A 56,713-nucleotide genomic window follows, 5' to 3' on the forward strand; every position below is an offset into this window, starting at 1 on the left:
TGGAGCAGCTCCTCAGTCAAGAAACTTATGCCCAAAAGGCGCGGCAGCAGCTAGCCCAGATCCAGCAGGCCCTGCAGCAGTTGGGCTACGACGAACGGGAACACGCCCTGCAGCGGGGAGAGCTGGAGCGCTGGCGCTGGGCCCTGGGCCGCTCCCAAGAACTGCGCAAAGCCCAGGAGCGCCGCGCCCGCCTAGGCGAGCAAATCGCCTCCCTACAAGCCCAACTGGAAGCCCTGCAGCAGACGCCCTCCTCGGCTGCCCTGGCAGAGCGACTGGCCCAGATCGAACAGGCGCTGAACCACCTTGGCTACGACGGATCCCTGCACCAGCAGGTAAAAACAGAACTGGCCCAGGCGCAACTGTGGCCGGCCCGCCTGCAGGCCCTTCAGATAGCCCGCCAGGAGTTGCCGGAAGCAAGAGCCCGCAGCCAGGTCTTGGCCCAGCGCCTGCAGGAAAGCCGCCAGCACCTTGCCCAGGCCACCCAAGAGCTGGAGGCGCTGCAGCAACAACTGGCAGAGCAGCCCGAGGTCTCGCCCGCCCAGCTGGAAGAGATCCGCCAAGCCCTGCAGCAGCACCGACAAGAGCTAGATCAGGTGCTCTCCCAGATGGGGGCGGCCCAGCAGCGGCTGCAGCAAGCCCTCGAGCGACAAGCGGAGCAAGCGGAGCTGAAGCAGCAACTACAGCAAGCCCGCCGCCAGCAGCAGGTGTACCAGGAGCTGGCCAACGCCTATGGCCGTAACGGCATTCCCGCCCTGATCATTGAAAACGTTCTGCCGGAGCTGGAGGCCCAGGCCAACCAAATCCTGAGCCGCCTCACCCAACACCGCCTCCATCTGCGTTTTGTAACCCAGCGCTCGGGGCGACGCTCGGACAAGCTAATTGAAACCCTTGACATCCTCATCGCCGATCCCCGCGGCACCCGCCCCTACGAGACCTACTCCGGCGGCGAGGCCTTCCGCATCAACTTCGCCATCCGCCTGGCCCTCTCCCGCCTGCTTACCCAGCGCTCGGGATCCGACCTGCAAACATTGATCATTGACGAGGGGTTTGGCTCCCAGGACGCTGTCGGGCGGGCCCAGCTACTGGCGGCCATCAACGCTGTGGCCTCTGACTTTGCCTGCATCCTGGTCATCACCCACATCCCCAGCTTGCAAGATGCCTTTCCCCACCGCATCGAGGTGCAGCCCTCCCCTCAGGGATCCCGCCTCTGCATTCGCAGCTAGTTCTTGCGGCGGGAGGAAGGGAATTCACCCCAGAGGACCAAAATCTCTGCGCAGGGCCGTTTTGCCCAAACCCTGAGCTACCTGAGCCTCCACCTCAAACTCAGACCGCCTTGCCCCTATTGGCCTTGTTGCTACTCCTCGTCAGGGGAGTTGGAAAAGAGCTCCTCCAGGCGGCGGCGAGCCTCATCAACACTGCCTGCGCGGATTACCAGCAATGGCTCTTCCGTCAAGTTGCCCTCCTCGTCCAAGAGCTCTGGGTGAGGCGCCTGTCGGCGAGTGCGGCGCGGCGAGGCCTTGCGCTCTTCTTTGCTTAAGGTAACTACGTTGGTCACCAGGTTGCGTAGCGCCACAAAGGCAATGGCCACAAAGGCAATGAGGTAGAGGATCTGCAGCATCACACTTCAGAGGAGTCGGAGGAGGGGTGGATTTGGCGAAAACGGCGGCCCAGCTCGGCGCACTCCATCAGCAGGCGATGCCATTTTGCCATTAAGGCTGGGTCAACGCCAACTTCATTATCCGACAGGTGGTAGAGGGCTTCTGCTGCCTGCAATTCTGCTTGGGCAGCCAAAACCCGCTCCAGAAGGGCCTGCTGCGCCTCTGGGCTAATAAATTCTAAGGTTTCTTCTTGCAAAAAGCGGCGCGAGCGCTCAAACCAGTAGCGGTAATCTTCCAGCAGGGGCCCCAGAATCTCTCGCAGTAACTTGGCTTTGCTCATCATTGGGATCCCTCCGCGCCTGGTTTGCTGAGAGCATCTTAGCTGAACTTAACCTTCTCCCGCCAGGGATCCCTGGGTGGCCTCCAGCCGGGCTTCCATCTCCAGCAGCAGGGCTTCCAGCTGGGGCACCAGCTCTAGGGCCTGCTCTTGCCAGTAGCCCCGCTGGTGGGCTTCCAGCAGCCGCTCGCTCATATCCCGCAGCGCCCAGGGGTTGTGGTTTCGCAAAAACTGCTGCACCCGGGGATCCAACAGGTAGGCGCGGGCCACCCCGGCGTACATAAAATCCGGCACGGCGTGGGTGGTGACGTCGTAGGCAAAAAGGTAGTCCAGCGTGGCGGCCATCTCGAAGGCGCCTTTGTAGCCGTGGCGCATCACGCCGGCAATCCACTTGGGGTTGACGACGCGGGCGCGATAGACGCGGTCGATCTCTTCGGCCAGGGTGCGGATCTTGGGATTGTGGGGACGGGCGTGATCCCCGAAGTAGATTTGGGGGTTGCGGCCCTGAAGGGTGCGCACGGCTGCCACCATGCCCCCCTGAAACTGGTAGTAGTCATCGGAGTCGAGGAGATCGTGCTCGCGGTTGTCTTGGTTGTGCAGGACAATTTGCAAGCGGGCCAGTTGCCGCTGCAGGGCTGCAGGAGCCGGCTCTCCCTCGCCCTCAGCTCGGTAGGCGTAGCCGCTCCAGTTGAGGTAGGCGCGGGCCAGATCCGCCTCGGTTTCCCAGTTTTGCGCCTCGATTAGCCCCTGCAGTCCGGCTCCGTAGGCCCCTGGTTTGGAGCCAAAGATGCGCAGCCGCGCCCGCTCTGCCGCTTCTGAAGGCGGGATCCCTTGCTCCTGCCAGTACTGGGTATCGGCCAGCACCTGGGCCCGCAGGGGGTTGTCGGCTTCCGGTTCTTCCAGGGCGGCCACGGCCTGCACAGCCCGGTCGAAGAGGGCAATGAGGTTGGGAAAAGCATCGCGAAAGAAGCCGGAGATGCGCAGGGTTACGTCCACGCGGGGGCGGCCCAAAGCCGCTACAGGCAGAATCTCGATATCCACCACCCGTCCCCCCTCCCAGCGGGGCCTAACCCCCAAGAGCGCCAGTGCCTCCGCCCAGTCCTCGCCGCCGGTTCTCAGGGTGGCAGTTCCCCAAACGGATAGGCCCAGGTGGCGGGGATATTCCCCCTGCTCTTGCACGTAGCGCTCCACCACCCGCTCGGCGGCCAGCGAGCCAACCTGCCAGGCGGTGGGGGTAGGAATGGCGCGGATATCCACCGAGTAGAAGTTGCGCCCGGTGGGCAACACCTCCACCCGGCCCCGCGTGGGGGCGCCGGAAGGGCCGCTGGGCACATAGCCCCCATTGAGCCCGCGCAGGAGATTTTCCAGCTCCTGGGGCGTTTGCTGCAGGCGGGGGAGTAAGTCCGTCTCGATCCAGCGCAGCACCTGGCTGGCCGCCGGGCCCGGGGGCGGATCGTAAGGGATCCCCTGTAGCCGCTGGGCAATCCAGCGGCGGGCCTGGGCCTCTAGGGCAGCTACCCCATCCCCGATGCAGCGAAAGTTCTCGCCCATAGAGCTGGCTGGCTAATTCCTCAAGTAGACGGCTGCCCCTAGGCCGACCAGCATTTCTTCGGGGGTAATTTTGCCGTCTTGGTTGGTGTCGAGGGCATCGAAGACACGATCCGCCCCCATCCACTCCTCGCGGGTAATGAAGCCATCCCCATCCAGGTCGTAGATGCGGAAGACATCCTGGGCGGCGTGGGTAATCGTTTCCTTGGCGCCCTCCAGCTTCTGCAGCCGCTCGGTGAGCAGCCTTTCCAGCACCTCCAGCGCCTTGGAGAAGCCCTGGATCCCTTCTTCCAGCTTTTCTGAAGCCATGCGGTTTTCCCGGTGCATCTGGTCGAAGGTGGCTCGATCCATCACCAGGCGCGGGATGTCCATTTTCTTGGCTTTTTCCGGATCCAGTTTGCGCTCCAGGTGGCCTTCGGTGTTTTGCAGCTCCGCCAAGAGAACTGGCGAGATGGTAAGCAGATCGCAGCCGGCCAACTCGATGATTTCCCCAATGTTGCGGAAGCTGGCGCCCATTACCTCCGTCGGGTAATCGTACTTGCGCAGGTAGTTGTAGATCTGGGTTACCGACTGCACGCCCGGATCTTCGGCGGGTGGGTAGCTCTCCCGGCCGGTGTGCTTCTTGTACCAATCCAAGATGCGGCCCACAAAGGGCGAGATGAGGGTTACCCCTGCTTCCGCACAGGCAATGGCCTGGTGCAGGCCAAACATCAGAGTTAGGTTGCAGTGGATCCCTTCTTTTTCCAGGATCTCGGCGGCGCGGATTCCTTCCCAAGTAGCAGCAATTTTAATCAACACCCGCTTGGGATCCGCCCCTGCCGCCTTGTAGAGCTCGATGAGATGGCGGGCCTTGGCAACCGTAGCTTCCGTGTTGTAAGAGAGGCGGGCATCTACCTCCGTCGAGACGCGGCCAGGAATAATGGACAGAATGCGCACGCCAAAAGCCACCGCCAGTTGGTCAATAGCGTGGGCCACCACGGCTTTGGTGTCGGCTTTGGGTCCCAGTTCTTGGCGGGCTTTAAGCAAGGTCTCATCGACAATGCCCTGGTACTGGGGCATTTGGGCGGCCGCTGTAATCAAAGAGGGATTGGTGGTGGCATCCTGCGGCTTAAAGGTCTCGATGGCGTTGATATCCCCCGTGTCGGCCACCACGACGGTCATCTCTCGCAACTGCTCCAGCAAGCTCCTACTCATACTCCCCTCCTTGAAGAAGTCGGCGACCTAGCTCCAGTGTCACCTATCTGGAGGAGGGATCCCTAGGGATGTGGGATTGTCTTAATTCTCTTCTGCTCCTCCTCACGGCCCCTGCTGAGAAGGCTAAAATTCCATTAAGGTTTTTCCTGTTTTTGCCCCTTTTTCCCAGTTGTGTGTTCTTGAGCTCTTGTTGATCTTGCTGAAGGAGGGATCGTCGTGGCTACGGAGACCCTGGTGAAGCCTTCTGTAACCCCGAAGCATATGCCCATGTACCGGGTGTTGTTGCACAACGACGATGTCAACACCATGGAGTACGTGGTGCAGGTGCTGGTGAAGGTCATTCCCTCGCTAATGCCGCCGCAAGCCACCGAGATCATGCTGGAAGCCCACAACAACGGTGTTGCGGTAGTTATCGTGGTGCCGCGGGAGCATGCGGAGTTTTACTGTGAGCAGTTGCGCCGGCACGGCCTCACCAGCTCAATTGAGCCGGAATGCTAGCCAGGAGCGGTTTGGGTGGGCCTGCCAATTGTCGAGCTAATTGCCCAACTGAAGACTTCTCCGTTTCCCCTGCGGCTGTTGCTGTTTTTGGGGATCCCCCTCTTAGCTTGGCTGCCGTTGGTCGGGCTAGGGGGGGTCGTCTTTGGCCGAGAGTACCTCTGGCTGCCCCTGTATGCCCTACTGCTCCTGTGGCTGGGGCTGTGGGGATCCGGGTTTGCCGCCTATGGCCTGGACAAGAGTTGGGCCTGCCGAGCTGGGATCCTCTGGGGTCTAGGGATGGGTGTGGGCGGGCTTTTTCTGCTCTTTGGCCTGGAGGGAGCCCTGGGCTGGCTGAGCTGGCGGCCGGTGGAAGGGGGATCCCTGCTGGGCTATGGCTTGCTGGGGCTAGGGGTGGGCCTGGCGGTGGCTCTAGCAGAAGAGCTGTTGTTCCGCGGCTGGCTGCTGCAGGAGATGGCCTTGGACTACGGCTGGACAAGCGCTCTGTGGGGATCCAGCCTTCTCTTTGCTTTGGCCCACTTTTTGAAGCCGCCAGCGGAGATTCTCGCCACCTGGCCCCAGTTTCCGGGGCTGTGGCTGATGGGGCTGCTGCTGGCCCAGGCAAGGGTGTGGAACCAAAACAAGCTAGGTCTTAGCCTAGGGCTGCACACTGGCTGGGTGTGGGGCATCACCTGGATCCACAACTTGGCTTGGATCGAGTACAGCGGCAGGGCACCAGAGTGGCTTACCGGCATCGGCGGCAACCCCCTGGCTGGCTTGATGGGCCTGCTCTTCCTGGGCGGCACCTTCCTTCTCCTTAAGGGGCTGTCTCAGGCTCGCTGGCTGCTGGCTGGGGAAGGCCCCAAGGGCCGTTCTCGTAGTAGGCGGCCAGCCTCTCCGGGTCGGGCTGAGTGAGCAAGCTCACCCCCACCAGCACCGCCGTACCGACAACCACCGCCGGGATCACCGGCAGCCAGCCCCCCGTCCAGGCTTGGGGCAACAGGCCCGCCAGCCAGCCCAAGGTGAGGCCGCTGGAAACCAAAGCTCCGGCTACGGCCCCGGCGCGGGTAGCCCGCTTCCAGTACAGGCCGGCAATCAAGAGGGGAAAGAGCATGGCGTTGCCCTGAAAGCTCCAGGTGGCAATCTGGGTAATGAGCCCCGGTGGCCTGACGGCAATGGCAAAGGAGACCAACCCAATCCCCAACACCACCCAGCGGCCCAACAGCTCCTCCTGGTGCGGAGAAAGCTGGCGCTTGAGCAAGGTAACCACCAGATCCCGGGTAACCAGGGAGCTGGCTGTTAGCAGTTGCGAGTCCGCCGTAGACATCAAAGCCGCCAGCGCCGCTGTAATCACCACTGCCGCCACGCCGCTGGGCAGGGTCTGCAACATCAGCGGCATGATCTGATCCGGCTGCTGCAGGTCAGGAAAAGCCAGCCGGCCCCAGACGCCAATGAGGGCTGCCGGGAAAAACACCACTAGGATCAGCAGCGGCCAGACCACCATCAGGGTCTGGAAGGGACGGGCACTTTTGGCCATGTAGAAGCGCTGAAAAAATTGGGGAAAAAGGGGCGTAGCCATCAAAAACAGCAGTTGGTTGCCAAGCAGGGTCTGCCAGCTCCAGCGCCCCTGGGGGCCGGGCAAGCTCAGCCAGGGATCCAACTGGCTACCGGCCTCTTGGCCCCAACTCAAGGCCACGGCCACAAAGGCCACTCCCATCCCCACAACCAAGATGATCCCCTGCACCACGTCCGTCCAGACCACGGCCTGGGAGCCGCCGAAGAGGACATAGCCCAGGATGACCAGCGCCACCCCCACCGCCAGGGGCCAATAGGGGATCCCTTCCCCCAAAACGGCAGCCAGGGTGCGCGCCCCGCCGATGATCTGGATGCTGATGTAGGGGGCGGTAAACGTCAGGGCGCTTAGGCAATAGAGCAGGGCCAGGAGAGGGCTGTTGAAGCGGTGGCCAAAAAACTCCGAGGGGGTGATGAACCCAAAGTGCCGGGCCGCCAGCCACACCCGGTAGCCCACCCAAAAAAACAGCCCTGAGATCAGCGCCGTGGTGACCCCCACGGCCAAAAAAATCCCCAGGCCGTGGGTGTAGGCATCCGCCGGCACCCCGAGGAAGGTAAAGGCGCTGAGCAGCGTCGCCAGCGTGGTCAAGGTCAAGGCCAGGGACCCCAGCCCCCGCCCTGCCAGGAAATAGCTGACCGGATCCTGGCCGCTGCGGCGGTAGCTCCACCAGCCAATGGCCGCCAGCAGCAGCAAGTACACCCCCACCACACCCAAACTCAAAACCGTGTCACTCATCTCCAGCCCTGGGCCAGCAAGTTCGCACCAAGTAGAAGTTCAGGGGCACCAACAGCAGCACCGCCAACCCTGCTCCCCAGTACCAAGCCGGGATCCCCCATAGCTGCGGCTGGGCCGAGCGGGATCCCACCCAGGTCAACAGCCACAGCAGCGGATAGATCCCCCACACCCAAGCCTGGCGTCCTTGTCCAAACCGCAATGGCCCTGTTGTCTGAGAACCACCAGCAGGATCCAATCCTGCCATTTGCCTATCTCCTGCTTTTTTGCTGACCATTACTTAAGGTACTACAGCCACTGTTGGGGGAAGCTGAACTTGTCTTTCTCTGATCCTGCCGGCAAAAGGGAACCTGGGGGCGAACGAGAGCGGCCCTACTGGCTGGCTTGGGCGCGGATTAGAGGGATCGGCCCCCACCGCCTCAAGCGGCTGGCGGAATTCTTTGGATCCTTGGAACGGGCCTGGCAGGCGGACGTTCCGGCCCTGCTGCAGGTAGAGGGCATTGGCCCCACCCTGGCAGAAACGATTGCCTCTGCCCGTCCTGGCCTCGACCCTGGGGAGATCCTGGAGCAAACCCAGAAGCCGGGGATCCCCTTCCTAACCCCTGCGGATCCCGGCTATCCGCCGTTGTTGTGGGAGCTGCCGGATCCACCGCCCCTTCTCTACGTCTTAGGAGAATGCCCCGACTGGCAGCAGCCGGCCATTGCCATTGTCGGCACCCGCGCCCCCACCCCCTACGGTCGGCAGTGGACCCAGAAAGTCAGCGCCGCCCTGGCGGAAGCTGGCTGCGTGGTGGTGTCGGGACTGGCCACCGGGATCGACGGCATTGCCCACCAAGCCTGCCTGGAGGCAGGCGGCAAGACGGTGGCCGTGGTGGGAACTGGGGTGGATCAGGTTTACCCCGCCCACCATCGCTCTCTCTACCGGCGCATCCTAGAACAAGGGGCCGTCCTCAGCGAATATCCCCCCGGCACGCCGCCGGCCAAGGAGCACTTTCCCCAGCGCAACCGCATCATTGCCGGCCTCTGCCGCGCCACCCTGGTGATGGAGGCCCCAGAGCGCTCAGGGGCGCTGATTACCGCTCACCTAGCCAACCAATACGGGCGGGAGGTGTATGCCCTGCCGGGGAATATCGACACGGCAGCGGCCCGCGGCTGTCTGCACCTCATCCGCAGTGGCGCAGGCATGATCCTAGGGATCGAGGAGCTGCTCCAAGAGCTGGGCTTAGTTCAGGGATCCCCTCTCCCCGATCAACCCTTGTCCGCCGGCCCCAGGGATCCGCAGCAGCAGCTTCTCTGGCAGCTCCTAGGCAACGACATCCTCAGCCTCGATGCCCTGGCTCAGGCCACCCAGATGGACATTGCCACCCTCTCCAGCACCCTGCTGCTTATGGAACTGGAGGGCTGGCTGGTGCAACTGCCGGGAATGCGCTACCAGCGGGCTCGCTGAGGTTGGCTCCCTGCACCGCTTCCCCGATGGGAGCCCGGCAAGGGGGATCCTCGTGGCGAGGGTTGTTGACATGGGTGCTGACAGGGTAGGCGGCCATGGCCTCTGCCGGGTAGGGGCGAAGCAAGGGCAGGAGCCGCGCCGGATCCCGCCAGAGGTCGTAATCGTCTTCTAGCAAAATGGCCGGCATCCGCTCGTGGAAAAGCCCCATTAGCCGATTGGCTGGCGTGTTGAGGATGGCGCAAGTTTCTCTCTCCACCCCTTGGGGGCTGCGCCAGCGCTCCCAAATGCCGGCAAAGGCACCAGTAAGTAGGACTGCCGCTTGGCCGTGGGTCGGCCCACCCGTAGAAGCCATCGGCCGGGATAGGCAGCGGCGGCAAAAGGCCTGGCGGAAGGAGGGTTTCTCGGCCACGGTCTCGGCGCGGGCATTGATCAAGCCAGCCTTAGGAGTGCGGCTCCAACTGGGGATCAAGCCCCAGCGGAACTGAGTGGCCTGGCGCTGCAGCAGCGGCTGAGCAGGGGCGATGGTGTAACAGGGCTGGAGCGCCGCCAACGTCCCCATCTTGAGTTGAAAATGCTGCTGCAGCTGTTCGGGAGCGACCGCCAGGCTAAACCGTCCACACCTCCGGGATCCCTCAGACCTTGGTGGAAATGCCCAGCAATTGCAGGAGCCCCCGCAGTGGGATCTCCACCTGCTCGGGACGGTGGTTGAGCTCATAGCCCAGCTCAGAGATGGCCTTCTCCAGCAGATAGGCCCCTAACAGCACTTCCAGCTCCTGCCAGCTGCGGGGCAGAAAAGCCCCTTGGGAAGCCACCTGGAGATACTCGGCCAAGAAAGCAGCACAAACCCAGCGGTACCAAAACTGGGCCCAGCGCATCATGTCGGGGCAGTGGTCACCGCAAACTAAGCCGCTTTCCAGTTGCTGGCGCAAGGCCAGGTGGACGGCGTAGTGGAAGGATCGCAGCATCCCCGCCACATCCCGCAGGGGGCAACGTTTGAGGCGGCGTTCCCCCAGCGACCGGCTGGGATCTCCCTCAAAGTCGAGGATGACAAAGTCCTTGCCAGTAAACAGCACCTGGCCCAGGTGGTAGTCCCCGTGGCAGCGGGTGCGCAAAGCCGTGATCTTCCGCTCCAGGATGAGGCGGAAGCGGCTCATGATCTCCCCTTCTTGGTCGTAAACAGTCCGGGCCAGCTTGGCCTCCAGGTCTGGCAAGTTGGGGATTTGCTTGGCCAATACGGGAAACACCTGGCCCACCAAGTTGCGCATGGATTGATAGATGGAGCGCTGGTAAAGACTGGAGAAGGGCTCGGGGGCAAAGTCTTTATTTTCCGTCTCAGCAGCCAGAGCAAGGTGCAGCTCGGCGGTGCGCTTGGCCAAGATCCGCACCGACTCCAGGTAGCTGCCAATGGTGGCGTAGGCCAGCTCCGGCAGGGGAAGTTGTGCAAGTTCCAGGAAGGATCCCTGCGGAACGGGCACGGGATCCACCTCTGGGTAGTGAACCAGCACCGTCTCGAAAAACTGCTCGAGGCTGTCTAAGGTGTAGTGCCAGGCATCCCCCTCGTTGGGGATATACTCCTGCAAAATGGCCAGAGTAATGGGCTGATCACTGGGAGCAAAACCCCGCGCTCCACGGCGACGGCGATACTCTAGGGATCCCAACAGCCGCGGCACCCGCACCTGGGGATGGTGCTCCAGCAGGTAGCGGCCAACCTCCAGCTCTGGGTTTACCCCCTCGGCTAGCTTGCGGTAGAACTTGAGGATGTACTGGTTGCCGTAGACCACCGAGGTGTGGCTCTGCTCTACCTTGAGGAGACGGGGCTCTAGACTGGGGTCGTACTCAAGCGTAGTCAAGCTCGTGGCCCAAAGCTCTCCCCGCCCGTGGCGCAGGTGAGCCTGCTGCGCAATCATCTGCAGCAGATGCAACAAAAAGGTCTTATCGGCCAGCGCGTCAAAAAGCACGCCCGGCGGATCCCCAGCCACTTGCACGGGGACAATCACGGCTTGCGGCGTCTCCACCCGCAGCTGGAGAGCTGTCTCCTGGGTGGCGTAGCCGACAGGGAGAGAGTAAAGTTCTGCCTCCCCCTCGGTAAACTCGGTCTGCAGGAGCAAAATCTGGCCCCGGAAGGGGGGATCTCCCTCCCAGGTGCAGGGGATGGCATCCAAGATCTGGGCCGACTGGATCTGGCGGTTTTTGGAGCTAAACCAACGACAGCGGTAGAGGTAGTCGCCCAAAACAGCCTCCACCTGCTTTTGGCTTTCCCGTTGAAAGAGGCTGTCCCAACTGCCCTTTTGAATAACCAGCGTGGCTGGGCGAGCCTGCTCCTCTAGCCTGCTAGGGCTAAGGTGAAGGCGCTCCGTTTTGGTCTCAAGGGAGAACCAGTAAAAGGAGTGGGGGCCCAGCGTGAGGAAATAGGGTAGCCGCCCGATGGGGGGAAACTCTGTCCGCCCAAAGATCTCCACTGGGATCAACCCTTCCCACGGCGACAGATCCAGCCCCACCCACTGGGCGTAGCGAGAGAGATTGGCCACCACCAGGATGCGCTCGTTGCCGTAGGCCCGCATAAAGGCCAGCACCTTGCGGTTTTCTGGGTGCAGCACCTCAAAGGAGCCGCGGCCAAAGGCCTGGAAGCGCTTGCGCACCGCGATCATCCGCTTCATTGCCCACCAGAGGGAATGGGGATTATTGCGCTGCGCTTCCACATTGACCGCTTCGTAGTGGTACTCAGCGTCAATAATGACGGGCAGATAGAGCTTCTGGGGGTTGGCCCGCGAGAAGCCAGCATTGCGGTCAGCGCTCCACTGCATGGGGGTGCGCACGCTGTTGCGATCCCCCAGGTAGATGTTGTCCCCCATGCCAATTTCGTCCCCGTAGTAGATGACCGGCGTGCCGGGTAGGGAAAACAGGAGGCTGTTCATTAGCTCAATGCGGCGGCGGCTGTTGCCCAACAGGGGAGCTAGGCGGCGGCGGATGCCCAGGTTGATCCGCGCCTTGGGATCCTTGGCGTAGACCTGGTACATGTAGTCCCGCTCTTCATCCGTAACCATCTCCAGGGTGAGCTCGTCGTGGTTGCGCAGGAAAATGGCCCACTGGCAGGTTTCGGGGATGGGGGGCGTCTGCTGCAGGATATCAATGATGGGGAAGCGATCCTCCATCTGGAGGGCCATGAAGAGCCGTGGCATGAGGGGGAAGTGGAACTCCATGTGGCACTCGTCCCCATTGCCGAAGTAGGCTACGGCATCCTCCGGCCACTGGTTGGCCTCTGCCAGCAGCATGCGGTCGGGGTATCGTTGGTCGATGTGTTGGCGCAGCGCCTTGAGGAAGGCATGGGTTTCCGGCAGACTCTCGCAGGGGGTGCCCTCCCGCTCGTAGAGATAAGGCACCGCGTCCAGCCGCATGCCATCTACCCCCATGCTCAGCCAAAAGTCCACCACCTCAAACATGGCTTTTTGCACGGCGGGGTTGTCGTAGTTGAGATCTGGCTGGTGGGAGTAAAAGCGGTGCCAGTAGTAGGCTTTGGCCACCGGATCCCAGGTCCAGTTGGAGGCTTCAAAGTCCTGAAAGATGATGCGGGCCTCTTTGTACTTTTCGGGGGTGTCACTCCAGACGTAGAAGTCGCGCTCAGGGGTGCCGGGGGCAGCGCGTCGGGCCCGCTGAAACCAGGGGTGCTGATCCGAGGTGTGGTTGAGGATGAGCTCAATGATGACGCGGATCCCGCGGTGGTGGGCGGCATCCAGAAAGATCTTGAAGTCCTCCAGGGTGCCTAAGTCAGGGTTAACACTGGTAAAGTCGGAAACGTCGTAGCCATCATCCTTGAGGGGGGAGGGGAAAAAGGGCAGCAGCCAGACGGCTGTAATCCCCAGGTCTTGCAAATAGTCCAGCTTTTCGGTCAAGCCCTGGAAGTCGCCCACGCCATCGCCGTCGCTGTCGAAAAAGGCCCGCACCGGCACCTCGTAGATGATGGCGTCCTTGTACCAGAGGGAAGTAGGAGCCAAGCTGGGGACAACGGAGCGCAGAGGAGTTCGGCTCATCATAGGGCGGCAACAAAACCGAGGGGTCAATCGGCTAAAGATAGCCTTGGGGCTGGGATCCGCTCAAGAGGCTATAGCCTCTTCTGCAAGGCCAAGGATCCCAGCCAAGAGTGCCTTCCCCTCTCCCCCTAAAGAGAAACTGGGCAGGGGCGCTCACTAGGCAATGCCGCTGCGCTTCTGCGCCTCTTTGCGGGAGATGGTTACATGGCGCAGGCCGGCGCGGATGAGCTCCTGCTCCACCAAGGCAAAAAAGCGCTGCCGATCCCCACTGCGCACCACGGCCAAATGGTGGGCTTCGGCCAGAGCAATGGGGTAGCCAAAGCCCTTTTGCACCTGGCTTAGCACCCCCCCTAGGGCCTGCTGCAGCAGCTCGGACTCCTGGGCCACCCAGGCAGGAAACTCCAGGCGGGCAATTTCGGGATCCCCTTTCCCACCACCATTGCCGACATTCAAGTAGCAACAGTGGATGTGGTGTTCCCCAAAAGTCTCCAGGACGCTGGCGCCACTGCGCCAGAGGGGGCTGCGCTCGCCCGGCTGCAGCAGGGATCCCCAAAAAACGCGATCTGCCAGAGGGGCAAAGGGCTGGCAGGGGGGAGTTTTCTCGCCGGCGCAGTAGCGGTGGCAGTCGCAGCCCAGGTAGGGGCACAGCCCCAGGCCCAAGTAGTTGAGGGTTTCGCTGCTGCGGGAAGCGCTAATGTAGCCCACTAGAGGAATGCGAGCCAGCCGCAGCCGCTCTAGGGCAGCTAGGATGGGCTCTAGCCAGGGTTGTTGGGCCGGCTTGGGCAGCGCCTCCAGGCCCCAGGGGATTAGGGATCCATCAAGTAGCGCCAGCACCCGGCGAGTTCTGGGCAGCGCTAGGGCCAATTCCACCAGCTCCTCCAGTTCTGCTTGGGAGCGGCGAAGGGCCAGTCCAGCTTCAGCCTCCAGCTCTGGACCCTGCTGAGCTGCTGGGCGGGGAAGGCGACGGGACGTCCTTCCCCGCAGCCAGGGGGAGCGCTCGGGTTCGGCAAGGAGCCCCTCCCCGTAGATCAGGAGGGGCTGGCTGTCCAGCAGCGGCCACTCTTGCGTGCCGTAGTGGAGAGCCACCCGCCCGATGTTGATGAGCGAGCAATAGGCAATTTCGTGGTGGCTGGGCAGGATCTGGGAGCCGTCGGTAGCCACCACCGTGTGCGGTCCCTGCAAAGGCTCCACCTTGGGCAGGGATCCCCAGGTTTCCGGCGGCTCGGCAGGGCTGGCACAGGTAAAGGCCAGATGGGATCCCCACTCCGCCCAGCGGGACCGCCAGAGCTGGGGTTGTTGTTGCAGGCGGGCAAACTCCTGCCAGGCTCGGCGCAGGCGCCCTTGGTTGGCCTTCGACTCCTGCTGCAGGTGGCGGGCGAAGGCGGGAATCTGCTCGCTCAGTTTAACAAGATCCAGCATAGGCGGCTGGCCCACCCCTGCCGGCAGCTAGGGGCTCCACTTCAGAGGGATCCCTCTTGCCCTCGCTCGCGGGGTATGTGGTGGCAGCGGTAGCTGCGCCCAGCTCCTCTAGCGGAAACTCCCCGTAGACCTCGCTGCTGTTGTTGGGGCTTTCCTGCAGGCGGACACGGTGCAGTTGCACCCCCAGCTCCCGCAGGGGCAGAGTTAGCAGCCGCTGGATGTAGAGGGCAATGTTTTCGGCGGTGGGCACCACCTGGGCAAAGTAGGGGATGTCTTTGTTTAAGAAGGTGTGATCTAGGGGTTTGACCACCTGCTCCTCAATTACCCGCTGCAAAGCCGCCAAGTCCACGATCATCCCCGTGCGCGGGTCGATGGATCCCTTGACGGTGATCTCCAAGCCGTAGTTGTGGCCGTGGCCGTGGGGACGGGCGCAGAGGCCGTAGATGGCGGTGTTCTCTTCCAGACTGAGGTGATCCAAGGCCAAGCGGTGGGCGGCGCTAAAGTGGGTGGCAACGGTCAAGTAGGCTTGCATGGCTTCTCCTCGGTATTCGGCCCAAAGGTGGGGATCCTCGTAGAGGCGCACACTACTAAGCGGCAGCGCATCGGCTAGGCGCTGCCAAATTACGTAAGCGATAAACTCGGTGGTGGGCAGGGTTTGGGCAAACTCTGGCCAAGCTTCGTTGAGGTAGGCAAAGTTCAGCTCTTGAATGACCCGTTCCTGAAGCACTTGCTTGACCTCTGAGAGGTTGAGCACCATGCCGTACTCATCCACCTCCCCCGTCAGGCCCACCTCCAGCACGTAGTTGTGGCCGTGGCCGGGGAAGCGGGCGTGGGGGCCAAAGCGGGCCAGGTTCTCGGCTTCAGAGAGCTCCGGCAGCCAGTAGCGGTGGCTGGCGGCAAAGTGGGCGCGGCGGTAGATGGTACAGGTTCTAGACATGGAGGGCAGAGGGGCAAAGCGCAGGGATCCCTCCTTCAGCATAAACTGCAAACCTGTCCTGGCGCTGGGCAAAGGAAGAAGCTCCTGGGGCAGGACTTTTTGCGCCAGAAGTATGTCAACCTGGAGGATAGGCAACTCTTTGGGCTGCTGGGAGCGCAGGCTAGGAGCGGCTGTGGTCTATCGGGTTGGGCTACTGGGGCTGGGTACTGTCGGCACGGGGGTGGTAGAGATTTTGCAACGCCCACCTCACCCCCTCTTGCAGGCTGTCGAGCTTGCGGCGGTAGGGGTGCGTTCCCTGGACAAGCCACGGCGGGTGGCCATCCCGCCTGAGCGCCTGACCACTGACCTAGAGCGGATTGTGTCGGATCCAGACATTGACGTGGTGATTGAGCTCATGGGCGGGTTGGAGCCGGCTCGCAGCCTCATCCTAAAGGCCATTGACCACGGCAAGCCAGTCATTACAGCCAACAAGGCGGTCATTGCCCGCTATGGCGAGGAGATCTTCCGCGCTGCTGCCCAGGCCAGGGTGGCCGTGCTGCTGGAGGCAGCCGTGGGGGGTGGGATCCCTGTCGTCCAGGCTTTGCAGCAGTCGCTGCAGGCCAGCCGCATCCAGGCGGTCTGGGGCATCATCAACGGCACGACCAACTTCATCCTCAGCCAGATGGCCCAGGAGGGTAGCTCCTTTGCCGAAGCGTTGGCCCAAGCCCAAGCCCGCGGCTATGCGGAGGCGGATCCCAGCGCCGATGTGGAAGGATGGGATGCGGCGGACAAGATCGCCATTTTGGCTAGCCTGGCGTTTGGGGTGTCGGTGCCGCGGGAGGCCATCCCCTGCGAAGGGATCCGCAGCATCAGCCCCACCGACATCCGCTATGCCCGCGAGTGGGGCTACACTTTCAAGCTTTTGGCCATTGCCCAGAGGGCTGGCGTCCCAGGAGCCGAAACGGCCTTGGATGTCCGCGTCCACCCCACCCTATTGCCGCTGACCCACCCGCTGGCCAACATCCACGGCGTGGACAACGCCGTCTGGGTACAAGGAGATCCCCTAGGGCAGGTGGTGCTCGCCGGGCCGGGGGCGGGACAGGGGCCGACGGCCAGTGCTGTCGTTGGGGATCTGCTCACCCTACTTGCCCACCTGCAGACAGGGGCCCATCTCCCCAATCCTCTCTGGGGATTGCCTGCTTCTCCCCCTGTGGCTTCCCTGCTGCCGCTGGCGGAGGTGCAGTCGGAGTTTTACGTGCGGGTATTGGCCCAGGATCGGCCGGGGGTGATGGGGGCCATTGGCACCTGCTTTGGCCGTCATGGGGTGAGCCTGGAGAGCATTACCCAAAAAGAGTGCCACCAGGAGCTGGCGGAGATTGTTGTCCTCACCCACACCGTGCGCGAGGCCGACTGCCGGCAGGCGCTGGCCGAGATCCAACAGCTTCCCCAGGTAGCCGGGATCCCCAGCCTGTTTCGCGTGCTGCGCTAATTGGCGCCCCTCGTGTTGCCCGTGATGGAGGATAGCTAGCTTGGCAGCGACCGTGGATCTTGCAACCCCTGAACTCCTCAGAGCCGAAGTGGTAGTCATTGGGGCGGGCATCAGTGGCCTGACGCTGGCTTGGCGCCTGCAGCAGGGTCTCTCTGGTAGGGGTGGCTCCGCTCAGCCAGTGCTCTTGGCCGAGGCCAGCTCTCGGGTGGGCGGCTGCATTTCCACCCAATCCAAAGACGGCTACCGCTGGGAGGAAGGCCCCAACAGCTTTACCCCTACGCCTGCCCTGCTCAACTTGATTGCCGAGGTGGGCCTGGCCGACCAACTGGTGCTGGCCGATGCCCAGCTGCCCCGCTACATCTACTGGGAAGGAGAGCTGCTGCCAGTGCCGCTGAGCCCCACGGCGGCTCTGGGCTCACGGCTGCTCAGTGTGGGTGGTAAGCTGCGGGCTCTGCAGGGCCTGTTGGGGTTTGTCCCTCCGCCGCCGGGGCAGGAGGAGACGGTGCGACAGTTTTTCCGGCGACAACTGGGATCCGAAGTGGTGGAGCGCCTGGTGGAGCCCTTCACCTCGGGGGTCTATGCTGGGGATCCGGATCAACTCAGCGCGGTAGCAGCTTTCCCTCGGGTAGCTGGCCTAGAGGAGCGCTACGGCAGTCTCTTTGCCGGCGCCCTGCAGGCTCTGCGCCAAAGACCCCAGCCTTTTCCCGCAGCCATCCACCCCCCGCCCAAACGCGGCCAACTGGGCACTCTGAGGCAGGGGCTGCAGCAGTTGCCAGAGGCCCTAGCCCAAAAGCTGGGCGACAGCCTGCGGCTGGGTTGGCAAGCGGTGCAGCTGCAGCGGGAGGGAGAGCTCTATGGGGTGGGCTTTGCAACCCCCGAGGGATCCCGCTGGGTGGCTGCTCGCCAGGTGGTGCTGGCCCTCCCCGCCTATGAGGCTGCCTTGCTGCTGCAGGAACTCAACCCCCAGGCCAGCCAGCTCTTGGCGGGGATCCCCTATCCGCCGGTGGCAGTGGTGGCTCTGGCCTATCCCCAAGCGGTTCTGCCGCAGCCGCTGCGGGGCTTTGGCCACCTCATCCCTCGCTCCCAGGGTCTACGCACCCTAGGCACTATCTGGGCTTCCTGTCTTTTCCCGGAGCGGGCTCCCCAGGGCTACCACAGCTTCCTCAGCTTCCTGGGCGGTGCTACCGATGCTGCCTTGGCCCGCCGGCAAGGGATCCCACCCATCACTGCTCTGTCCCCTGAGGAGCGAGCGCAAATTGTCCACGCCGAGCTCAGTCAGGTGCTGCTTACTCGCCGCGCCGAGCCCATCTACTTGGGCGAACGCCTGTGGCCCCGCGCCATTCCCCAATACACCCTCGGCCACCGGCAGCGGATGGCCCAGTTGCAGGTCCACCTGGCCTCCCAGACGCCGGGGATCTGGGTGTGTGCCAACTACCTAGACGGTGTGGCCCTGGGCGACTGCGTGCGGCGGGCTGAGGCGCTGGCGCAGCAGCTTTTGTCCCAGGTCTAGTCCGATGGGTCGCCCCTACACCGTCCTGCTTTTGGTTCCCACCGGTATCGGTGCCCGGGTGGGCGGCTTTGCCGGCGATGCCCTACCCGTGGCCCGCGCCTTGGCCGCAGCCGCGGATTGCGTCATCACCCACCCCAACGTGCTCAATGGCGCCACCCTCTTCTGGCCCCTGGGGAATGTGCTCTACGTGGAAGGATACGGCCTGGATCGCTTCTGTGCCGGGGAGTGGTTCCTCAGGCCAGTGCGGCAAAACCGCATCGGGGTGGTGCTGGATGCGGGGATCCCTGAGGATCTGCGCCAGCGCCATTTGCAGGTCATGCAAGCCGCTCAGGCCACGCTGGGGCTGGACATTGGCCCCTGGCGCTTGACTCCTCGACCCTTAGGCGTTGCCGTCAGCTTCTCCCCTGCCGGCGCCAGCCAGGGATCCCTAGCGGATCCCGAGGCGCTCCTGGAAGCCGCCCGTGCGCTGCTCGAGGCAGGGGCCGAGGCCATTGCCGTGGTGGCCCGCTTCCCCGACGATCTTGACTTTAGCCAGTACGAGCAGGGGCAGGGGGTAGATCCCCTGGCGGGGGCCGAGGCCATCCTCAGCCACCTGGTGGTGCGGGAGCTGGGGATCCCGTGTGCCCATGCTCCGGCCCTCTACCCTGATCCCGACCCCAAGCCGGTTCACCCCCGCGCTGCCGCTGAAGAGGTGGGGTTTACCTTCCTGCCCTCGGTTTTGGCAGGGCTGAGCTACGCCCCCCAGTTTGGGAAAAGGGGGGATCCCCTGCAGACGGGCGACCTGACAGCCGAGCAGGTGGACAGCGTCATTGCCCCGGCCACCGCCTTTGGCGGCCCCGGCCTACTTTACCTCGCCAGCCGCCCCCGCCCGCCCCTGTTTATTGCCGTCGAAGAAAACACCACCGTCATGCAGGTCCACCCGCGCCAGTTGGGGATCCCGCATGTGGCGGTTAGCTCCTACCTGGAGGCCATTGGCGTGGTGGTGGCCCACCGGGCTGGCGTGGCCCTCTCGTCGCTGCGGCTGTAGCCTCAGGCTAAGCCCAGTTCTGGCCCAGAAACGGCAACAGGCCAATCAACAGCAGGCCCAGCGTGGCCAGCGACCCAACCAAAAAGGAGAGGGAGCGCCCCAGGGGAATGTCACCGATGTAGAAAAAGTTGTAAAACAGCCGTGCCAGCAGAAACACACCGCAGAGCAAGGCTACCCCTTCGTCGCCGCTAAGGCCAAACAGCCAGGGATCCGGGTGGGGGCCAGTAACATAGGCAATCAAGGCTGACGGCGCAAAGGTGCCCAGGGCCTCAAAGCCGTTGGCATGGGCCCAGGTGGCCCGCTGGCCGTAGGGAGGCAGCCGGTCGAACATAGCCCGCGGCGCATGGGGATCGTAGCCAACGCGGGCGCGGGCATAGCCGACCACGCCCATGGGCAGGTACACCAACAGGATGGCTGCAGCAATCGAGAACAGGGGGATGGCTGGCAGGGGGAGGTTGGGCAACATAGGCAAAACGCAGAGGAAAGAGGCGGCACCCGCACTTTCTCTAGGCTAGCCTCCCTAGGCGGGAATTGGCGCCGGGCTGCCCAGCAGGTAAGCCCCAACGGCTTCTAGGCTGGGCGGGTGCAGGAAAGGGAGGGTGACAATGGCCTGCTGGGGAAAGCGCTGGGGCAACTGGGCCAGGATGGCCTGGTGGCGGCGCCAAAGGGCTGCGCCAAAGGGGGTGGAGTCCTCCAGCCAAACCCGATTGAGAACGGCGTAGGGATGGGGGATCCCTAGGGCATCCAACTCCGCCAAGAGGCGCTCGGTTTCCGCCAGAACTGCCTGTTCGGGGTTGAAGACAGGGACAAAGCTAACAAACTGGGGATCCCGCAGCCGCCGCTGCAGCTGGCGCACCTGGGCCAAGAGATCCCGCAACCGCTGCGCCCATTCCGGCCGGCCCACCACGTCGCGGTACTTTAGCCACAGCCTCAGGGCCAAGCTCACCCAGCCTTCTAGGGCCTGGGGCATCTGCAAAAAGCGCAAGAGGTGGCCGGTGGGGGCGGTATCCACCACCACCAGGTCGAACTGGCCGCTGGCTTCTTGTTCCAGCACCGTTAGCAGGGCCATCACCTCGTCTAGGCCGGGAGGGGGCATCTGCAAAAGCTGTCGCCAAGCCTGCGGGTCGTACTGGATCTCCACCCCTGCCGTTTCCTCCCCCGCCAGGATAGCCGCCACCTCCTCCAGGTAGTCCTGGCGGAAGCGCTCCAGCACTGCCGCCGCCTCGATCTCCTGGCCCAGCAGGTTGGGCAAGAGCGGCAGCGGCTCCTGACCCAGCTTTGTCTGAAACAGATCCCCCAGCGAGTGGGCCGGGTCGATGGAGACCAGTAAGAGCCGCTGGTTGGGATGGCGCTGGGCCAAGTTCCAGGCCAGGGCCCCGGCCACCGTGGTCTTGCCCACCCCACCCTTGCCCCCCACCAGGAGCAGGCGGATTCCTTGGGCCAAAAAATCTGGCAGGGCCACCCTTGGGGGGGAGGGGATCCCGCCGACAGGCTCCCCTGGGCTAGCGGGGATCTCTTCCAACTGCGGCAGCACCTCTGGCAAGGGGCGAAGCTGTTGCACCAGCTTGTCCAGGGCCGTCGGCCCAATCGGCTCCTCCAGTTGATAGGGACAAACCCAGATGGGATAGCCAGGCAGCTCCTCTTGGAGCGTTTTTAGCCAGCGCCACTGCTCCTGCTGGCGGGCTAGGTAAAGAGGCGAGGGGCGGTTGGGGGTTGCTTCCGCTTTTTCCCCTGCGGCCGCCACCGTCCCTAGCAGCACCTGGTTGACCAGAAGACCCCCCACAGGCACACGGCGGCTTTGCAGTTGTTGACAGAAGCGGCGGGTCTCCGCCACGCTCAAGGGCTCCGGGATCAGCACCAGCCAAGCAGAGGTGCTCTCCGGGTCGGTGAGGCGGGCTTTGCCTCCCTCCAGCTCTCCCTGTAACCGCGCCAAAAAGGCATCCGCCTCATCCGGGCAATAGGTGCCCGTCAGGGATTGGACAACCTCGCGGTGCTTGGCCTGGAAGGTGGCAAACACCGCCAGCAGATTATCCAAAAAGTCGGGCAACTCCAACAGCCGCAGGGTGTGGCCGGTGGGGGCCGTGTCCAGGATGACTGTGTCCACCTCTTGGCCTGCCAGCAGGCGGTTGACCTCGAGGATGGCCATCAGCTCATCCACCCCCGGCCAGTCCAGATCCCAAAGGGGCAACAGATCCTCTCGCCCCAGCCAACTGCCCCGCTCGGCAATCAGCTCCAGAGCCGGGCCGTAGGTCTGCTTGAAAGACTGCAGCAGCACCTCGGCCTGGAGGGCCCGCACCTGCAAGTTGGGCCGTTCGCGCAAGCGGTGCGGAGCACTTTCCGGCAGGGGTTGGGGGGTGTCGGCCACCGGGATCCCCAGCACATCCCCCAGGGAGTGGGCCGGATCGGTGGACAGCAACAGCAGACGGCGCTCTGGTTGCCTCTGGGCTAGGTGACGGGCTAGGGCACAGGCTAGGGTGGTTTTGCCCACGCCCCCCTTGCCGCTCAGCAGCAGCAAGCGGCAGGAAGCCGATCGCGTCAGCGGGACGTAGTCCACGAGCCGGTCGAAGGGGGAGTTGTCGAGCTGAGCGGGCTGCAAAGGGATCCCTCGCGCGCAGGTCACCCCTATTCTGGCCTGGATCTCCCTTGGGGATACCCCAGCCCGCTGAGGTGGGCTCTCGCCAACTCCAGTCGGCGGCGTCCTCTGTCCCAGGTCAGCAGCGCGTGGATCCCAAGCCAAAAGCCCGTCCACAGCCAGTTGTGCAACCAGATCTTGCCCAAGATGGGCAGGGTCAGGCCCTCTGTTCCGCCCAGCACCAGGCCGGCTGCCAAGATTAGCCCTTCAAAAGCAAGGAACCCTAGGATCAGCATGACCAGGATCCAAAGGTAATTGCGCAGCCATTGCCGAGGTTGGACAGGGTGGGGCTGGAAAAAGAGCGGGCGATAGCTGGCCAGCCACGCCACCCCCACCGTGCCGATCCCCAAGACCAACCCCCAAGCCAAAGAATCAGGGGTACGGGGATAGTTGTGCCAGGTGTAGCCAAAGATTTGGTTGGCCAGCCAAATCATCGAAGCGCTGACGATTGCCCTTTGGCGAGTTAACGTGGTGCCCGTGACGATGCCAACAGTTACAAAAGGCAGTGTACAGGTATAGGCAATGTTGCTAAGGCAGCCGATGGTGGTCAATAGGCTGGGCCAAAATCGACCTTGGGCTAGATCGCGGGTGGCTTGGATCCAAATGACCTCCGGGACCCGCGGCGGGTTTTGGGGATGGACTGGACAAGAGCTTGTAGGCTGACCATAGGCTAATCCCCAGGAAAAAGGTGAGCTTTTAAGGGACACTTGTTCAGCAGGTGCTCCTGGACAATTTGCCGCGCTACTGGGGGTGTGACTTGCTTGTACCAGGTGCGGTCACCACCGGCCCTTGTTGGCAGACTTCTAGGCATCCTGAGGTGATAACCGGAACATCCAGATTGGCCTCGCGCAGGGCCGATTGCAGAGCTTCCACCACCGGCTGATAGTGGCGAGAAGGATAGCAGCGGCTGGAACGGCAAACCGCCAAATAAGGCCGCTTGAGAGGGTTATCTCTTTTCCCTCGACGTCAATGGCTCGCAGGTGTTCATAAAGGGAAAGCTGCTGATAGTCGGCTTTGCCTTCGGGCAGGTAGTCTTCTCCTGGCCCCAAAAAGGGACTGGGCAAAAAGATCTGCAGCAGCGATTCCTCTGCCCCGTTCCAAAACTGGATCCCCCATTGGCGAGGCTGGCCCTGCGGATTGAGGCGGCGATAGAGGGCGGCGCGGCCGACCAATCTTTTGCGGCGCAGCTCAGGAGGAGTTCTGCGGTAGGGGCCGCCCTGGTGTTCCTCCAAACACAGATGCAAATGCCAAGTTTCCGTGGCCACGGTCAAGTAGCCGTCGTAGAGCACACAGAGAGTAGGGGGATCCTTAAAGGCCGCTTCCAGGACGCCACCCTCCACCACCTGGCCCACTTGGATCTCGGCCCAGCGCTCCTGAAAGAGCTCATAGAGCAGCGGCCCAAGACAGTCGATGTGAGCCGGGATCCCTTCGTAAACGGTTGTCCAGCCGATGGGGGAAACCTCTTGCCAAGTTTGATTTAAGGGTGGGACCCAGGGATTGAAAACAGCCATAGGTTGCTCCTATTGGATTGGCGGAATGCGGGCAATCACCCCCTTTTTGATGGGGCGCTCTGCCCAGGGCAGGATCCCATCGGGCTTTCTCAAATACAGCTCCGCCGTTTGCAAGATTGGCTCCACGTCTTTTGGATCGAGATCGCCAAAGACATAGGTCATCTTTCGGGGGGCTGCCAGCGCAACCACACAAGCGTGGCTACAGCCGCTCATACAGGCAACTGGCTTCAGTTGCAGTTGGGGATTGAGCCTTTGGGATTGCAAGGCAGCTAGGAGCATTTCTCCCTTGCTGATCCCTTCTTTTTGGCCGTTGACCCAGCGAGATCCACAGGTGGTGCAAACCCAAAGGCAATGTTTAGACTCAGCTTGAGCCAAAGTTGTCGATGGAGAAATAGAGGGAAAGTTGGTCGCGCTCACCATAGAGTTGTATCCAAACTCCACTGCAAAGCAGACAATTCCACTAGGGCAGCTTGTTCTAGATAGTTAGCCAAAAATAGCCCGAGAGGATGCTAAAATTGCCCCCGCAAGTTCATCCTCAGCGTGCGGCCAACGCCGGGATAGCCGGGGAAAACTTCATACTGCTCATCCAGCAGGTTGTCGATCCCCAACTCTAGGCTCAGGGCCTCAGTCAACGGGATCCCTCCCCGCAAAGCCACGGTGGTATAGCCTGGCAGGGATTCCGTATTGGAGTTGTTGGTAAAAAAGCTCCCAATGTGATGGACCAAGATCGAGCCGTACCCACCCTGCTCATAGCGATAGGTTAGGCCTAGGTTGAAGCTATCGGCTCCCACAAAGGCTAGCTGTTTGCCAACTGTGGCCGGGTTAAGTGCAGCGCGGATGATGGGATCATTGAGGGTGTAGTTGGCAAAAAGCGTCCAGTTTTCCCCCAAACGCAAATCCAAAGCCGCTTCCAGGCCGGTGTATTCGACCAGCCCAATATTCTCATAGGTTCCCTGGCGCGGCCCCAGGCTGACAAAGGTGATGCCATCGCGGATGCGGTTGTGGGCAAACGTTAGCCGCAGCAGGCCAAAATCTCCCAGGCTCTGATCCAAGCCAACGTCAAAGCTCTCCCCTCGCTCTGGGCGGAGATTGGGGTTGCCATCCACTTCAAAAAAGCCTCGCAGCCGAAAGAATAATTCCGAGATCAAGGGGGTGCGAAAGCTGCTGGCAGAGTTGGCTCTCAAGGTGGTGCCTTCCGCCACTGTCCAGCGGATCCCCACAGCCGGCGAGGTGGCCGAGCCATTGGCCAAACTGCTGAAGTCCTGGCGAATGCCCAGATCAAGGTGGAAGTTGGGATCCGGGCTGTAATCCAGGCGGGCAAACAGGGCGCCCTGGTTAACCGTATCGTCGTAGTTGATATTGGCAGAACCGTTGGCAAAGGAAAAAGTTGTATTGCGAGCTGAGATGGAGCGATAATCTACCCCCAAAGCTCCCTCTAGGTTTTCGCCGGCTTGCCAAGCATACTGCAGCTGGGATCCCCAGCCATTGCGCAGGATGACGTCGCGGGATCCCTGGCTTTGCGGAGCACTGAAACGGTAGTTGAGATCGTCAAAAAAGACTCTTGCCTGCAGGGATCCTGTTGCCTGAGTCCACAGCCAACTGAGATCCAGCAGCAGATCGTTGGTGTTTTGCTCTGCATCGGGAGAGGGAAATTCCACACTGCCGGGCACACGAAAGGCTTTATTGAGGTAGAGGGCATTGGCTGTTAGGACTTGGTCTTTGGCCAGTTGCCAGGTAAGCTTGGCCTGCAAGTTGTGGTACTCCACTGCCGAGTTTTCCCGCTTGCCTGACTTGCCCAGCCGCTCAATTGCAAAGGGAAAGTCGTTGTTACTTTTCAGACGGCGATAGCTGAGCACCCAGCCCAGATCCTGGGCTTGGCCCCGACTCTGGATCCCTTGCTCATTGAGGCCGTAGCTGCCGACCGCCGCTTCCAGCACCGTCTCCGTTTCTGGCTGTGGCTCCACCGTAACGATGTTGATCACGCCGCCAACAGCATCCGAGCCATACAGAGTAGAGCCGCCACCGGGAGAGACTTCAATTCGCTCGACAATATCTGTGGTGAGTTGAGAGAGGTCAAACCCGCCAAAGAAGCCCAGATCGTTGAGGGGGCGGCCGTCCAAGAGCACCAACACCTGCGCCGTTCGCGCCCCTCGCATGAATTGCGAGCTAAGAGCTCCCAACTGAGTTCCCGCTGTGCCATCGCTGAGGATCCCAGGCAGATAGCGCAGGGCTTCTTGCACCGTCCTTGCCCCTTGCTCGCGCATCTGCTGGCGGGTGATGACATAGACTGGGCGCGAAGAGTCCCGCAGCAAGCCAGGGCGGCGAAACGGTGTGGTGACGGGTTGATTGAAAATCTCGGCACTAAGACTGGTGTCCAAGACCGCTTGCGCCCAGGCTGGGATCCCCAAACTCCAGCTCCCCAGCCCAAGGCTGAGACATACAATTGCTTTCATCCGGTTGCTCCTGCTTCCGTGCGACGCGGAAGAGCTAAGCTGTGAGCCAAAGCCGCAGGCGGGCATCCTGACTGAGGGCCTTAGCCCATCACAGTTGCGGCACAGCGCCGGATTTGCACCGGACTTTCCCCATTGCTTGCCCTGGCTGATCCCCAGAGCAACCTGACGGCACGGCTTTCTCCGCAGTCCTTTTGGAAAAAGCCGTGCTAGGCATCATACATCCCCTGCTGGGGAGTTCCTATCCTGCCGGGGGGGATCCCTGGGCAGTGAGGTCAACGGAAGATCATCTCCGCCACCGCGTCAAAGCCGGCGTCCAACAGGCGATCCAAGACCGATTGGGCCTGGCTGCGGCTGTCGTAGAGGCCGGCCTGCAGCACCCTCCTGCCGTTGAACACGGTCTCCACCGCCTCAGGGACGAGCTGCCGCAGCCGCTGCAAATCGTCGCTGCCTTTGGGGGTTACCAAGACGCGAAAGCGGGTAGCCGCTCGCGTCAGCGGGACGGAGTCCTTGTCGGCAGCCTGAGCAGGAGAAGCTGGGGCCGAGCTTGAGGGTGCAGAGGAGGAGGTAGGAGGGTTTTCTCTGGCCTGCCGGCGGGCCGGCGGCGGCAGCAGGGTGGTGAGGTCAGTAAGGGGAGCTGCAGAGGCCTGGCGGACAGGGGCGGCAGCAGGCTCAACCGGCTGGGCAGGCGTGGTAGAGCCATCGGGGGTGAAGGGGACGGCAACAAACTCCTGGGGTTGAGCGCCCGACGGCTGGCTGGGGCTGCTGGGCAAAATACGCCCTCCCGAGCCCGCTGCGGGAGGGGGGAGGGGGGCCGTCGGTTGCGGCACCGCCACCACCGGTAGGTTTGTGGAAGTTTCGGCTGGCTTGGCCGTCGCCGGCTGGGGATCCCTGCCGCTGCCGGGAGCCGGGGGAGCGCTGGGCAGCGTCAGGCCGCCGGCAGCAATGGGTGGCGGGGCGCTGCTGGGCAGGGCAGCCACGGCGGTCTGGCCCGCTAGATCCAGCTCCCCTTTGGTTTTGCCCGCCAGTTGGTTGCCGTTGGCGTTGAGGCGCAGGCCGCGGGTGGCGTTGTGGATGTCGTACTGGCCGTTGCCCTCAAAAATGTTGTTGCCAGGATCCGAGGCCGTGCCCAGATCGGGCTGGGCGTTGGTGATAGCTGTCAGGCCAGTCTCTAGGTTGCGGGCAATGAGATTGTTGCGCAAGATGGGCCGAGCGCTGCCGCCAACCACAATGCCGGTGCGGTTTTGCAGGATGCGGTTATTGCGCACCATCGGCGCCGAGCGCTGGTCGATGGTGAGGCCAAAGCCGGTCTCTTGGAAGAGGTTGTTGACAATGGTGGGCTGGGAGGTACCCAAGACAGAGATGCCGTTGGCCCCATTCTTGTAAAAGCGGTTGCCCTCTATCCAGGGGTTGGAGGCGCCGGCAATGAGAATGCCGTCGTGGATGCTGCCCACAAAGCTGTTGTTGAGAATGCGGGGGGAAGCCGATTCTATCCAGAGGGCATAGCCGCGCCGCCCCTGGTTGCGCAGGGTAACCCCGCGCACCTCTGAGCCGCTCTCGGCCACCAGGGCAACATTTTGCCGGGCCAAGGTCGGGCTCATGTAGGTGCCGCCGCCATCGATGAGGTAGCCCTCCCCTAGGGTGGACTCGTCCCCGCGCAAGATAAGGCCAGCTTTGAGGCGGATGGGGAAGACTTCGCCGCTTTCTGCGCTGTAGATCCCTGGCAGCAGCTGGATGATGCTGCCTGCTGGTGCTCGTCCAATGGCATGGGTGATGGTCTTGAAGGGGTTGTTGCGGGATCCATCCCCTTGGGTATCGCTGCCATTGGCGGCATCAACAAAAATGACAGGTCGGTCATCCGGCAGCGGCGGCGCCTGAGGCAGGGCCTGTTTCTCCACAAGGCTGGTGTCTAGGGAAGTCTGTGCCCAGCCAGGATCAAACTTCGCTGCCAGCAGCAAGGTGGTGCTCAGGAGGAAGGAAGCGGCTAGCCGCGTCAGCATTGTGGAACCCTGCGGCTGCAACTGCAAGTCAGGCAGGGCTGCTGTAAATTGGTGTTTGCCGGATTTCTGCAGACAAATCATAGGGCTCATTCTTCCACCAGGCTGGGCGAGAGAAGGAAGGAGGGTCGAGGTTATCCTACCAAACCTGACAGGCGGGATCCTGCCCTCTTCCCCAACCCCAGATACGGACTGACGCAAGCTTTTTTCGCAGATCTAACGCTACCCCTAGAGTATACCCTTGCCATGACCGAAGAAGCCCTTGCCCGCGAAGGCTCCTCCCAAGAGTTGCCGCTGCCTTCCCTCTCCTCTGGGCGCCCCCTGCTTAACCTGCTGCTGTTGGGGATCCCGGCGGGGCTGCTGGCGCTGGCGGGGTTGACGGGGCAGCCGGTTTTGGGCTGGGGGGCAGTGCTGGCTTGGCTGGGCTTGGCCGGCTGGTGGGGGCAGCCGCTTTGGGTGCAGATTGGGCGCGACCTCTGGCAGTGGCTAGCCACCTGGCCCAGACTGGGATGGGCGGCGGCAGCCCTCAGCTTGGCCGTGGCAGGGGCAGTGGTCTGGAGTGGGGTTCTCTCAACTCTGCGATCCCTGAGCTGGGAGGCGATTGGGGCTTTGGGGGAGGTGTTTGGCGCTACCGGGCAGATCTTCATCGCTCTCCTGGCCGCCTATATTGCCTGGCGGCAGTACGTCATCTCCCGCGACCTCACCATCCAGCAGAACACCATCACCCAGCAGCAGACCATCGACGCCTACTTCGAGGGCATTTCCAACCTGGTTCTCTCCCCTGACGGGCAGTTGGACGACTGGCCCCTGGAGCGGGCCATTGCGGCCGGGCGCACGGCGGCCATCTTGAACGGCGTGGATCGCTTTGGCAAAGCCAAGATCCTGCGCTTCCTCTCCACCGCTAACTTGCTTAGCCCCCTGCGCCGCGACGAACACCTGGGCCGGCCCATTTTGGACGGCAAAGGCGGCTACCAGCGGGATCGCGTCAATGGTATCCGCGTGGTTAACCTGGGCACCATGCTGGAAGGGGCCGACCTGCATGGCACCCTGTTGCGGGGGGTGGATTTCAGTGAAGCCAGCCTGGAAGGAGCTGACCTGCGGGGTTGCGATCTTAGCCACACCAACCTCTGTGGAACCAATCTGCGCAATGCCGACCTGCGCGGGGCCGATCTCTACCGCGCTTTGCTGTTTGTGGGATCCTTCCAGACGGCCTCTCCCGCCCAGCCAGGGCAAAAGCCCGATTTCAAAACAGGAGCCTACACCGGCGCCATCGTGGCGGGAGCAGATTTCCGCGGCGCCCGTCGCCTTTCTCCTGAGCAGCGCGCTTACCTAGCCGCCTGGGGGGCCAAACTGGATCCCGGCCCTTCACCCCCCAATTCCCGCTTGGATCCCGGCGGCAACAGCGAGCCCTTACCTCCTCCTGGCGAGCCGCCAGCCTCCCTGAAGCCCCGATCCAGAGCCAATGGCCAGCAAGTTTAACGCCAGCGCTGCTGGGATCATTGCAGTAGGGGCTGGGGGTGGGGGCCTGCCGGCGAGTTGTTCACGCTAGCTTGAAATAGCCCCCATCCCTCAACTTTTGCCCATGGCCCGCTTGTTCACCAAGTTCTGGCTGCTGGAGCGCTACCTGTTTGGACAGATGCTCACCCCCCTTTTGGCCGGCCTTGCTGGAGGAACCCTGCTGCTTTTGGCGGGCCGGCTCTTTACCCTCGCCGAGCGGCTGGTTGAGGGATCCGTGCCCCCCCTGACGGTGCTGCAGCTCTTGATGTTGGATCTGCCGGAGATGGTGGTGCTGGGCATGCCCATTGCCGCTTTTTTTGCCACCCTACTCACCTTGGGCAACCTAAGCGGCAACAGCGAGATTACCGCCATGCGGGCAGCCGGGATCCCGTTTACGCGCATTTTTCGTCCCCTGTTGCTGGTGGGACTGCTCCTGAGCCTGAGCGCTTTTTTAATCAGCAACGTCCTCCTGCCGGCCAGCAAACGGGAAATCCGCCGCATTGACCAGCAGGCGCTCCTGGCCCAGGCTACAAGCCCGGTCCAATACGACGTCTTCTTCAAAACCACTGGCGTTGGCGGGACGGAGTCCCTAGACAACCTCTGGTTTTTCATTCGCCAGGTGGATCCGCGGCTGAATACCATGCAGGATGTCACTATCCTGCGGGTGGATCCCTTGCCAGGGGGCAAGTACCGGTTGGCGGAAGTGACCCTGGCGGCCCAGGCAGTGTGGAACGGCCTGGACTGGACCCTTAGCGAAGGGGTGACTCACCACTACGGCCCGGACGGCCTCAGCCTGGCCGAAGAGCCCTTCGACCGCAAGCCACTGGCGGTCTCCCAAGATCTGGCCGCCCTGTTGCAGCCGCCAGTTCCCCCCAACGAGCTCAGCCTACCAGAGCTGGCGGAGCGCATCTCCCGCTTGGCCCGCTCCAACCTCGATACCCAGGCGCTGCGCACCGAGTTCCACATGCGCTTTTCCCTGCCTCTAGCCAGCTTCTTTGCCGTGCTGATTTCCCTTCCCCTAGGATCCAGCACCGCTCGCCGTGTGGGCCGCTACGGCGGCGCCGTCTTGGGGATCCTGCTGGTGTTTGCCTACTACGTGGTGCTGAGCGTATCGCGCAGCCTGGGAGAAGCAGGAGCCCTTCCCCCTTGGGTGGCAGCCTGGAGCTTTAACCTCCTCTTTGGCGGCCTTGGCCTACTACTGTTGGCCCGTTTCTTGCGCTAGGGAGGTCGGCTTCAAGGAACAGCTGGTGCCCTAGAAAGCGCAGCAGTTATGCCCAGGGTTGTCCATGGAGAGGGCGGCTGGGATGCTCCGCCGCCGTCCCTGGAGGCGCGTTCTAGAGTGAGCCAACGCCCCCCCTCTGCGAAGGCGTCGTCCCTCCAGGAGCAGACACGGGATGACCCAGATTCCGGCAACGCCGTTTTGTCTACCTGCAGGGGGGCTGTATCCCGACACTGACCTTGTCGGTGCGGAGATTCAAGCTTTCCCGAAGAGAGCCAACTCTCCCCTGGCTGTGCCTCAAGCCTGCAGCTTCTTCCAGCGGCAATCGCTGCTGTGGAAGGGCGAGATCCCTGGCTGCTGCCCCTTGGAGAGAGACGCCATGGGATGGGCAAGCGCAATCCCTTTTGGTTGGTAAGGCTGCCCTTGCCAGCTTTGTCCTTCCTTGCCGCGGCCCTACCTGCGAGCTACCAGGTAGGCCTCTTTGACGCTTTAGGCAGGGATCCCGGGCATTTTTCTGCCATAATATTTGAAGACGGGATGTAGCGCAGCTTGGTAGCGCATCTGCTTTGGGAGCAGAGGGCCGCAGGTTCAAATCCTGTCATCCCGATGAGGCTGGCAAAGGGAGCAAAGGGGGTTGCAGGAATCTCAGCCGGCTAGCTCCCATCCCAGGCAAGCTTGCATCACCTGGCCCAAGAGGTACAGGGAGCCGCAAATTACCCCAGGCGGCTCCCCAGGCTCAGCAGGCTGCTGCAACTGGGCTTGCAAAGCAGCAAGATCTGGCAGGGCCTGGGCAAGGCGGAGATGGGGCTGGAGGGTCTGGGCGAGGTGGGCCAATTCTTGTGGATCCGTTCCTGCATGGCCAAGGATGGGCAGGGCCCAAAAGCGATCCCCCGGTCGCAGCAGGGCAGCAAGAATACCCTTGACATCTTTAGTCGTGAGAATGCCCATGTACCAGGTGAGGGGGCCGGGCTGATGCTGGTCTAGGTAGCGGCGCAGGGCTTGGGCGGCTGGCAAATTATGGGCTCCATCCAGGAGCAGCTGGCGGGATCCAATCTGCACCCGCTGGAGGCGACCCGGCCAACGGGTGAGGGCAAATCCTTCTTTGACAGCAACATCGGGGATCCGCCAGCCTTGTTCCTGCAGGGTCTCCACAACGGCCAGGGCTACCGCCCCATTGACTAGTTGTACCTCGCCGGCAAGGGGGAGGGTCAGCACCTGATCCCGCCAGCGGACAGTCTGAGGACCGGACCACTGCAGGGGCTCCACCACTCGCAGGGGACTGCCCAGCTGCGCTGCCTTGGCCTGGATGACAGCCATCACCTCGGGGGGTTGGGGCGCGCACACCACGGGGATCCCTGGCTTGAGGATGCCGGCCTTTTCGGCGGCAATCTGCTCTAGGCTATTGCCCAGGCGTTGCCAATGATCCCAGCCAATGGAGGTAATGGCGGTTACCACCGGCTTGATTCCAGCGTTGGTGGCATCCAGTCGCCCCCCGAGGCCCACCTCCATCACGGCCACCTCCACCTTTTGCTGGCGGAAGTATAGCCAGGCAGCAGCAGTGATGGCCTCAAACTGCGTTGGAGAAGCCTCGCCAGGAGCATAGGTTTGCAGACAGTCCCGCACTTGGGCCAAGGCTTGGCTCCAGTCGTTGGCGGAAATGTACTCCCCATTGAGCCAGATCCGCTCGCGCCAATCCACCAAATGGGGAGAGGTGTAGCGGCCCACCCGGTAGCCTGCCGCCCACAGCACGTGGCTAACCCAGGCACAGACGGAGCCCTTGCCATTGGTGCCAGCCACGTGGATGGCCGGGATCCCCGCCTGCGGCTGGCCCAGCCGCTGCAGCAAAACCTGCATGCGCTCCAGACTGAGATCTACACCAAACCGGCCTAGTGACTCCAAAAAGGCCGGCCAACTCCAGTCGGAGATCTGAGGCCTTAGGGACAACTCACTTTGGCTCAAGCCAACCCTCCGTCTTGCTAGCTAGGAAAAGCGAGGCTTGGGGATTGCTAGAGGTTCACCACAAAAGCGTCACGAATGCCCGGCTGCTTGAGCACCTCTTCTAGGAGTCCATCCGGCAGGGGATCATCTAGGCTGAGCACCATCACCGCATCGCCGCGGATGATCTTGCGGCCCACCTGCATGCTGGCGATGTTAACGTTGTAGGCTCCCAGCAGGGTGCCAATCCGGCCGATGATCCCCGGCATATCTCGGTGCAACGTCATGAGCATGTTGGCCGAAGGCGGCACATTGACTGGGAACTCGTCGATCTGGGTAATGCGTACCTCCCGCTCCCCAATGAGGGCCCCTGAAACCGAACGCACCCCGTTGGGGCCGTGGGCAATCAAGGTCAGGGAGCCGGAGTAATCCCTTACCGAGGGATCCCGGGTTTCCACTACGCGAATGCCCCGCTCCTTGGCCTCAATGGAAGCGTTGACGTAGTTAACCCGCTCCCGCAAAGCTAGCGTCAAGAGCCCCTTGAGTGCGGCGATGACAATTGGCCGGCTGTCTTTCTCAGCCAGGGATCCCTGCAGGCGGATCTCCAACTGGCTAACCCGATCCCCCGCTAACTGACCCACCAGGTTGCCCAGCGTTTCAGCTAACTCGAGGTAGGGCTTGAGGTTTTGCAGCACCTCCGCCTGCAGGCCGGGAATGTTCACAGCAGAACGAGCAGGCAGCCCCAACAACACATCGCGGATCTGCTCGGCCACATCAATGGCCACATTAATCTGCGCCTCCTCAGTGGAGGCCCCCAGGTGAGGGGTCAGCAAGATCTCTTTGCCCAAGGAAAGCAGAGGTGAATCTTTGCTAAGGGGCTCTTCAGCAAACACATCTAGGGCCGCTCCGGCAATTTGGCCAGATTTGAGGGCTTCGTAAAGAGCCTGCTCATCCACCAGGCCACCACGGGCACAGTTAATCAGCCGGGCGGTCGGCTTCATCAGGCGGAAGGTTTCAGCGTTAAACAGGTTAGTGGTCTCAGGGGTCTTGGGAACATGCAAGGTAATGTAGTCTGACTCCTGCACCAGGGTGGTGAAATCGACCAGGCGCACCCCCAGTTGCTCCGCCCGCTCGACGGAAATATAGGGATCGTAGGCCAAAAGCCGCATCCCCATTGCTTTGGCAATCTGGGCTACATGGGAGCCAATCCGGCCTAGGCCAACGATACCCAGGGTCTTTTTGTAAACCTCTACCCCCACAAACTCCTGCCGCTTCCATTGGCCCGCTTTCAGGGAGGCATTGGCATCGGCAATGTGGCGCGAGAGGGCCATCATCAAGGCAATAGTGTGCTCGGCGGCAGCAATGGTATTGCCCTCAGGGGAGTTGACCACTAGGATCCCGGCCTTGGTGGCAGCAGCCACGTCGATGTTGTCCACCCCTACCCCTGCCCGGCCAATGATTTTCAGGTTCTTCCCTGCCTCAATCACCTCCCGGGTAACCCGCGTGCTGGAGCGCACCACAATGGCCTCGTAGTTGGGGATCACCGCAATCAGCTCCTCAGGGGTAAGGTTGGTTCGCACATCCACCTGAGCTACCTGGGAGAGGATGTCAATTCCCGCCTGATCAATGGGATCGGTGACGATAACTCTGGGCATACGCAACGCTAGCCTAATGGTGAAGGGCAGCAGCAGAAAAGCCAATGCCACAAGCTGGCTTGGATCCCGCCGCCGAGCCAAGTTCTGACCCAACGCCAGCCAGCAACTTTACTCTACCGCGGAAGTCTGCCGTCACTCTCAAGACCTGCAGCTCCTAGAGGGCGAAGATATTTGCCCTCAATCAAAAAGAGGCCGTTGGCAAACTGCACACAGTAGGTGCCCAACATCCGCCGCTGCCGGATCACCCCTTGCTCGTGCAGCTGAATTAAATGAGCCGGGCGCAACCTCGGCACCGGATCGGCCGTTTTCAAATAGGGAGGTATCTCCACCACCTCAACCCTTGTCCCCACCGGCAGCAACTCTTGAGGTTTAGCCATAGCAAAAATCCCCCACCGAGTAACGCTACACCTACTTTCAGCCTAGCGGAGCTTGGGCTGCCTCACCGCAGAACCAGAAACTGCGCCAAAGCTGGAAAGCACCGCGGCTTCCCCACCTGCTGTCAATCGCCAGCAGACTTGCTATTATTTTGACCTCAATCGCATTCACTCTTGGAGACAGACAACCAGCTGCCCCTTGGGAGAGCTGGCAGTGGCTCACCCTTGGCCTACCTACTCTCTTTGCACAAATCCAGTAGAAGTGTTAAGAATGGTTACAGCGGCTGGCCATTTTCTTAGTTTTTCCAGCTGTCCTTCTCAGGATCCTGAAGTGCCTATGCTAGATCCCATTCCTCCTCCGGCTTTGGAAGAATACCTCTTGGAAGCGGGCATTGTCGACCGCTCGCAACTAAGTTTGGCCAAAAAACTGCAGCGCCGCCAGCAGGGGCCCCTGCTGATGATTCTTTTGGAACTGAGCTTTATCGATCTCGACCAGCTTAGGCGGCTTTTGGATCTGGGCCGCCTCTACGACCATGCTGCAAACGCTGGATAGCCTGCAGTCCAACTGGCAACAGGAGCTGGCCCGCTGGTCGGCGGTGGGGCAGGGATCCCTGCTGCTAAAAAATTGCGGAAGCAAGGAAGTGGCAGAGCTGGTTTGTGGGTTACGGCAGGTCTGTGCCCCTGCTCAATCTTTGACTCTGCTGACCGCAGACTTAGAGGTAGTGGCCGGTCCGCTGACGCTGCAGAGCTGGGAGCCAGAAAAAACGGGCCCTTTTGCCCATCTCTATCTGGAGCGTGCTGAGTCTGCCCAGCACCTCAGCCGTCTAGCAGCAATTGTAGCCCGGCTACGTTCCCCCAGCGGCTGCCCCTGGGATCGCGCCCAGACCCCTGAATCGCTTACTCCCTACATTCTTGAAGAAGCCTACGAGACTGTGGCGGCCATTCGAGCCGGGGATCCAGCCGCCATTGCCGAAGAGCTAGGGGACCTGCTGTTGCAGGTGGTGTTGCAATCCCAGATCTTTGCAGAGCGAAACCATTTCAACCTGGAAACCGTGGCAGCGCGGATTGCCGACAAGCTAATCCGCCGTCACCCCCATGTGTTTGGGGAGACCCTACAGCCAGAGAGTTTTGACCTTTCCCAGTTGCACCGCCTTTGGGAAGACATCAAGCAGCAAGAGCAGCCGCAGCAAACCCTTGGTCAAAAACTGCTGCACTACGCTGAAACTCTGCCTCCCCTGATGGCCGCCTTGAAAATTTCCCAAAAGGTGGTGGCCTCAGGAGTGGAGTGGCCAAGAGAAGAAGGGATCTGGGCCAAGATCCGCGAGGAAGAGGCCGAGCTGCGCCAAGAGCTGGAGCGCGATCCCCCCGACCGGGCCCGCCAGGAAGCAGAGCTGGGAGATCTGCTGTTTGCCCTAGTTACCTTGGGGTGCTGGTATGGGCTGGATGCTGTCCAGGCGCTAACGCAGACCAATCTGCGCTTTGCCCGCCGTTTTTTGCGCCTGGAAGAGCTGGCGCGGCAACAGGCAGAATCAGAGCTGCCTGCCCAAGACTTCCCCCTCAAAGGACGCACCCTGCAAGAGCTAGAGAGGCTCTGGCAGCAAGCCAAGCAAGACCACCCCTGAGCTTCTAGGGATGGCGGGGCAACTCTAGGACAGGAACCACTAGCTCTTGCACAGGCAGAGCTACGGGTTGGGCAGTTTCGCCACTCGCAGAGGAAGGTGGCCAAGAGGAAGAAGTTGGCGCCTTGTCAACAGGGTGGAGTCGCCAGCGGATGATCTGCTCGCCACGGTAAAAGGTCACCAACAACTGGTTCCCCTGGGGTTGGATTTGCCAAGTGCCATCACCACTGGTAACCGAAGTCTGTTCCCCAGAAAAGGGTGCATCTAAAGCCGGCCCTGATTGGCTCCAAATCCGTCCGCCCCCTGTTTCCAGAACCAGTTGCACCGTTGCTCCCTGTCCTTGACCACTCAAGATCTGGCCAGTGCCAATCCAAACTTGGGTCTCTTGAGCTGCTGCAGACTGCCCAAGCTGCAGAGCCAGGAGCAACAGTCCTGCCCAGCTTCCCCAGTTTTGTGGCGCTCTTCCCCAACGCCGAGGGAAAGAAGAACAGCAAGCAAAGAAGGCCATTGCTCCCCCGTTGTACTCCACGCTGCGATAAAGCTAGACCCCGTCTGGCCGCAGCAGCAGTTCTTTTTCCCAGTCTAACCTTGCCCCTGGGTTGAGCCGGTTGTGGGCTCCGCAGTCGCCTTGATCCCAATCTAGGCAACTGCTGCCCCCCCAGATAGGCTGCAACCTGAGCCTCTGGGTGCGGGGATCCCTAACAACCGTTTCGCCAATGCGCAGACCCGCTTGAGATGGCAACCCCTAGCGCTTCCCGCTAGGACACTGCCCCTGCTTGCCTGGCTTGCTCGACAAGGGCGGATTCTCGAGCGGGTATGGCCTCAGTTGGGTCTACAGAGCAGCGGCCCGGGCAAAGGTCTCCCTGCTGCCCCTCTGGCTTAGGTGTTCCTCTCCCGTTCCAGCTTGGCTATTGCTATCTGGCTTTCCAGGCGGGAAATGCCCTCGCGAAGGGCTACTACCTGGGCTTCCACCTGCTCTAGGGAGTGGCGAACGGCCTCTGCTGCACTTAGGTGTTGGTTGCGCTGCACCAAAGCCTGGCGTGCCAGCTCGTCCTGATTGTGTTGGGTAGCCTCTTGGGCTCTGGCAAACCACTCTTCTGCCTTTTGCAGCAGTTGACTGTACTTCCGTTCCAGTTGCTTGCGGCTGGCCAGAGTTGTGGTTAGGCTGCGCTGCAACTGTTTTAGATCCCGCTCCAGCTGCCGGAGGCTTACCCTCTCTTGGCTGGGCTTTTTCCACAGCAGCTTGCTCAGCCCTACCATCACCACCACTGTGGCAATACCCACACCCGCTGCCGCCGCTGGGTTTTCCCGCAGGAAAGACCCATCCAAAACCTGAGGTCCTGCAAAAGCTGAGACTTGCAGTGCCGCTTCTCGAAACTCCCACGGCATCACCGGCTGGTTTTGCTGCCAAAAACCCCGGCGTGCCGCCTGCGCGACCCCTTGAGCTTCCAGGTAGCGCTCCCGGCTGTCCCCGTGCAAAAAGCGCTCGTAAACCACTGCCTGCCCCTGGCGCAACATCTCCAAGTTCACTAGGCCGTCGGCGTTGTACACTTCGGCAATGTGCAGCCCTTCTGGGGTGATGTAGAGGGTGTCTACCTGCACCAGGGATCCCGGCGGCAGCAGCTTTTGCAGAGCCTCCTGGGAGAGGCGCCCCCACCGCCCCTGCGTTAGCTCCGGCGCATCCACATAGGCAAGACGAAAACGGGTTGGCCTGTCGTTTAGGTCTGCCCAAAAGGTGTCCCCATCGACCACCGACCGCACCCGCACTGTCTCAAGAGATTGGGCTGCTGCAGGTAGGACAAGCCAACTGCGCGAAAGGGCAGCCGCCGTCATCGGGAGGGAAGTTTTTGAGCTCATGGGGGTCACTCCTTAAGGAAATCGAGAAAAACTCTGGGAACAAACCCAAGCCCCAAGACGTCTCTAGAGGGTGCTACGAGGATAGCTGCTTTTCCCGGGGCTGGGGGGAGTGCTTTTTAATTTTCCTTGCCCAAAGATCCGGCTTTTGACTAACTTGGGGGAGCAGCAGCATTTTACAGGCGGAGGCGATAGGGCTCTTCCTCGATCCCATTGGGCAAGGGGGGCGGGAGAATTTCAATTTCTCCGGTGGGCAGCGTCCGCAGGACTGTGCCCAATTGCGCCAGTTGCTCCAAGGCAAGCAAGCGGGTGTCTTGGTCGCTGGTGGCGTTAAACACGCTCAGCCAGACATCGAAGCGGGAACGGGGACTGAGAGGGCTGCGGGCAATGTTGTCCCCCAACTGGCGAAAGTCGTCACCCGGCAGGCCTACCTGTTCCCGCCAAGCTGCGGCTTGGTAGTAGTCATTGCGACCTGCTTCCGCATCCCCCAAAAACATGAAATTGATCAAGGCGCGGTCTACGTAGAGTTTCCAGGCATCGGGATTGTTCTGGGGATTGAACTGCCGCAGGCCGCGATCCAAAATCTCAATAGCTTTTTCCGGCTGGCCGGCCTGATAGGCCAACACCAAGCTAGACAAGCGGTAGCCCAAGAAAAAAGAGGGATCCAGCCGCAGCATGTGGTCAAAGTACTCGTAGGCAAGGCCATAGCCAGTCTGGGCGCGGGCAGGAGCGTCTCCGTAGTACTGGATCAGCTCCAACCACAGCCAGGAAGCTCCCAGATTGCGGTAGCCCAGCCAGCCCAGGGTGTTAGCCAGGGCGATGTTGCGGTTCTTGCGGACCTCAGCATTTTCTATGGCCTCCAGGTTGATCCGCTCCACCATGGGCAGCTGGAGCCGCACTACCAGGATCCCACACAGCAATGCCCCACCCAGGGCGGCCAAAGTGCGGGTCAGAGACAGGGAAGAGCGATAACGGGGTAAAGTGGCAGTGCTCATGGAGGCAGAGGCGCGGGTAACTACCCTCCATCATGGCACTCCCAGCTTCCTAAAGGAGGAGGCTAGCTTCTAGGCCCAGGAGGGCCTGCAAACCCCAGCAGGGGGCTAGGCGGCGGAGCAACTTGTGGCTCCTGGCTGGGCAAGCGCAAAGTAGGGCTTGTTGCCGTGGCAGAGGGGAACCCTTGGAACCGTTCTCAGCTATGCTGCTGCGTTAAGTGCTGCCAAAGCTGCAGGGGAATGCGCTCGTGCGGGCACGGGAGAAACCGCAGCTGGGCCAGATCCTCCGGCAAGTAGTGCAAAGCCACCCGCGCCGTTGCATCCAAGAGGCTGTGCCGCCGCTGGGGATGCTGCTCCGCTTCTCCCAAAAACACATCCAGCCAGCCATCTCGCTCTTGACAGCGAATCCGCGCAGACAGAGAAGGTAGAGACTCTTGGCGATAGAGCCGAAAGCCCTGCTCAGGACTCCACCCCAGCCACCACTGAGGCGCCAGTTGCCCCAACTGCCGACACCACTCTCCTGACTGCACCCGTTGCCATGTCATGCTCACCCTCCGCGACCTGCAAAGACCTAGATGCAAATTTTTTCCAACTACTTTAGCTAAGCACTCTACCAGACTCCCTCAGTTTGATGCAAGTCTCTGTCAAAGAGGGTCCGCTATGTCCCGGGAATATATTGCAACTTAATCTCAATAGCGCTACACTGTCCCTCAGGGTGGAGTCCCATCCATCAGTCTTCCTCTCTTGCCTTGGGTAGAGTGGGGATCCCGCGCCGGCGGAACTGGCCATCCTGCGTTTGGCAGGGAGGGATCCCCTTTCCCCTCAAAGTTGAGGTTTTAATCTAAATAGGGGAGGGGGGTTTGCCGCCAACACCGTGTTGAAGGAGGAGGTAGCAGTTGAGGGTGATTGCGCTTGCGTCGGCGGGCTAGCAAGCGGAAGCGGCGTGACTAGATGGCGTGAACGCTAACCGTGACGAAGCGATCGGAACGTCCTCTCTCTTTATCTCCTGTCTCCCAGGAAGTAGGGATCCCTTACTGAGGCATTCCTTGCTCTTACCCCTAGCCCCTTTTCCCGTCTCTCCAGAGGGGAGCTAGGGATCACTTTTACACCCTCAACCACCCTTTCAGATTCTTGTTTTTGTTTGGCGTGAACACTAAAGGGTTGCGCCTCGGTCTTGCAGCCACTGAACAGCTAGCCTGTGCTGCCGCTTTTGCGCATAGGCTAAGGGTGTGTGTCCCTCCTGATTCCGGGGGTTTAATTCGGCCCCATGCTGCAGCAAAAGTTCTAGGATTGGAACATGCCCTTCCCAAGCCGCCCAGTGCATGGGTGTGGCTCCAAAGCGGTTGCGGGCATTCACATTGGCCCCGTACAGGATCAAAAAGCGAGCAATACCCAAATGCCCTTGCGCGGCTGCCTCGTGGAGAGGGGTTCGCCCTGCTTCATCGGCTCCATCCACTGGAGCTCCCTTGGACAGTAGGCGAGCTACAACGCTTTTCCTACCCGTAGCCGCAGCCCAGTGGAGAACTCTACAAGCGTTTGCCCCTTTTTGGATCAGCAGACCGATAACTTCTGCCTGATCGGCTAGGGCAGCCCGATGGAGAGGAGTGTATCCGTGGCGATCTGGCAGATCAATCTCGCTGCCTGCCTGGAGAAGCCGCTCCACCACTTCCACCTGGCCGCTGACTGCAGCCAAATGGAGGGGTGTAGCCCCGCTGGAATCCACCGAGTGGACAGAAGCGCCATAAGCCAAAAGCAAGTCCAACAACTCCAGCTTGCCGATGAGTACTGCTTTGTGAAGTGGGGTAACCCCCTGCCAATCGGGAGCATTCACATCTGCCCCTTGCTGCAAGTAAGCCAGCAACTGTTGCAGATCTTGATTGGCCAAGGCGCGGTGCAGGGCTTCGCTCATAGTTACTGGGAAATAGAGCTTAAAGTTAGGAATAGGCAAAGTCTAGGCTTTACAGCTTGGGCAAAGTCTAGCACTGGATCCCTGCCTCTGAAGTAGCTGCCCGCAAGAGGCCTCTTGGTGCTCAGCCAGCAGGGTCAATGCAGCATCAAGCCTTGACCATGAGAACCATTCTCGACAAGCTTGCATCTCAATTGCATTAGCGCCAAGAGGATCCCTTGGTTCAGCCCGGGTTGACATGCCATGATCAGCGGCAGCGTCAGGGGTCGGAGCCGACTTTTGGCCCAGGTTCTGCAACTCTCAATTCCCTTCCTTCTGCCACCGCTCATGGACTACTACGCGATTCTGAACCTGTCTCCCCAAGCAGACAGCGAGTCGCCGGTTGGCACGGCAGTTTCACCCCGATGTGGCAGGAGAGGGATCCCGAGAACGATTTGAGCAGATCTATCGGGCCTACCAAGTGCTGAGCAACCCTGAAGAGCGGCGGCGCTACGACGCCCAACGACAATCCCCACCCAGTCCTGGGAAAGGAGAAAGGCGGGTGGTTGTGCGCACCACTGGGTCAGGCTCCACCTCAGCAGAACCACCGGCTCGGGACTCCCTTGAGGCAGGAATTGCCCGCGTTAAGGCCGCCTGGCGCGAGCGCAAGCTGCCCACGGCAGTGGCTCTGGCCGAAGCCCTCCTGAAACGCTTTCCCAACTCCGGCGAGGCCATCCACATCTTGGCTTTGGCCTATCAACGCTTTGGCAACCATTTGATCCAAGAGGGGCGCCACCGGCAGGCAGAAGCCTATCTGAGAAAGGCCTTGGCCACAGAGCCAAATAACCGGGAGTTGGCCTTTGAAATCCGGCGAGATCTAGCCCGTCTGGGCATCCAGGAGGGATCCAGCTAGCTGCCTGGCGCTGCAACTTTCAACTGCTGGGCCGCCCACTGCCGGAGCCGCTGGCAGTTGACCTTGCCCTGGGCGTTGCGGGGGATCCTGCTACACCACAGCCATTGCTTGGGGTGCTTGAAGGGGCTTAGTTGTTGTGCAAGGTGCCGCTTTAGGTGCTTCTCCAGCTCGTTGCCGCTTAGAGAGATCCCAGCCCTGGGCACAGCCACCGCCACCACCTGCTGGCCCCACTCCTCATCGGGAAGGCCCAGCACACAGACATCTTCTACCCAGCCGCTGGCGCGGATTTCCCCCTCCACCTCGGCGGCCATCACCTTTTCCCCTCCAGTCAGGATGAGCTCGTCGGCGCGGCCCAGCCAGTGGAGACAGCCTTGCGAGTCCAGGTAGCCCCAATCGCCGGGGGTGAAGCCCCGCTGTTGCCATTGGCCTAAAGAATCTGCCTCGCTGGAGAGAGGGTAGTAGCCCAGTGCCAACGACTCAGCCCACACGTGGATGCGGCCTACCAGGGGATCCCCTCTCTCGCCGCGGATCTCCACAGTGGCGTGGGGTAGGGGCTGGCCCAGACTGTCGCTGCCCTGTAAGAAAGCTTCCGGCAGCAGCGTACATACCTGGGAGGCGGTTTCGGTCATGCCGTAGGTGAGGGCTAGGGGCAAGTGCAACTGCCGGGCCTGTTGCCGCAAACTGGGCCAGGTGGGGCCACCGCCAACCAGAATGGCGCGAAACTGGCGCAGGCTCTCCAAGACTCCCGGCTGGGCGTTGAGCAGCAGCCGTTGCAACTGGGTGGGCACCAGCGACAGGAAACTTCCCGGCAAAGGGGGATCCCAAGCCTCGGCCTGCTGTTGCCGTTTCCAATCCCAGACAATCCACTGCCCGCCGCTTAGCCAAGAACGAACAGCCTGCATCAGGCCGCTGACGTGGTACAGGGGCAGGACACAATAGCTATGGACACACTCCACCCGGAAGTGCTGTTGGTGGGCTCTGGCGGAGGTGCTGAGGGTACGCCAGGAGTGCACCGCCCATTTGACCTGACCGCTAGAGCCACCGGTAGGGATCCCAATTACCGGCCAGTCGGCGCTGGGCAGGAGCTGTTGCCAATGCTCCAGCTGGGGGTTGGAGGAGGCAGGATCCTCCTGCAACTGCCCTTGCCGCCAGCACCAAGCGGATCCCAGGCCAGCTAAAGCTTGGCCCCACTCCCGCTTTCCCCAGCGAGGATCGGCCAAGAAGAGAGGGATCCCCAGGCGCTGGCAGACTAAAACCAAGGCCCACACCTGCAGCGGATCCGCGTCTGCCACTAGCAGAGGAACGGCCTTTTCAGCCAAAGGACGTAGGTGTTTTTCTAGACTGGCAAGGCGTTCCTTCAGGCTGGGGGGACAAGAAAGGTTGGAGGACATGATTCCAGGGGTCAGGTAGGCGGCAGGGGAAGCCTCGGCCTGGACGCTGTGGCAGCCAGCTACAGCCTAGGGGTACCGGCGAGCCAGCTCGGCAGTTTTTGAGGCATGGCTTATCATGATCTAGGCTTGTAGTAGGAGGTGCGGTTTGTGATCGAGCCCATTTTGTTGGGGATCGTTTTGGGGATGGTTCTGGTTACCCTGGCGGGCTTATTTGTGTCGGCCTACCGGCAGTACCAGCGTAGCAATAAGATGGGGCTGTAGGTCCAGCAGGTTGGCCCTGTCCTGCGAGGAAATTGGCCAAGGGGGGAAGGTGGCATAGCAATGCAGTGGCTGCGCACGGTGGCAGCTTTGCGAGAGCAGCTGGCCAAGTGGCGGGGATCCACCATTGGCCTTGTGCCAACGATGGGAGCCCTGCACGAGGGGCATCTGAGCTTGATTCGCCGCTGCCGCCAGGAGTGTGACTACACGGTGGTCAGCATCTTCCTCAACCCGCTGCAATTTGGCCCCACCGAAGACTGGGATCGCTACCCCCGCGATGAGGAAGGAGATCGAGCGCTGTGTGAAGCAGCAGGCGTGGACGTGGTGTTTGCCCCCGACCCGCAAGAAATGAGAGCCGATCCCGCAGCCGCCAGGGATCGCACGTGGGTTAACCCTCCCGAATCCCTTTTGCAAACCCTCTGCGCTCCTCACCGGCCAGGGCACTTTCGCGGGGTAGCCACCATAGTGGTGCAATTGCTAAATCTGGTTCAGCCACAGCGGGCTTATTTTGGCCAAAAGGATGCCCAGCAACTGGCCATCATCCAGCGGCTGGTTCAAGACCTGCAGATTCCCACCACCATTGTTGCCTGCCCTACCGTGCGCGAGGCGGATGGCCTTGCCTATAGCTCCCGCAACCGCTACCTCTCAGCCGAGGAACGGCGGGTAGCTACTGGCCTCTACCGCGCTTTGCGCCGGGGCTATGAGCACTGGCAGGCGGGAGATCCCTCTGCCGAGGGGATCCTAGGTGCAGTTCGCGCTGAGCTGGAGGGCACCCCTGAGTTGCGTGTGCAATATCTGGAGCTCGTGGATCCGCAAACCCTCCAGCCGCTGTCGGAGGTAAAAGAGAAGGGACTCCTGGCAATTGCGGCCTACGTCGGGCAAACTCGCCTGATTGACAACCTGCTTTTGTCTAGAGACGAAGCCAATTCCCTGCCTCAGAAGGAAGGGGAAGCGGTGCCGCCTTCTCCAAAAAAGGCGCGCCGTCCCCTGATTGCCATTGACGGCCCTGCAGGAGCTGGTAAGTCCAGCGTGGCCCGAGCGGTGGCTGCTCAGCTGCAGCTTCTCTACTTGGATACAGGGGCCATGTATCGAGCTATCACCTGGCTAGCGCTGCAGCGGGGGATCCCGTTGGACGACGCTGAGCAACTCACCCAACTGGCTGCCCAAACGCAACTGACTCTGCAAAGTGGCCCCTCGGCTGACGAACCAACCCGCATTTGGGCCAATGGCCAAGAAATTACCCAGGCCATCCGCTCTCCCGAAGTAACCCGCTGGGTTTCGCAAGTGGCGGCAGTGCCAGGCGTGCGGCAGGAGTTGGTGAAGCAGCAGCGTCTCCTGGGTCAGGAGGGGGGAGCCGTTCTGGAAGGGCGCGATATTGGCACCTATGTCTTTCCGGATGCTGAGTTAAAAGTCTTTTTGACTGCCTCGCTGGGAGAGCGAGCGCAACGTCGACAACATCAGCTGCAGGCGCAAGGGCAGATGGTGTCCCTGGAGGAACTCAAGGCCCAGATCGAGCAGCGGGATCGCTATGACAGTGAGCGCCAGATTGCCCCTTTGCGGCCTGCCCCGGATGCCATTTTGATCGATACAGACCACCTAAGCCAAGCCGAGGTGGAAAGCAAGATTGTGATGCTGTACCGGCAGCTTTTGGAAAAGGCCGGCTCAGATCAGCCCGATACGAGAGGTTAAGACGGAAAGGGGTGGGGTATGCCCTCTGGCCAAATAGCTTGAGTAAAGTGCCCCCTTCCCGCCTCCAGCGCTGGGTAGTCGGGAACACTATGGGTAATCTACTTCTCCTTGCCGTCTTACTTCTGGTCTCAGCGTTTTGCTCGGGTGCCGAGACAGCTATCACCGCCCTGGACAACCTGCGCCTGGAGTCCCTGATCGAGGAGCAGGGGGATCCGCAGGGGCTCTATCGGCTGGTTCAGCAACAGCGATCCCAGCTGATTACAACCTTGCTGCTGGTGAACAACTTTGTCAACATTGGCATTGCTGCCTTGGCTACTACTATCTCCATTGAACTGCTGGGATCCCAGCTGGGGGGCTTGGTGGCCACCCTGCCCACCACCATCCTGGTGCTCTTGGTGGGCGAAGTGGCTCCCAAGTCTTTGGCAGTCAGCCATCCGCTGGCAGTGTTCCGCGGGGTGGTGCGGCCTGTATATGCCCTAGCGGTGCTGCTGCGCCCTTTTACCCATGCCTTTGAGTGGCTTGTCGGCAGAGTTTTTCATCTCTTGGAGCTCTCTCCCCTGACGGCTACCACTTCTCTCAAGGATTTGGAACTGCTGATTGATGTGTTGGGTCAGCGGGGGCTGCTGGATTGGCAGAAGCGGCGCCTGTTCCGCGGTGCCCTAGCTTTGGATGAGCTGCGAGCACGGGATGTGGCCAAGCCTAGAGTAAAAATGGAAACCATCTCCCACGATAAAACCCTGCAGGATGTGGTGAAACTCTGCCTAGAGACGGGCTACTCCCGCATTCCTGTGCAAGGAGAATCCAAAGACGAGATCGTCGGCGTCATTCACCTCAAGCAGGCCCTGCGCCACCTGGAGCAAGAAGGCAATGTCAAAGTAACCCGGGCGATGTCCCCGCCCTTCTTTGTACCTGAGACCAAGCGCGTTAGCCTGCTGCTTAAAGATATGCTGCGATCCCGCCAACACCTGGGGATTGTGGTGGACGAATTTGGCGGCACCAGTGGCCTGATCACCCTGGAGGACATTTTAGAGGAGCTGGTGGGGGATATCTACGACGAGAGCGACCTCTCCCCTTTGCTGCTGCAGCGGCAACGACGGCAGCGCCCCTCCTCTCCTGGATCCCCCTAAGGGAGGCTGCTAGCCAGCTTCTGTAGAGTCTTGGTTGGCTTCCGCGGGGTAACGGGCCACAAAAAAGATCCAAAAGCTGTGGATCCCTACGCCCAGGCCCCACCCGCCCAATAGAGGCAGCAGCCACGGCCAATCGGCTCGGTACAACTGCTGGAAAAACACCAGTCCCGAGGCACTGCAGAGAAAAACCGCCAGATGGGCCGCGTAGGTGTAACGGTCATCCAGCTTGCGAAACTCAGGATCCCGACGGGAGGGCTTGCGGGGCCAGCGAGGTGGCATGGCAAAACTGGGCAGTTAAAACCTTCTTTACTGTAGAACAACCCTGGACAGGGATCCCTGCGGCTCGGGGCCTAACCCCAGCCTTGGCTGGGTTGCCCGGCGTTTGCTTTCCAATTTAAGAGGTGGGGTGGGGCCGCTCCCGCCAGCGGCAGCTGGGGGGATCCGTCTCGGCTGGCTGGTCCTCAAACTCCAGGGGGCCCTCCTCGGTGTACAGGTGCAGGTCAAACCAGAAGGTGGATCCCTGTTCCAGCTTGCTTTCTAGACAGATGCGGGTTCGGTGCTTCTCCAAGATGTTGCGCACAATAGCCAGGCCCAGGCCAGTGCCCTCCAGGGTGTGGACGCGGTTCTCCACCCGGAAAAAGCGCTCGAAAATCCGCTCTTGATCCTCGGGCGCAATGCCAATGCCTGTGTCGGCCACTGCCACCCGCACTGCCTGAGGGGATCCATCCGGCCGCACCACCAGGTGGGCATGCACCGTCACCGTGCCGCCAGAGGGGGTGAACTTGATGGCATTGCCCAAGAGGTTGGTCATTACCTGCAACAGAAGGTCGTAGTTGCCCCACACCAGCGGCAGCTCTGGATCGACGAACTTGCGCAGTAGGATCCCTTTGTCGCGGGCCTGCAGGTGGTGGGTGCGTAGAGTCTGCTCAATCACCGCTGCAATATCGACACCCTCGAAGTGATACTGCTTGCCCGACTCCAGGCGGGACAAATCCAAGACGTCATTGACTAGGCGAGTGAGGCGGTCAGTTTCGCGGTTGGCAATTTCCAGATAGTCCAGCCGCTCCTCCGGCGACATCTGCTCGCCGTACTCGTAGAGGGTCTCGATAAACGACTTGATGCTAAAGAGGGGGGTGCGCAGTTCGTGGCTGATGTTGCTGATGAACTGGGCTTTGGCTTCGTTGAGCTCTGCCTCGCGGGTAATATCCTGCACTGTGATGACAATCCCCTTGAGGTTTTGCCGCCGCGGGTCGGATACCGGCGACAGCAGGATGCGGATGACCCGCTTGGTAGGGCTGGTGAGGTTAACGCGAATTTCCTCTGCCTCTTGATCCCCGCGGGCAATTTGCATCAGGGGGCGGGCCAGTTGCTGCCGCAGATCCTCGGGCAACAGCTCCAGCAAGGGCTTGCCCAAGACAGGCTCCCCTTCCCAGCCGAACATGCGAGAGGCAGCCGGGTTGAGCAGGAGGATCCGAAACTCGGCATCCAGCAAGATGGCAGCATCGACGATAGAGAAAACTAACGTCTCCAACTTGGCCTTGGCGGCGGCCAGTTCCTCGATGTTCTGCTCTTCGTAGCTCTGCAGCCGCTCCGCCATCTCGTTAAAGCTGTCAATCAGCTGGGCCAGCTCTCCCCCAAAGGGCAGGTCAATGCGCTGCTTGAAGTTGCCCTTGGTAATCTCCTGGACGCCCTTGACCAGTTCTTTGATGGGGTAGGTGATGGTGAGGGCATTGACCACGGCTCCCAGAATGGCCAGAACCCACACTGCCAAAAACACCCCAATCGAGACCTCCCGCGCCAGTTGCGTGGAGCGCACGAGGGCGGGGTTGGGGTTAATGCCCAGGGCTAGGGTGCCCAGGAAACGGCCCTGGTGATAGATGCCCACAAAAATGTCCGTCACCCGCCCCGCAGGGGTGAGGTGGGTGCGCACCAGCGGCTGGCCCTCGGCAGGCGGGCGGTTGTCCGGCAGTTGGATGCGGCGGGTAAGGCTGAGGGAGGTTTTCACCTCCTGGTTGGAAAACGGGATCCCGTAGTAGATGTTTCCCTCCGGGTCGGCGTAGAGCAAATAGCGGATGCTGCTGGTGCTCTCAAAGTATTGCCGCGACAGTTGGGCCACTTCGCTGATGCGGTCTTCGGCAATCAGGGGAGCGACATTGGCTGCCAACAGCAATCCCAGATCCCGGCCAAAGCGGGCCTCGTTAAAGCGGGCATCCTGCTGTACAGTGCTGATGGCCCAGAAGGTGAAGCTGCTCACCACCAGGGAAACTACCAGGGTGGCCACAAAGAGCAACTGGGTCTCCAGGCGCAGCTTGTGTTTCCAGCGCGCCCACCAGCGCCGCAGGGATCCCCAAAAGCCCCCTCCCCTTGTCGGCTCCGCAGCCTCCCCCGGTGAGGGCTCTGGAGGAGAAGAAGCTGACTCAGGCGATTGGACGTTGGCAAGGGGCTCGGCAGTGCTAACAGGAGACATGAACCCGACGTAACTGGAGAACGCTGTCGCCACCATTTTGACATGGCTGCCGACAGGGTTAAGAAAGGGTTAGATTTTTACAACAGAAGAGGCAGTGCTAGCTCCAACTAGGGATCCTGAAGGCGCAAGGGGAGATGCCTCTAGAGGGGCTGCAGGCCTAGCTTCTCGAGCAAAGCCGCAGCGGCAGCCTGGCCCGGATTGGCCGGAGTCAACAACTTTTCGCCGGTGAAGATGGAATTGGCGCCTGCGCTCTCGGACAGGTTTTTCCGCCCTGCCGAGAGCCGGATCTGGGCCATGGGCAGCAGCAGCGGATCGGGAGGGGGAAGCTGGCCCAGGGGCGTGCCGGCCACCGGCACCAGCGCGTTGATGGGTACCGAAGTGGGCGGCGGCGTCAGGTTGGCCAAAATCTGCAGCAGGGCGATGCGGTCTTCGTCGGTTTCCCCAAGGCCGACAATGCTGCCACAGCTCTCCAGGCCGGCTACCCCCACAGGGGCCAGAGTCTCCCGGCGATCCTAGAACTCCGGCGAGGGGTCCAGATTGGGGTTGTAGGCTGTCAACCCTGCCGCCGCCAACTGCTGCGCTTGAGCAGCTGACGCCCTCCCCAACGTGACACAGGCTTCCATCCCCAGCTTGCGCACCATGGGCACCCTCTCCAGCACCCGCTCAAACGCCTTCCCTTTCGGGGCTGGCCGCCAAGCAGCGCCCATGCATAGCCGGGTGGCGCCGTGCTGGCGCAGCGAACCCCGCAAGGTCAAGGGGTAGGTCTCGATCCCTGTCGAGTAGCGGGCGCTTTGGGGGCAATAGGCGCAGAGTTGAACCCGGTTGGGAGGGTGGTGCTGTCGGTGCACCGCTTGCGCCTCGAACACCAGCTGCGGCAGCGGCCGATAGTACTCCGGAGCAGTGGCCATGCCGGCAATGTCCAAAACTCCCTAAAAGCTTGCCAGCGCTCTTAGGCTTGGTTAGAATGCTGAGTCTGTGCTTTGGGAAGGCGAACCCGTCTCGCTTGGAAACCCAACAATGATAACCGCAGAAGCAGGGGCCAAAGGCCCTATTAGCCAATTTATTGAGCATCACTTTCGCCACTTTAACGCCGCCGCCCTGCTGGATGCCGCCAAGGGCTACGCCGCTCACCTAGAAAAAGGCGGCAAGATGATGGTGACCTTGGCAGGCGCTATGAGCACGGCGGAGCTAGGGCTTTCCCTGGCTGAGATGATTCGGCAGAACAAGGTGCACGCCATCTCCTGCACCGGCGCCAATCTGGAGGAAGACATCTTCAACCTCATCGCCCACGACTTCTATGAGCGGGTGCCCAACTACCGCGACCTCAGCCCGCAGCAGGAGCAGGAGCTGCTGGAGCGGCACATGAACCGGGTAACGGATACCTGCATCCCGGAAGAAGAGGCAATGCGGCGCCTGGAAAAAGCTCTGCTGGAAGAGTGGATCGCTGCCGACCAGGCGGGGGAGCGCTACTTCCCGCACGAGTTCATCTACCGCATCCTGCGCAGCGGTCGGCTGGAGCCCTACTACCAGATCAATCCGCGGGATTCCTGGGTTTACGCGGCCATGGAGGCCAACTTGCCCATCTACGTGCCGGGCTGGGAGGACTCCACCACCGGCAACATGTACGCTGCCCACTGCATTACCGGCGAGATCCGCCATGTCCACACCGTCCGCACGGGCATTGAGTACATGATCCACCTGGCGGACTGGTACACGCGCACCTCGGCGGAGTGCTCCATCGGCTTCTTCCAGATTGGCGGCGGCATTGCTGGCGATTTTCCCATCTGCGTGGTGCCTATGCTGCACCAAGACCTGGGCCGCAAGGGGATCCCCCTGTGGGGCTACTTCTGCCAGATCAGCGACTCCACCACCAGCTACGGCTCCTACTCAGGGGCAGTGCCCAATGAGAAGATCACCTGGGGCAAGCTGGGGGTTGACACACCTAAGTTCGTCATCGAGTCGGATGCCACCATCGTGGCGCCTTTGATTTTTGCCTGGGTGCTGGGGTGGTAGGACCCCGCTTCGGGATAGATCAGCGAGGCTGGGGCCGACCTGAGGCAGGACGGGGCCGTTGGGAGAGCAGAATCGCGGCTTCCCAGTGCCCCATGTCCTGGGCAATGCGCAGGGGGGTGAGGCCGTAGCCGTCCGGCTCGTCAATCTCGGAGCCATGCTCCAGCAGCAGCCGCACCACCTCGGGGTTGCCCGACCAAGCGGCAAAATGCAGGGGCAGGCCGCCGGCCCCGAAGCGGGCATTGACGTTAGCACCTCCCTCGAGCAAAGCCTTGGTCACTTCAGGATTGCCTAGGCGGGCAGCCTGGTGCAGGGGGCTGGCTCCGCCGCGATCTAGCCAGTTGGGATCCGCCCCGGCGGCCAGCAAAAGGCGGGTGTTGAGGCCGCTTTCGACGAAGAACAGAGCCGTCTTGCCCCGCCCTTCCGTGACATTGGCGTCTTTCCCCAGCCAGAGAGCCAGTTGCAGCCGCAGCGGGTTGGCGGTGGCCAGAGCTTGCGGATCTTCCGGCAGGGAGTAGCCGTAGAACCCCAGCCCTCCTACCAGCAGGGATCCCAGCCCAACACCCACAGCCCACCACCTACGCTCCATGGCCCTACTCCTCAAAGAACAGGATGGCGATCCCTTGGCTGGGTAGGGCCTGGGCCGAAAGCAGCAAGGGGTTACTGAGGGCAGGTTGCACAGCAGCAGCGGGAAAGAGGCGCAAAAACGCTGCTAAAGGTTGCAGCTCGCATTGGGACGCCTCAGCGGCGGCGGTGCGATACATAGTCGGGATGACCAACTTGGGCTGCAGCACTTCGATGGCCGCTTTGGCCGCCTCGGGATCGTAGTTTTTCGGCCCACCCCCCACCGGCACCAGCAACAGGTCAGGGCGAGCCAGCAAGATGGACTGTTCCCGGCCGATGGGCTGCAGGGCCCCTCCCAAATGGACAATGTCAATCCCAGCCATGCGCCAGCGCCAGCCCACGTTGAGGCCAAAGCGAGGGCCCCGCGGCATGCGCACCCCCTGCACGCGGATCCCATCGATGACGTAGTCCCCCGGCTGAAACAGCACTTTAGGGTTGCCGGGCACCACGTCCAGGGCCCCTTCGTCCAGGAGGCGGCTGCTGAGCAGCACCAGGTCGGCAGCAACCCTGGGCGCAGGATAGCCAGCCGTGCAGCCCCCTGGCCGAAAGGGGTTGACCAGAAAGCGCTTCCCCTCCCCCTCAAACAAAACGCAACTGTGGTGCAGCCAGGTCAGTTGCAGGCTCTGGGGGGTGAACTCCAGGGATCCTCCTGGGGAAGGGGCCGTTTGAGCACCTCCTCGCTGACCCCCCACGGCAAGGGATGCCAGCAGGCTAGCGCTGGCTTGCAAAAGCTGGCGACGCTTCATGGGGTGGGGATCCCTGACGCAACCACGCCAGCCGCTGGCTGGGGCGCTCCTAAGGCATGGAGCTGCGCCAAGCGCAGGAAGTTGCTCAACAGGCGCTTGCCCTCAGCGGTCAAGATGCTCTCCGGGTGGAACTGCACGCCCTGCACGTGGAGATAGCGGCGGTGGCGCACCCCCATGATAGTGCCATCGCAGGTTTGGGCCGTCACCTCTAGCTCGTCAGGACAGGTGGAAGGCTCGATGACCAAACTGTGGTAGCGGGTGGCCGCAAACGGCTGGCTTAGCCCCTCAAACACCCCCACCCCCTGGTGGTAGATGAGCGAGGTTTTACCGTGCATCAGCTCAGGGGCGGGCACAATGCGCCCCCCATAGACCTGGCCAATGCACTGGTGCCCCAGGCAGACGCCCAAGATTGGCAGCTCGGGTCCCAGCTCCCGAATCAGCTCCAGCGAGATGCCGGCCTCCTCAGGCCGCCCCGGCCCCGGCGAGATAACCACCGCCTCCGGCTGCATCTGGCGCAGCTCAGCCACTGAGATCTCGTCATTGCGAAAAACTCGTATCTGCGCCCCCAGCTCCCCCAGGTATTGCACCAGGTTGTAGGTAAAGCTGTCGTAGTTGTCGATTACAACCAGCACGATGGCACCCGGCGACGGCACCTCATTTTAGCATTGCCCAGGCTTGGGTCTCCCCCAGCGGCAAGACTCGCAGCCCAGAGCCAACACCCGGATCAAGCTTGTATCCTGGGAGATATAGCACACAAGCGGCAGCGAGGTGGCTAGCTTTTAGGTTGTTTTCTGATTCGGATCCCATGAACCCGCTTCTCTCCCCGGCAACCGACTTGCTGGACGAGGTGCGCAGGCTTTTTCCTTTTGAGCTGGATGAGTTTCAAATCCGAGCGATTCAAGCTCTAGCAGCTGGGGAATCGGTGGTAGTCTGTGCACCTACGGGATCCGGCAAGACCCTGATTGGAGAGTATGCCATCTATCGGGCTTTGTCCCAGGGCAAGCGGGTTTTTTATACAACCCCGCTGAAGGCTCTTTCCAACCAAAAGTTTCGCGATTTTGGCCAGCAATTTGGCCCGGAGCGGGTTGGCCTCCTCACCGGCGACATCTCCCTTAACCGGGAGGCACCGATCTTGGTGATGACTACCGAGATCTTCCGCAACATGCTCTACGGCACGCCGCTCTCTCTGGTCGTCCAGCAGGGGGCTGACGGCAGCGAGATGGATGCCTGGGAAGCGGCAGAGGCCCTGAGCCGGGATCCCTTGCGGGATGTGCAGGCGGTGATCCTGGACGAATGCCACTACATGAACGACCAGCAGCGGGGCACCGTCTGGGAAGAAGCCATCATCTACTGCCCTGCCCACATCCAGCTGGTTGCCCTTTCGGCCACCCTGGCCAACAGCGACCAGCTCACCGACTGGATGAACCAGGTGCATGGCCCCACCCGACTGATCGACTCCAGCCATCGCCCAGTGCCGCTGCAATTTCACTTTGCCAATCGCAAAGGGCTGTTCCCCCTGCTGGAGCAAACCGAGTCAGGCCGGTGGGTGTGCAATCGCCGTCTGAAAAGCAAGCCCTCCAAGTCAGGCCAGGCTCCCTACGGGGAAGTACCGGAGATGGCCCAGGTGGTGGAAAACCTGCGCCGACGGGATATGCTACCGGCCATCTATTTCATCTTCAGCCGCAAAGGCTGCGACCTGGCAGTGGCCAGCTTGGGAGGCTTGGACTTGACTGCTTCTGAAGAAGAACGGCGGCAATTAGCTGAGCAGATCGACCGTTTCTGCCGGGAAATGCCGGAAGCGGTGCGCTGGGAGCAACTGGATGCCCTCTACCGGGGGATTGCTGCCCACCATGCCGGCATGCTACCTGCCTGGAAGGGCCTGGTGGAGCACCTGTTTCAGCAGGGGCTGGTGAAGCTGGTCTTTGCTACCGAGACGCTGGCTGCCGGGATCAACATGCCTGCCCGCACGACGGTGATTTCCTCCCTCTCCAAGCGCACCGATGACGGCCATCGCCCCCTGACTGCTTCCGAGTTCATGCAAATGTCAGGGCGGGCTGGACGGCGGGGCAAAGATGTCATTGGGCATGTGGTAACCTTGCAGTCCCCCTTTGAGGGGGCGCAGGAGGCAGCCCGCCTGGCTACCTCGGGGGCGGATCCCTTGGTGAGCCAGTTTACCCCCACCTACGGCATGGTGCTGAATCTGCTGCAGAAGCACTCTTTAGAGGCGGCCCGGGATCTCATTAACCGCAGCTTTGGCCAGTATTTGCTCTCGCTGCAAAAATTGCCCGAGCAACAGGAGCTCCTGCAAACGCGGGCCGAGCTGGAGGCAATTAACCGCCTTCTAGAGGGTATCTCCGACGAAGAGATTGCCCGCTACGAGAAAATGCAGGCGCAACGGCGGGAAGAACGGCGCATTTTGCGCTATCTCCTCAAACAGCAAGAAGCAGAGCCAGATCCCACCCTGCGCCTGTTGGCTGTTCCCCACATCCAAGCGCAAGAGGAAAAAATCCGCGCCCTGGAAGCCCGCATCCGCGAAAACCCTGCCCACAAAGTTGGGAAAAAGCTGCTGGGTTTACGGGAAAAACGCCAACGCCTACTCAAGCGCCTCCAGCACCTGGAGCGGCAGAGTGAGTCGGTGCAGGAGCTGCGCTGGCAGCAATTTATGGCTCTGGTGGGCGTGTTGCAGGAGTTCGACTGTCTGCAAGGATATCAGCCAACAGCCAGTGGGGAGGTGGTGGCTGCCCTGCGGGGGGATAATGAGCTCTGGCTGGGGCTGGCTCTGCTCTCTGGGGAATGTCTGGGCTGTGCCCCCCATCACTTGGCTGGGGTAATTGCCGCCCTGGTGGCCGAGCCTCCCCGTTCAGGGACCTACAGCCGGCTGCGCACCTCCGGGCTAGTTGAGGATGTCCTGCAGGGCTTGCGAGGCCTGCGGCGGCAGCTTTTCCGCAGCCAACGCCAACACCAGGTGTTTCATGTGCCGATTGGGTTCGAGCCCGATCTGGCCGGGATCGTGGAACACTGGGCCCAAGGGATCCCCTGGGAAAAGCTGGAGGCCAGCACCAACCTGGATGCTGGGGATATTGTGCGCCTCATCCGCCGCACCCTGGATGTGCTCTCTCAGATCCCCTATATCCCCCACCTGCCAGCAGAGCTGCGGGAAAATGCCCGCGAAGCCCAAAAACTGCTGGATCGCTTCCCCGTCAGCGAGCTGATCTAGCGGCGCCCGTCCCGCTGGCGCGGCTGCAGGCTCTCTCTATTGGGGTTTCTGCACGGAGAGGGTGACCATCGAATAGGGGCTGAGATTTCCTTGTCCTACAGCAGTTTGCGGGCTTGTAGGATAGGTCTCGTGTCCGTGGATATGTCCCCTTTTTAGCTGGTTGGGGGGGCTGTAAACCGGCCTAGAGGCCCGGCTGCAGGGCTACCGTTCGCGTCAACATGAGTGCGGGAGTACGTCACTCAAGTAGTCAAAGCTGCCCTAAAACCCTTGCGGGGTATCGTGTTCCAGGGATCCGCCACCACCTCGCGGGGATCCCTGGGCTGCGTTTTGACTGCCTTGACCTGCATTTTGACTACCGCATGTGGCCGGGTAAGTAGCCGGAGAAGCGTCACAAGTGTCACTAGTGTCACTCGTGTCGGATCCCTTGCCTGGAGCGGCTTCCGACGGTGACCCTTCTCCGAGCAAAGTGTCACCAGGGATCCCTAGTGTCACCGCCGGTGGGGGTAAGACTTCATCCAGAGAGGCTCGGAGTCGGGTAGTTTACGGGAGAACGCCAGCCACCTTGGCCGGCCCAGTTGGCGGGTGTGGGTGGGGTGGATCCCTTGCGGAGAAGTGGGTGGTGATTTCGGATCGGGCTGTGCGTCTGGAACGGGAGCTGTTGGCGCTGCAATCTGAGCACCCTGCTAGGGCAGCCCAGTACCTGCTCCAACTTGGCTACGAGGTGCGTGATTCGAGTCCCAGGGCAGTCGCGTGAGGGATCCCAACGAGCGGGGCTGGCACGAGGCTCAACTGCCCCGAAGGGAGATCCGCCGGTTGGCCACTGAGGCAACCCACACTGGAGTGCGGATAGAAGCTGGCCAGATCGTCGCTAAGGCACGCAATCGGGCCACCCCCACGGGTGTGGGGATGCCAACTAGTTAAGCATGCAAGCGGCCCAGTGGATCCCCCCCTCAGAAGACCTCGGATAGGGCAGCGTCGAATTGATCGCTGGGGATAAGGACAACCCAGGTCTCGGTGAAGGGATCCCGGAGCATCACCACGCGGCTGGGGTCGAAGCCGAGCCGGACGGCCTCATCCCGCTGATAGGCCAGCTTCCAACTAGCCTCTTCCTTGTTGCCTTGGACGGAAAAAGTCAAGATTGGCGTGCGTATCTTGGAGCTCATTAAATAGCTCTCAACCGTTCGCGTCAGCGGGACGGAATCCTCACTCAACGAAGTCTCTCTCTTCATCAAGAGCGCTGAGAGAGTCCCACCTTCTATGGTCACTCGGCAGAGACAGAGATGGATCCCTAAATCCTGGCGTAAGTACAGCTTGAATAAGGTAGCAGACAAAGCTGGCACATTTTTCTGTTTCTATCGC

General features: G+C 61.5%; 49 protein-coding genes, 1 tRNA gene, 2 pseudogenes and 1 riboswitch (2 of these 53 running past the window's edge). Of the genes and pseudogenes, 18 read left to right on the forward strand and 34 right to left on the reverse strand.

The window, feature by feature from the left end; genetic code table 11:
• Positions 1-1,223, forward strand: partial view of an AAA family ATPase gene (locus NW830_RS07585; protein ID WP_414404633.1) — the 3' portion only. 2,014 nt of this gene lie to the left of the window's left edge; the window shows 1,223 of its 3,237 coding nt (coding positions 2,015-3,237); its start codon lies off the left edge, out of view; the stop codon is at positions 1,221-1,223.
• A 131-nt stretch (positions 1,224-1,354) separates the two neighbouring features.
• Here NW830_RS07585 and NW830_RS07590 read toward each other — a convergent pair whose 3' ends face one another.
• The 4 genes and pseudogenes from NW830_RS07590 to NW830_RS07605 all read right to left on the reverse strand — a co-directional run bounded on the left by NW830_RS07590 (position 1,355) and on the right by NW830_RS07605 (position 4,677).
• Positions 1,355-1,618, reverse strand: a complete 264-nt coding sequence (locus NW830_RS07590; protein WP_414361332.1) for a DUF2973 domain-containing protein — start codon at positions 1,616-1,618, stop codon at positions 1,355-1,357.
• Complete coding sequence (locus NW830_RS07595) at positions 1,618-1,941, reverse strand: DUF2605 domain-containing protein (RefSeq protein WP_414404634.1); 324 nt, start codon at positions 1,939-1,941, stop codon at positions 1,618-1,620. Before NW830_RS07595 ends, NW830_RS07590 begins: the two co-directional genes overlap by 1 nt.
• A 45-nt stretch (positions 1,942-1,986) precedes the next feature.
• Positions 1,987-3,471, reverse strand: a pseudogene (locus NW830_RS07600) (cobaltochelatase subunit CobN); the annotation flags it as partial.
• Between the two features lie 27 nt (positions 3,472-3,498).
• Positions 3,499-4,677 carry a transaldolase gene (locus NW830_RS07605; protein ID WP_414404635.1) on the reverse strand — a complete coding sequence of 393 codons (1,179 nt, stop codon included), beginning with the start codon at positions 4,675-4,677 and terminating at the stop codon, positions 3,499-3,501.
• Positions 4,678-4,893: 216 nt separating this feature from the next.
• On the opposite strand from NW830_RS07605, the gene clpS reads away from it, so the two are divergent.
• Positions 4,894-5,175, forward strand: coding sequence for an ATP-dependent Clp protease adapter ClpS (clpS, locus tag NW830_RS07610; protein ID WP_414361326.1), 282 nt, complete (start codon positions 4,894-4,896; stop codon positions 5,173-5,175).
• 15 nt (positions 5,176-5,190) lie between these two features.
• Positions 5,191-6,066: a lysostaphin resistance A-like protein gene (locus NW830_RS07615; protein WP_414404636.1), complete on the forward strand. Its 876-nt coding sequence runs from the start codon at positions 5,191-5,193 to the stop codon at positions 6,064-6,066.
• Here the strand turns inward: NW830_RS07615 and NW830_RS07620 are convergent.
• Together NW830_RS07620 and NW830_RS07625 are read right to left on the reverse strand one after the other, a co-directional pair.
• Positions 5,969-7,459, reverse strand: coding sequence for a sodium:solute symporter family protein (locus NW830_RS07620; RefSeq protein ID WP_414403605.1), 1,491 nt, complete (start codon positions 7,457-7,459; stop codon positions 5,969-5,971). The genes NW830_RS07615 and NW830_RS07620 overlap by 98 nt on opposite strands.
• Positions 7,452-7,703 carry a hypothetical protein gene (locus NW830_RS07625; protein WP_414404637.1) on the reverse strand — a complete coding sequence of 84 codons (252 nt, stop codon included), beginning with the start codon at positions 7,701-7,703 and terminating at the stop codon, positions 7,452-7,454. The genes NW830_RS07620 and NW830_RS07625 overlap by 8 nt, the downstream gene beginning before the upstream one ends.
• A 69-nt stretch (positions 7,704-7,772) precedes the next feature.
• On the opposite strand from NW830_RS07625, the gene dprA reads away from it, so the two are divergent.
• Positions 7,773-8,903 (forward strand): DNA-processing protein DprA, encoded by a 1,131-nt coding sequence (gene dprA, locus NW830_RS07630; protein ID WP_414404638.1) that lies wholly within the window; start codon positions 7,773-7,775, stop codon positions 8,901-8,903.
• On the opposite strand, the gene NW830_RS07635 is transcribed toward dprA, so the two are convergent.
• The 4 genes from NW830_RS07635 to NW830_RS07650 form a co-directional block, all read right to left on the reverse strand.
• The gene (locus tag NW830_RS07635) at positions 8,842-9,618 is read right to left on the reverse strand and encodes an SOS response-associated peptidase (RefSeq protein WP_414404639.1); all 777 of its coding nucleotides are present in this window, start codon (positions 9,616-9,618) and stop codon (positions 8,842-8,844) included. The two genes, dprA and NW830_RS07635, sit on opposite strands and share 62 nt — an antisense overlap.
• On the reverse strand, positions 9,536-12,934 hold the full coding sequence (treS, locus tag NW830_RS07640; RefSeq protein WP_414404640.1) for a maltose alpha-D-glucosyltransferase: 3,399 nt from the start codon (positions 12,932-12,934) through the stop codon (positions 9,536-9,538). The genes NW830_RS07635 and treS overlap by 83 nt, the downstream gene beginning before the upstream one ends.
• Positions 12,935-13,087: 153 nt before the next feature.
• On the reverse strand, positions 13,088-14,350 hold the full coding sequence (locus NW830_RS07645) for a DNA double-strand break repair nuclease NurA (RefSeq protein ID WP_414404641.1): 1,263 nt from the start codon (positions 14,348-14,350) through the stop codon (positions 13,088-13,090).
• Positions 14,334-15,287, reverse strand: coding sequence for a 6-carboxytetrahydropterin synthase (locus tag NW830_RS07650; RefSeq protein ID WP_414404652.1), 954 nt, complete (start codon positions 15,285-15,287; stop codon positions 14,334-14,336). The genes NW830_RS07645 and NW830_RS07650 overlap by 17 nt, the downstream gene beginning before the upstream one ends.
• Before the next feature lie 172 nt (positions 15,288-15,459).
• Between NW830_RS07650 and NW830_RS07655 the strand changes: the two genes are divergently transcribed.
• The 3 genes from NW830_RS07655 to NW830_RS07665 are packed head-to-tail and all read left to right on the forward strand — an operon-like array spanning position 15,460 to position 19,292.
• On the forward strand, positions 15,460-16,755 hold the full coding sequence (locus tag NW830_RS07655) for a homoserine dehydrogenase (RefSeq protein ID WP_414361312.1): 1,296 nt from the start codon (positions 15,460-15,462) through the stop codon (positions 16,753-16,755).
• 52 nt (positions 16,756-16,807) lie between these two features.
• Positions 16,808-18,265: a protoporphyrinogen oxidase gene (gene hemG, locus NW830_RS07660; RefSeq protein WP_414361310.1), complete on the forward strand. Its 1,458-nt coding sequence runs from the start codon at positions 16,808-16,810 to the stop codon at positions 18,263-18,265.
• Between the two features lie 4 nt (positions 18,266-18,269).
• On the forward strand, positions 18,270-19,292 hold the full coding sequence (locus tag NW830_RS07665; protein WP_414361308.1) for a DUF3326 domain-containing protein: 1,023 nt from the start codon (positions 18,270-18,272) through the stop codon (positions 19,290-19,292).
• 7 nt (positions 19,293-19,299) lie between these two features.
• Here NW830_RS07665 and NW830_RS07670 read toward each other — a convergent pair whose 3' ends face one another.
• The 7 genes from NW830_RS07670 to NW830_RS07700 form a co-directional block, all read right to left on the reverse strand.
• Entirely contained in the window at positions 19,300-19,758 is a 459-nt protein-coding gene (locus NW830_RS07670; protein ID WP_414404642.1) for an MAPEG family protein, read from the reverse strand.
• A 54-nt stretch (positions 19,759-19,812) separates the two neighbouring features.
• On the reverse strand, positions 19,813-21,912 hold the full coding sequence (locus NW830_RS07675; protein ID WP_414361304.1) for an ArsA family ATPase: 2,100 nt from the start codon (positions 21,910-21,912) through the stop codon (positions 19,813-19,815).
• Positions 21,913-21,914: 2 nt separating this feature from the next.
• Positions 21,915-22,631, reverse strand: coding sequence for a hypothetical protein (locus tag NW830_RS07680; RefSeq protein WP_414361303.1), 717 nt, complete (start codon positions 22,629-22,631; stop codon positions 21,915-21,917).
• A gap of 96 nt (positions 22,632-22,727) precedes the next feature.
• Complete coding sequence (locus NW830_RS07685; RefSeq protein ID WP_414361301.1) at positions 22,728-23,435, reverse strand: hypothetical protein; 708 nt, start codon at positions 23,433-23,435, stop codon at positions 22,728-22,730.
• A 9-nt stretch (positions 23,436-23,444) separates the two neighbouring features.
• Positions 23,445-23,855, reverse strand: coding sequence for a DUF1636 domain-containing protein (locus NW830_RS07690; RefSeq protein ID WP_414361300.1), 411 nt, complete (start codon positions 23,853-23,855; stop codon positions 23,445-23,447).
• Positions 23,856-23,944: 89 nt separating this feature from the next.
• Positions 23,945-25,888, reverse strand: coding sequence for a TonB-dependent receptor plug domain-containing protein (locus tag NW830_RS07695; protein ID WP_414361298.1), 1,944 nt, complete (start codon positions 25,886-25,888; stop codon positions 23,945-23,947).
• Between the two features lie 39 nt (positions 25,889-25,927).
• Positions 25,928-26,069, reverse strand: a riboswitch (cobalamin riboswitch).
• 91 nt (positions 26,070-26,160) lie between these two features.
• Complete coding sequence (locus NW830_RS07700) at positions 26,161-27,975, reverse strand: DUF1565 domain-containing protein (RefSeq protein ID WP_414404643.1); 1,815 nt, start codon at positions 27,973-27,975, stop codon at positions 26,161-26,163.
• A 153-nt stretch (positions 27,976-28,128) separates the two neighbouring features.
• On the opposite strand from NW830_RS07700, the gene NW830_RS07705 reads away from it, so the two are divergent.
• From NW830_RS07705 to NW830_RS07715, 3 genes are all read left to right on the forward strand, one after another.
• The gene (locus tag NW830_RS07705) at positions 28,129-29,361 is read left to right on the forward strand and encodes a pentapeptide repeat-containing protein (protein ID WP_414404644.1); all 1,233 of its coding nucleotides are present in this window, start codon (positions 28,129-28,131) and stop codon (positions 29,359-29,361) included.
• 103 nt (positions 29,362-29,464) lie between these two features.
• Positions 29,465-30,601, forward strand: a complete 1,137-nt coding sequence (locus NW830_RS07710; protein ID WP_414404645.1) for an LptF/LptG family permease — start codon at positions 29,465-29,467, stop codon at positions 30,599-30,601.
• A gap of 530 nt (positions 30,602-31,131) precedes the next feature.
• A tRNA-Pro gene (locus tag NW830_RS07715) sits at positions 31,132-31,205 on the forward strand.
• 38 nt (positions 31,206-31,243) lie between these two features.
• Here NW830_RS07715 and NW830_RS07720 read toward each other — a convergent pair.
• The 3 genes from NW830_RS07720 to NW830_RS07730 all read right to left on the reverse strand — a co-directional run bounded on the left by NW830_RS07720 (position 31,244) and on the right by NW830_RS07730 (position 34,565).
• Positions 31,244-32,497, reverse strand: a complete 1,254-nt coding sequence (locus tag NW830_RS07720; protein ID WP_414404646.1) for a bifunctional folylpolyglutamate synthase/dihydrofolate synthase — start codon at positions 32,495-32,497, stop codon at positions 31,244-31,246.
• A 107-nt stretch (positions 32,498-32,604) separates the two neighbouring features.
• On the reverse strand, positions 32,605-34,188 hold the full coding sequence (gene serA, locus NW830_RS07725; protein ID WP_414361527.1) for a phosphoglycerate dehydrogenase: 1,584 nt from the start codon (positions 34,186-34,188) through the stop codon (positions 32,605-32,607).
• Positions 34,189-34,301: 113 nt separating this feature from the next.
• Entirely contained in the window at positions 34,302-34,565 is a 264-nt protein-coding gene (locus tag NW830_RS07730; RefSeq protein WP_414404647.1) for an NAD(P)H dehydrogenase assembly family protein, read from the reverse strand.
• Between the two features lie 334 nt (positions 34,566-34,899).
• Here NW830_RS07730 and NW830_RS07735 point away from each other — a divergent pair, with 334 nt between their 5' ends.
• Together NW830_RS07735 and mazG are read left to right on the forward strand one after the other, a co-directional pair.
• Positions 34,900-35,115 carry a DUF2949 domain-containing protein gene (locus NW830_RS07735; protein ID WP_414361287.1) on the forward strand — a complete coding sequence of 72 codons (216 nt, stop codon included), beginning with the start codon at positions 34,900-34,902 and terminating at the stop codon, positions 35,113-35,115.
• Entirely contained in the window at positions 35,096-36,184 is a 1,089-nt protein-coding gene (gene mazG, locus NW830_RS07740) for a nucleoside triphosphate pyrophosphohydrolase (protein WP_414361286.1), read from the forward strand. The genes NW830_RS07735 and mazG overlap by 20 nt, the downstream gene beginning before the upstream one ends.
• Before the next feature lie 4 nt (positions 36,185-36,188).
• Here mazG and NW830_RS07745 read toward each other — a convergent pair whose 3' ends face one another.
• The 5 genes from NW830_RS07745 to NW830_RS07765 all read right to left on the reverse strand — a co-directional run bounded on the left by NW830_RS07745 (position 36,189) and on the right by NW830_RS07765 (position 40,936).
• Positions 36,189-36,608, reverse strand: coding sequence for a hypothetical protein (locus NW830_RS07745; protein ID WP_414361284.1), 420 nt, complete (start codon positions 36,606-36,608; stop codon positions 36,189-36,191).
• Positions 36,609-37,060: 452 nt separating this feature from the next.
• Positions 37,061-38,038 (reverse strand): PspA/IM30 family protein, encoded by a 978-nt coding sequence (locus NW830_RS07750; RefSeq protein WP_414361283.1) that lies wholly within the window; start codon positions 38,036-38,038, stop codon positions 37,061-37,063.
• A gap of 173 nt (positions 38,039-38,211) precedes the next feature.
• On the reverse strand, positions 38,212-39,030 hold the full coding sequence (locus tag NW830_RS07755; protein WP_414361281.1) for a hypothetical protein: 819 nt from the start codon (positions 39,028-39,030) through the stop codon (positions 38,212-38,214).
• A 194-nt stretch (positions 39,031-39,224) separates the two neighbouring features.
• Positions 39,225-39,572: a hypothetical protein gene (locus NW830_RS07760; RefSeq protein ID WP_414361279.1), complete on the reverse strand. Its 348-nt coding sequence runs from the start codon at positions 39,570-39,572 to the stop codon at positions 39,225-39,227.
• A gap of 608 nt (positions 39,573-40,180) precedes the next feature.
• Positions 40,181-40,936 carry an ankyrin repeat domain-containing protein gene (locus NW830_RS07765; protein ID WP_414361277.1) on the reverse strand — a complete coding sequence of 252 codons (756 nt, stop codon included), beginning with the start codon at positions 40,934-40,936 and terminating at the stop codon, positions 40,181-40,183.
• A gap of 379 nt (positions 40,937-41,315) precedes the next feature.
• Between NW830_RS07765 and NW830_RS07770 the strand changes: the two genes are divergently transcribed.
• On the forward strand, positions 41,316-41,825 hold the full coding sequence (locus tag NW830_RS07770; RefSeq protein WP_414361275.1) for a DnaJ domain-containing protein: 510 nt from the start codon (positions 41,316-41,318) through the stop codon (positions 41,823-41,825).
• Here the strand turns inward: NW830_RS07770 and NW830_RS07775 are convergent.
• Complete coding sequence (locus NW830_RS07775) at positions 41,822-43,216, reverse strand: 2-succinylbenzoate--CoA ligase (protein ID WP_414361273.1); 1,395 nt, start codon at positions 43,214-43,216, stop codon at positions 41,822-41,824. The two genes, NW830_RS07770 and NW830_RS07775, sit on opposite strands and share 4 nt — an antisense overlap.
• Positions 43,217-43,363: 147 nt before the next feature.
• On the opposite strand from NW830_RS07775, the gene petG reads away from it, so the two are divergent.
• From petG to NW830_RS07790, 3 genes are all read left to right on the forward strand, one after another.
• Positions 43,364-43,477 (forward strand): cytochrome b6-f complex subunit V, encoded by a 114-nt coding sequence (petG, locus tag NW830_RS07780; RefSeq protein WP_414361271.1) that lies wholly within the window; start codon positions 43,364-43,366, stop codon positions 43,475-43,477.
• Between the two features lie 60 nt (positions 43,478-43,537).
• Positions 43,538-45,163: a bifunctional pantoate--beta-alanine ligase/(d)CMP kinase gene (locus NW830_RS07785; protein WP_414361269.1), complete on the forward strand. Its 1,626-nt coding sequence runs from the start codon at positions 43,538-43,540 to the stop codon at positions 45,161-45,163.
• Between the two features lie 89 nt (positions 45,164-45,252).
• Positions 45,253-46,290, forward strand: coding sequence for a hemolysin family protein (locus NW830_RS07790; RefSeq protein WP_414361267.1), 1,038 nt, complete (start codon positions 45,253-45,255; stop codon positions 46,288-46,290).
• 9 nt (positions 46,291-46,299) lie between these two features.
• Here the strand turns inward: NW830_RS07790 and NW830_RS07795 are convergent, their stop codons facing one another.
• The 3 genes and pseudogenes from NW830_RS07795 to NW830_RS07805 form a co-directional block, all read right to left on the reverse strand.
• A complete protein-coding gene (locus NW830_RS07795) occupies positions 46,300-46,569 on the reverse strand; it encodes a 2TM domain-containing protein (protein ID WP_414361265.1) in 270 nt (89 codons plus the stop codon).
• A gap of 115 nt (positions 46,570-46,684) precedes the next feature.
• On the reverse strand, positions 46,685-48,757 hold the full coding sequence (locus NW830_RS07800; RefSeq protein ID WP_414361263.1) for an ATP-binding protein: 2,073 nt from the start codon (positions 48,755-48,757) through the stop codon (positions 46,685-46,687).
• Between the two features lie 140 nt (positions 48,758-48,897).
• Positions 48,898-49,665, reverse strand: a pseudogene (locus tag NW830_RS07805) (biotin synthase).
• A gap of 109 nt (positions 49,666-49,774) precedes the next feature.
• On the opposite strand from NW830_RS07805, the gene NW830_RS07810 reads away from it, so the two are divergent.
• Positions 49,775-50,770 carry a deoxyhypusine synthase family protein gene (locus tag NW830_RS07810; RefSeq protein ID WP_414361261.1) on the forward strand — a complete coding sequence of 332 codons (996 nt, stop codon included), beginning with the start codon at positions 49,775-49,777 and terminating at the stop codon, positions 50,768-50,770.
• A 19-nt stretch (positions 50,771-50,789) separates the two neighbouring features.
• Here the strand turns inward: NW830_RS07810 and NW830_RS07815 are convergent, their stop codons facing one another.
• Genes NW830_RS07815 through NW830_RS07825 form a run of 3 tightly spaced genes read right to left on the reverse strand, consistent with a single transcriptional unit; the run spans position 50,790 to position 52,769 of the window.
• Positions 50,790-51,356, reverse strand: a complete 567-nt coding sequence (locus NW830_RS07815; RefSeq protein ID WP_414361259.1) for an ankyrin repeat domain-containing protein — start codon at positions 51,354-51,356, stop codon at positions 50,790-50,792.
• A 4-nt stretch (positions 51,357-51,360) separates the two neighbouring features.
• Positions 51,361-52,137 carry an MBL fold metallo-hydrolase gene (locus NW830_RS07820; protein WP_414361257.1) on the reverse strand — a complete coding sequence of 259 codons (777 nt, stop codon included), beginning with the start codon at positions 52,135-52,137 and terminating at the stop codon, positions 51,361-51,363.
• Complete coding sequence (locus NW830_RS07825; protein WP_414361255.1) at positions 52,134-52,769, reverse strand: anthranilate synthase component II; 636 nt, start codon at positions 52,767-52,769, stop codon at positions 52,134-52,136. The genes NW830_RS07820 and NW830_RS07825 overlap by 4 nt, the downstream gene beginning before the upstream one ends.
• A gap of 173 nt (positions 52,770-52,942) precedes the next feature.
• Between NW830_RS07825 and NW830_RS07830 the strand changes: the two genes are divergently transcribed.
• Entirely contained in the window at positions 52,943-55,354 is a 2,412-nt protein-coding gene (locus NW830_RS07830; protein WP_414361525.1) for a DEAD/DEAH box helicase, read from the forward strand.
• Positions 55,355-56,304: 950 nt separating this feature from the next.
• On the opposite strand, the gene NW830_RS07835 is transcribed toward NW830_RS07830, so the two are convergent.
• Together NW830_RS07835 and NW830_RS07840 are read right to left on the reverse strand one after the other, a co-directional pair.
• Complete coding sequence (locus NW830_RS07835; RefSeq protein WP_414361253.1) at positions 56,305-56,517, reverse strand: hypothetical protein; 213 nt, start codon at positions 56,515-56,517, stop codon at positions 56,305-56,307.
• 40 nt (positions 56,518-56,557) lie between these two features.
• Positions 56,558-56,713 carry the end of a hypothetical protein gene (locus NW830_RS07840; protein ID WP_414361251.1) on the reverse strand. It continues 708 nt past the right edge of the window, so only the last 156 of its 864 coding nucleotides appear in the window; the start codon falls outside the window, past its right edge; it ends in the stop codon at positions 56,558-56,560.

Origin of the sequence: Synechococcus sp. OH30 (genome assembly GCF_047462175.1) — a bacterium.
Classification (GTDB): Bacteria; Cyanobacteriota; Cyanobacteriia; order Thermostichales; family Thermostichaceae; genus Thermostichus.

Bases quoted from the DNA above. Each gene is read 5' to 3' on its own strand.
- NW830_RS07590 (WP_414361332.1), bottom strand. From the start codon at position 1,618: ATGCTGCAGATCCTCTACCTCATTGCCTTTGTGGCCATTGCCTTTGTG.
- NW830_RS07595 (WP_414404634.1), bottom strand. From the start codon at position 1,941: ATGATGAGCAAAGCCAAGTTACTGCGAGAGATTCTGGGGCCCCTGCTG.
- NW830_RS07605 (WP_414404635.1), bottom strand. From the start codon at position 4,677: ATGAGTAGGAGCTTGCTGGAGCAGTTGCGAGAGATGACCGTCGTGGTG.
- NW830_RS07620 (WP_414403605.1), bottom strand. From the start codon at position 7,459: ATGAGTGACACGGTTTTGAGTTTGGGTGTGGTGGGGGTGTACTTGCTG.
- NW830_RS07625 (WP_414404637.1), bottom strand. From the start codon at position 7,703: ATGGCAGGATTGGATCCTGCTGGTGGTTCTCAGACAACAGGGCCATTG.
- NW830_RS07635 (WP_414404639.1), bottom strand. From the start codon at position 9,618: ATGAGCTCAACCACCGTCCCGAGCAGGTGGAGATCCCACTGCGGGGGC.
- treS (WP_414404640.1), bottom strand. From the start codon at position 12,934: ATGATGAGCCGAACTCCTCTGCGCTCCGTTGTCCCCAGCTTGGCTCCT.
- NW830_RS07645 (WP_414404641.1), bottom strand. From the start codon at position 14,350: ATGCTGGATCTTGTTAAACTGAGCGAGCAGATTCCCGCCTTCGCCCGC.
- NW830_RS07650 (WP_414404652.1), bottom strand. From the start codon at position 15,287: ATGTCTAGAACCTGTACCATCTACCGCCGCGCCCACTTTGCCGCCAGC.
- NW830_RS07665 (WP_414361308.1), top strand. From the start codon at position 18,270: ATGGGTCGCCCCTACACCGTCCTGCTTTTGGTTCCCACCGGTATCGGT.
- NW830_RS07670 (WP_414404642.1), bottom strand. From the start codon at position 19,758: ATGTTGCCCAACCTCCCCCTGCCAGCCATCCCCCTGTTCTCGATTGCT.
- NW830_RS07685 (WP_414361301.1), bottom strand. From the start codon at position 23,435: ATGGCTGTTTTCAATCCCTGGGTCCCACCCTTAAATCAAACTTGGCAA.
- NW830_RS07690 (WP_414361300.1), bottom strand. From the start codon at position 23,855: ATGGTGAGCGCGACCAACTTTCCCTCTATTTCTCCATCGACAACTTTG.
- NW830_RS07695 (WP_414361298.1), bottom strand. From the start codon at position 25,888: ATGAAAGCAATTGTATGTCTCAGCCTTGGGCTGGGGAGCTGGAGTTTG.
- NW830_RS07700 (WP_414404643.1), bottom strand. From the start codon at position 27,975: ATGAGCCCTATGATTTGTCTGCAGAAATCCGGCAAACACCAATTTACA.
- NW830_RS07705 (WP_414404644.1), top strand. From the start codon at position 28,129: ATGACCGAAGAAGCCCTTGCCCGCGAAGGCTCCTCCCAAGAGTTGCCG.
- NW830_RS07710 (WP_414404645.1), top strand. From the start codon at position 29,465: ATGGCCCGCTTGTTCACCAAGTTCTGGCTGCTGGAGCGCTACCTGTTT.
- serA (WP_414361527.1), bottom strand. From the start codon at position 34,188: ATGCCCAGAGTTATCGTCACCGATCCCATTGATCAGGCGGGAATTGAC.
- NW830_RS07730 (WP_414404647.1), bottom strand. From the start codon at position 34,565: ATGGCTAAACCTCAAGAGTTGCTGCCGGTGGGGACAAGGGTTGAGGTG.
- NW830_RS07735 (WP_414361287.1), top strand. From the start codon at position 34,900: ATGCTAGATCCCATTCCTCCTCCGGCTTTGGAAGAATACCTCTTGGAA.
- mazG (WP_414361286.1), top strand. From the start codon at position 35,096: ATGCTGCAAACGCTGGATAGCCTGCAGTCCAACTGGCAACAGGAGCTG.
- NW830_RS07750 (WP_414361283.1), bottom strand. From the start codon at position 38,038: ATGAGCTCAAAAACTTCCCTCCCGATGACGGCGGCTGCCCTTTCGCGC.
- NW830_RS07755 (WP_414361281.1), bottom strand. From the start codon at position 39,030: ATGAGCACTGCCACTTTACCCCGTTATCGCTCTTCCCTGTCTCTGACC.
- NW830_RS07760 (WP_414361279.1), bottom strand. From the start codon at position 39,572: ATGACATGGCAACGGGTGCAGTCAGGAGAGTGGTGTCGGCAGTTGGGG.
- NW830_RS07765 (WP_414361277.1), bottom strand. From the start codon at position 40,936: ATGAGCGAAGCCCTGCACCGCGCCTTGGCCAATCAAGATCTGCAACAG.
- NW830_RS07775 (WP_414361273.1), bottom strand. From the start codon at position 43,216: ATGTCCTCCAACCTTTCTTGTCCCCCCAGCCTGAAGGAACGCCTTGCC.
- NW830_RS07785 (WP_414361269.1), top strand. From the start codon at position 43,538: ATGCAGTGGCTGCGCACGGTGGCAGCTTTGCGAGAGCAGCTGGCCAAG.
- NW830_RS07790 (WP_414361267.1), top strand. From the start codon at position 45,253: ATGGGTAATCTACTTCTCCTTGCCGTCTTACTTCTGGTCTCAGCGTTT.
- NW830_RS07795 (WP_414361265.1), bottom strand. From the start codon at position 46,569: ATGCCACCTCGCTGGCCCCGCAAGCCCTCCCGTCGGGATCCTGAGTTT.
- NW830_RS07800 (WP_414361263.1), bottom strand. From the start codon at position 48,757: ATGTCTCCTGTTAGCACTGCCGAGCCCCTTGCCAACGTCCAATCGCCT.
- NW830_RS07810 (WP_414361261.1), top strand. From the start codon at position 49,775: ATGATAACCGCAGAAGCAGGGGCCAAAGGCCCTATTAGCCAATTTATT.
- NW830_RS07815 (WP_414361259.1), bottom strand. From the start codon at position 51,356: ATGGAGCGTAGGTGGTGGGCTGTGGGTGTTGGGCTGGGATCCCTGCTG.
- NW830_RS07820 (WP_414361257.1), bottom strand. From the start codon at position 52,137: ATGAAGCGTCGCCAGCTTTTGCAAGCCAGCGCTAGCCTGCTGGCATCC.
- NW830_RS07830 (WP_414361525.1), top strand. From the start codon at position 52,943: ATGAACCCGCTTCTCTCCCCGGCAACCGACTTGCTGGACGAGGTGCGC.
- NW830_RS07835 (WP_414361253.1), bottom strand. From the start codon at position 56,517: ATGAGCTCCAAGATACGCACGCCAATCTTGACTTTTTCCGTCCAAGGC.